This window comes from Ralstonia psammae (assembly GCF_958405935.1).
Lineage (GTDB): Bacteria > Pseudomonadota > Gammaproteobacteria > Burkholderiales > Burkholderiaceae > Ralstonia > Ralstonia psammae.
The window spans coordinates 288358-343926 of record NZ_CATZBU010000003.1 but is presented as its reverse complement, the minus strand read 5'-3'; the positions used below and the strand labels follow the sequence as shown (position 1 = coordinate 343926).

The 55569-nt window shown below is 65.0% G+C and carries 54 protein-coding genes and 2 pseudogenes (2 of these 56 cut by a window edge); 30 read left to right on the top strand and 26 right to left on the bottom strand.

Features of this window, described 5'->3' with window-relative positions; all coding sequences use genetic code 11:
- The 3 genes and pseudogenes from R2N16_RS08300 to R2N16_RS08290 form a co-directional block, all read right to left on the bottom strand.
- Window positions 1-1121: pseudogene (locus R2N16_RS08300) on the bottom strand (methyl-accepting chemotaxis protein); its annotated part reaches 437 nt to the left of the window's first position; the annotation flags it as partial.
- A 345-nt stretch (window positions 1122-1466) separates the two neighbouring features.
- The gene (locus R2N16_RS08295) at window positions 1467-2036 is read right to left on the bottom strand and encodes a YdeI/OmpD-associated family protein (RefSeq protein ID WP_316665157.1); all 570 of its coding nucleotides are present in this window, start codon (window positions 2034-2036) and stop codon (window positions 1467-1469) included.
- A gap of 16 nt (window positions 2037-2052) precedes the next feature.
- Window positions 2053-2499 (bottom strand): lipocalin-like domain-containing protein, encoded by a 447-nt coding sequence (locus R2N16_RS08290; RefSeq protein ID WP_316665156.1) that lies wholly within the window; start codon window positions 2497-2499, stop codon window positions 2053-2055.
- Between the two features lie 317 nt (window positions 2500-2816).
- On the opposite strand from R2N16_RS08290, the gene R2N16_RS08285 reads away from it, so the two are divergent.
- Window positions 2817-3740 (top strand): recombination-associated protein RdgC, encoded by a 924-nt coding sequence (locus R2N16_RS08285; RefSeq protein WP_316665155.1) that lies wholly within the window; start codon window positions 2817-2819, stop codon window positions 3738-3740.
- 6 nt (window positions 3741-3746) lie between these two features.
- Here the strand turns inward: R2N16_RS08285 and R2N16_RS08280 are convergent.
- A pseudogene (locus tag R2N16_RS08280) lies at window positions 3747-3905 on the bottom strand (glutathione S-transferase family protein); the annotation flags it as partial.
- 40 nt (window positions 3906-3945) lie between these two features.
- Between R2N16_RS08280 and R2N16_RS08275 the strand changes: the two are divergent.
- A complete protein-coding gene (locus R2N16_RS08275; protein ID WP_316665154.1) occupies window positions 3946-4215 on the top strand; it encodes a diguanylate cyclase domain-containing protein in 270 nt (89 codons plus the stop codon).
- 91 nt (window positions 4216-4306) lie between these two features.
- On the opposite strand, the gene R2N16_RS08270 is transcribed toward R2N16_RS08275, so the two are convergent.
- Window positions 4307-5164, bottom strand: coding sequence for a LysR family transcriptional regulator (locus R2N16_RS08270; protein WP_316665153.1), 858 nt, complete (start codon window positions 5162-5164; stop codon window positions 4307-4309).
- A 125-nt stretch (window positions 5165-5289) separates the two neighbouring features.
- On the opposite strand from R2N16_RS08270, the gene mdtD (R2N16_RS08265) reads away from it, so the two are divergent.
- Entirely contained in the window at window positions 5290-6708 is a 1419-nt protein-coding gene (gene mdtD, locus R2N16_RS08265) for a multidrug transporter subunit MdtD (RefSeq protein ID WP_316665152.1), read from the top strand.
- Between the two features lie 176 nt (window positions 6709-6884).
- On the opposite strand, the gene R2N16_RS08260 is transcribed toward mdtD (R2N16_RS08265), so the two are convergent.
- The 3 genes from R2N16_RS08260 to R2N16_RS08250 form a co-directional block, all read right to left on the bottom strand.
- Window positions 6885-7316 carry a hypothetical protein gene (locus R2N16_RS08260; RefSeq protein WP_316665151.1) on the bottom strand — a complete coding sequence of 144 codons (432 nt, stop codon included), beginning with the start codon at window positions 7314-7316 and terminating at the stop codon, window positions 6885-6887.
- A gap of 180 nt (window positions 7317-7496) precedes the next feature.
- The gene (locus R2N16_RS08255) at window positions 7497-7916 is read right to left on the bottom strand and encodes a cupin domain-containing protein (protein WP_316665150.1); all 420 of its coding nucleotides are present in this window, start codon (window positions 7914-7916) and stop codon (window positions 7497-7499) included.
- 4 nt (window positions 7917-7920) lie between these two features.
- The gene (locus R2N16_RS08250; RefSeq protein ID WP_316665149.1) at window positions 7921-8673 is read right to left on the bottom strand and encodes an SDR family oxidoreductase; all 753 of its coding nucleotides are present in this window, start codon (window positions 8671-8673) and stop codon (window positions 7921-7923) included.
- Window positions 8674-8808: 135 nt separating this feature from the next.
- On the opposite strand from R2N16_RS08250, the gene pdxR reads away from it, so the two are divergent.
- The 4 genes from pdxR (at window position 8809) to R2N16_RS08230 (ending at window position 13905) form a co-directional block, all read left to right on the top strand.
- Window positions 8809-10359: a MocR-like pyridoxine biosynthesis transcription factor PdxR gene (gene pdxR, locus R2N16_RS08245; RefSeq protein WP_316665147.1), complete on the top strand. Its 1551-nt coding sequence runs from the start codon at window positions 8809-8811 to the stop codon at window positions 10357-10359.
- A gap of 161 nt (window positions 10360-10520) precedes the next feature.
- Window positions 10521-11621, top strand: a complete 1101-nt coding sequence (locus R2N16_RS08240) for a branched-chain amino acid aminotransferase (protein ID WP_316665146.1) — start codon at window positions 10521-10523, stop codon at window positions 11619-11621.
- A 7-nt stretch (window positions 11622-11628) separates the two neighbouring features.
- On the top strand, window positions 11629-12441 hold the full coding sequence (locus R2N16_RS08235) for an alpha/beta fold hydrolase (RefSeq protein ID WP_316665145.1): 813 nt from the start codon (window positions 11629-11631) through the stop codon (window positions 12439-12441).
- Window positions 12442-12741: 300 nt separating this feature from the next.
- Window positions 12742-13905 (top strand): alkane 1-monooxygenase, encoded by a 1164-nt coding sequence (locus R2N16_RS08230; protein WP_316665144.1) that lies wholly within the window; start codon window positions 12742-12744, stop codon window positions 13903-13905.
- Between the two features lie 9 nt (window positions 13906-13914).
- On the opposite strand, the gene R2N16_RS08225 is transcribed toward R2N16_RS08230, so the two are convergent.
- Window positions 13915-14178 carry a cupin domain-containing protein gene (locus tag R2N16_RS08225; RefSeq protein ID WP_316665143.1) on the bottom strand — a complete coding sequence of 88 codons (264 nt, stop codon included), beginning with the start codon at window positions 14176-14178 and terminating at the stop codon, window positions 13915-13917.
- A gap of 173 nt (window positions 14179-14351) precedes the next feature.
- On the opposite strand from R2N16_RS08225, the gene R2N16_RS08220 reads away from it, so the two are divergent.
- The 3 genes from R2N16_RS08220 to R2N16_RS08210 all read left to right on the top strand — a co-directional run bounded on the left by R2N16_RS08220 (window position 14352) and on the right by R2N16_RS08210 (window position 16861).
- Entirely contained in the window at window positions 14352-15248 is an 897-nt protein-coding gene (locus tag R2N16_RS08220; protein WP_316665408.1) for an AraC family transcriptional regulator, read from the top strand.
- A gap of 95 nt (window positions 15249-15343) precedes the next feature.
- Entirely contained in the window at window positions 15344-16234 is an 891-nt protein-coding gene (locus R2N16_RS08215) for an NmrA family NAD(P)-binding protein (RefSeq protein ID WP_316665142.1), read from the top strand.
- A gap of 105 nt (window positions 16235-16339) precedes the next feature.
- A complete protein-coding gene (locus R2N16_RS08210; RefSeq protein ID WP_316665141.1) occupies window positions 16340-16861 on the top strand; it encodes a BON domain-containing protein in 522 nt (173 codons plus the stop codon).
- A 25-nt stretch (window positions 16862-16886) separates the two neighbouring features.
- Here the strand turns inward: R2N16_RS08210 and R2N16_RS08205 are convergent, their stop codons facing one another.
- Both R2N16_RS08205 and R2N16_RS08200 read right to left on the bottom strand, forming a co-directional pair.
- Window positions 16887-17366 (bottom strand): YbhB/YbcL family Raf kinase inhibitor-like protein, encoded by a 480-nt coding sequence (locus tag R2N16_RS08205; RefSeq protein ID WP_316665140.1) that lies wholly within the window; start codon window positions 17364-17366, stop codon window positions 16887-16889.
- 230 nt (window positions 17367-17596) lie between these two features.
- Entirely contained in the window at window positions 17597-17959 is a 363-nt protein-coding gene (locus tag R2N16_RS08200) for a DUF1304 domain-containing protein (RefSeq protein ID WP_316665139.1), read from the bottom strand.
- Between the two features lie 184 nt (window positions 17960-18143).
- On the opposite strand from R2N16_RS08200, the gene R2N16_RS08195 reads away from it, so the two are divergent.
- A complete protein-coding gene (locus tag R2N16_RS08195; protein ID WP_316665137.1) occupies window positions 18144-18860 on the top strand; it encodes a dienelactone hydrolase family protein in 717 nt (238 codons plus the stop codon).
- A 79-nt stretch (window positions 18861-18939) separates the two neighbouring features.
- On the opposite strand, the gene R2N16_RS08190 is transcribed toward R2N16_RS08195, so the two are convergent.
- Both R2N16_RS08190 and R2N16_RS08185 read right to left on the bottom strand, forming a co-directional pair.
- Window positions 18940-20562 carry an NAD(P)-binding protein gene (locus tag R2N16_RS08190; protein ID WP_316665136.1) on the bottom strand — a complete coding sequence of 541 codons (1623 nt, stop codon included), beginning with the start codon at window positions 20560-20562 and terminating at the stop codon, window positions 18940-18942.
- On the bottom strand, window positions 20562-22139 hold the full coding sequence (locus tag R2N16_RS08185; protein ID WP_316665135.1) for a polyamine aminopropyltransferase: 1578 nt from the start codon (window positions 22137-22139) through the stop codon (window positions 20562-20564). The genes R2N16_RS08190 and R2N16_RS08185 overlap by 1 nt, the downstream gene beginning before the upstream one ends.
- 177 nt (window positions 22140-22316) lie before the next feature.
- On the opposite strand from R2N16_RS08185, the gene R2N16_RS08180 reads away from it, so the two are divergent.
- The 5 genes from R2N16_RS08180 (at window position 22317) to speD (ending at window position 25940) form a co-directional block, all read left to right on the top strand.
- On the top strand, window positions 22317-22715 hold the full coding sequence (locus R2N16_RS08180; RefSeq protein ID WP_316665134.1) for a DUF350 domain-containing protein: 399 nt from the start codon (window positions 22317-22319) through the stop codon (window positions 22713-22715).
- 49 nt (window positions 22716-22764) lie between these two features.
- Window positions 22765-23814 (top strand): SPFH domain-containing protein, encoded by a 1050-nt coding sequence (locus R2N16_RS08175; RefSeq protein WP_252694353.1) that lies wholly within the window; start codon window positions 22765-22767, stop codon window positions 23812-23814.
- Window positions 23815-23890: 76 nt separating this feature from the next.
- Window positions 23891-25339: a DUF4178 domain-containing protein gene (locus R2N16_RS08170; RefSeq protein ID WP_316665133.1), complete on the top strand. Its 1449-nt coding sequence runs from the start codon at window positions 23891-23893 to the stop codon at window positions 25337-25339.
- Window positions 25336-25521 (top strand): hypothetical protein, encoded by a 186-nt coding sequence (locus tag R2N16_RS08165; RefSeq protein ID WP_316665132.1) that lies wholly within the window; start codon window positions 25336-25338, stop codon window positions 25519-25521. Before R2N16_RS08170 ends, R2N16_RS08165 begins: the two co-directional genes overlap by 4 nt.
- A complete protein-coding gene (gene speD / locus R2N16_RS08160; protein WP_316665131.1) occupies window positions 25518-25940 on the top strand; it encodes an adenosylmethionine decarboxylase in 423 nt (140 codons plus the stop codon). Before R2N16_RS08165 ends, speD begins: the two co-directional genes overlap by 4 nt.
- A 1-nt stretch (window position 25941) precedes the next feature.
- Here speD and R2N16_RS08155 read toward each other — a convergent pair whose 3' ends face one another.
- Window positions 25942-26988, bottom strand: a complete 1047-nt coding sequence (locus R2N16_RS08155; protein ID WP_316665130.1) for a sensor domain-containing diguanylate cyclase — start codon at window positions 26986-26988, stop codon at window positions 25942-25944.
- 94 nt (window positions 26989-27082) lie between these two features.
- Window positions 27083-28468, bottom strand: coding sequence for a class II fumarate hydratase (gene fumC / locus R2N16_RS08150; RefSeq protein WP_316665129.1), 1386 nt, complete (start codon window positions 28466-28468; stop codon window positions 27083-27085).
- Between the two features lie 178 nt (window positions 28469-28646).
- On the opposite strand from fumC, the gene mdtD (R2N16_RS08145) reads away from it, so the two are divergent.
- The gene (mdtD, locus tag R2N16_RS08145) at window positions 28647-30077 is read left to right on the top strand and encodes a multidrug transporter subunit MdtD (protein ID WP_316665128.1); all 1431 of its coding nucleotides are present in this window, start codon (window positions 28647-28649) and stop codon (window positions 30075-30077) included.
- A gap of 27 nt (window positions 30078-30104) precedes the next feature.
- On the opposite strand, the gene R2N16_RS08140 is transcribed toward mdtD (R2N16_RS08145), so the two are convergent.
- From R2N16_RS08140 to R2N16_RS08120, 5 genes are all read right to left on the bottom strand, one after another.
- Window positions 30105-32255, bottom strand: a complete 2151-nt coding sequence (locus tag R2N16_RS08140) for an ATP-dependent helicase (protein WP_316665127.1) — start codon at window positions 32253-32255, stop codon at window positions 30105-30107.
- A gap of 86 nt (window positions 32256-32341) precedes the next feature.
- Window positions 32342-32650 carry a hypothetical protein gene (locus R2N16_RS08135; protein ID WP_316665126.1) on the bottom strand — a complete coding sequence of 103 codons (309 nt, stop codon included), beginning with the start codon at window positions 32648-32650 and terminating at the stop codon, window positions 32342-32344.
- A gap of 153 nt (window positions 32651-32803) precedes the next feature.
- Window positions 32804-33136: a YnfA family protein gene (locus R2N16_RS08130; protein WP_316665125.1), complete on the bottom strand. Its 333-nt coding sequence runs from the start codon at window positions 33134-33136 to the stop codon at window positions 32804-32806.
- Between the two features lie 17 nt (window positions 33137-33153).
- Window positions 33154-34167: a TraB/GumN family protein gene (locus R2N16_RS08125; protein ID WP_316665124.1), complete on the bottom strand. Its 1014-nt coding sequence runs from the start codon at window positions 34165-34167 to the stop codon at window positions 33154-33156.
- Window positions 34168-34287: 120 nt separating this feature from the next.
- Complete coding sequence (locus R2N16_RS08120) at window positions 34288-35466, bottom strand: ATP-binding protein (protein ID WP_428984109.1); 1179 nt, start codon at window positions 35464-35466, stop codon at window positions 34288-34290.
- Window positions 35467-35666: 200 nt separating this feature from the next.
- On the opposite strand from R2N16_RS08120, the gene R2N16_RS08115 reads away from it, so the two are divergent.
- The 4 genes from R2N16_RS08115 (at window position 35667) to R2N16_RS08100 (ending at window position 40233) form a co-directional block, all read left to right on the top strand.
- Window positions 35667-36068, top strand: a complete 402-nt coding sequence (locus R2N16_RS08115; protein WP_316665122.1) for a DUF2946 domain-containing protein — start codon at window positions 35667-35669, stop codon at window positions 36066-36068.
- 84 nt (window positions 36069-36152) lie between these two features.
- The gene (locus R2N16_RS08110; RefSeq protein ID WP_316665121.1) at window positions 36153-38465 is read left to right on the top strand and encodes a TonB-dependent receptor; all 2313 of its coding nucleotides are present in this window, start codon (window positions 36153-36155) and stop codon (window positions 38463-38465) included.
- The gene (locus R2N16_RS08105; RefSeq protein WP_316665120.1) at window positions 38465-39718 is read left to right on the top strand and encodes a sialidase family protein; all 1254 of its coding nucleotides are present in this window, start codon (window positions 38465-38467) and stop codon (window positions 39716-39718) included. The genes R2N16_RS08110 and R2N16_RS08105 overlap by 1 nt, the downstream gene beginning before the upstream one ends.
- Entirely contained in the window at window positions 39715-40233 is a 519-nt protein-coding gene (locus R2N16_RS08100) for a thioredoxin domain-containing protein (protein ID WP_260772689.1), read from the top strand. The genes R2N16_RS08105 and R2N16_RS08100 overlap by 4 nt, the downstream gene beginning before the upstream one ends.
- Before the next feature lie 250 nt (window positions 40234-40483).
- Here the strand turns inward: R2N16_RS08100 and R2N16_RS08095 are convergent, their stop codons facing one another.
- Together R2N16_RS08095 and R2N16_RS08090 are read right to left on the bottom strand one after the other, a co-directional pair.
- Window positions 40484-40762, bottom strand: a complete 279-nt coding sequence (locus R2N16_RS08095) for a hypothetical protein (RefSeq protein WP_316665119.1) — start codon at window positions 40760-40762, stop codon at window positions 40484-40486.
- Window positions 40763-40779: 17 nt separating this feature from the next.
- Complete coding sequence (locus tag R2N16_RS08090; RefSeq protein ID WP_316665118.1) at window positions 40780-41538, bottom strand: sulfite exporter TauE/SafE family protein; 759 nt, start codon at window positions 41536-41538, stop codon at window positions 40780-40782.
- Window positions 41539-41670: 132 nt separating this feature from the next.
- On the opposite strand from R2N16_RS08090, the gene R2N16_RS08085 reads away from it, so the two are divergent.
- The 3 genes from R2N16_RS08085 to R2N16_RS08075 all read left to right on the top strand — a co-directional run bounded on the left by R2N16_RS08085 (window position 41671) and on the right by R2N16_RS08075 (window position 45071).
- Complete coding sequence (locus R2N16_RS08085) at window positions 41671-42555, top strand: LysR family transcriptional regulator (RefSeq protein ID WP_316665407.1); 885 nt, start codon at window positions 41671-41673, stop codon at window positions 42553-42555.
- Between the two features lie 145 nt (window positions 42556-42700).
- A complete protein-coding gene (locus tag R2N16_RS08080) occupies window positions 42701-43222 on the top strand; it encodes a hypothetical protein (protein WP_316665117.1) in 522 nt (173 codons plus the stop codon).
- Window positions 43223-43373: 151 nt separating this feature from the next.
- Complete coding sequence (locus R2N16_RS08075) at window positions 43374-45071, top strand: AMP-binding protein (protein WP_316665116.1); 1698 nt, start codon at window positions 43374-43376, stop codon at window positions 45069-45071.
- A gap of 78 nt (window positions 45072-45149) precedes the next feature.
- On the opposite strand, the gene R2N16_RS08070 is transcribed toward R2N16_RS08075, so the two are convergent.
- Window positions 45150-45491 carry a DUF1488 family protein gene (locus R2N16_RS08070; RefSeq protein ID WP_004627574.1) on the bottom strand — a complete coding sequence of 114 codons (342 nt, stop codon included), beginning with the start codon at window positions 45489-45491 and terminating at the stop codon, window positions 45150-45152.
- A gap of 884 nt (window positions 45492-46375) precedes the next feature.
- On the opposite strand from R2N16_RS08070, the gene R2N16_RS08065 reads away from it, so the two are divergent.
- From R2N16_RS08065 to R2N16_RS08055, 3 genes are all read left to right on the top strand, one after another.
- Window positions 46376-47434 (top strand): serine hydrolase family protein, encoded by a 1059-nt coding sequence (locus R2N16_RS08065; RefSeq protein ID WP_316665115.1) that lies wholly within the window; start codon window positions 46376-46378, stop codon window positions 47432-47434.
- Between the two features lie 133 nt (window positions 47435-47567).
- Window positions 47568-49166 (top strand): S53 family peptidase, encoded by a 1599-nt coding sequence (locus R2N16_RS08060; RefSeq protein WP_316665114.1) that lies wholly within the window; start codon window positions 47568-47570, stop codon window positions 49164-49166.
- Window positions 49090-50760 carry a S10 family peptidase gene (locus R2N16_RS08055; RefSeq protein ID WP_316665113.1) on the top strand — a complete coding sequence of 557 codons (1671 nt, stop codon included), beginning with the start codon at window positions 49090-49092 and terminating at the stop codon, window positions 50758-50760. Before R2N16_RS08060 ends, R2N16_RS08055 begins: the two co-directional genes overlap by 77 nt.
- A 37-nt stretch (window positions 50761-50797) precedes the next feature.
- On the opposite strand, the gene R2N16_RS08050 is transcribed toward R2N16_RS08055, so the two are convergent.
- On the bottom strand, window positions 50798-50929 hold the full coding sequence (locus R2N16_RS08050; protein ID WP_004627564.1) for a hypothetical protein: 132 nt from the start codon (window positions 50927-50929) through the stop codon (window positions 50798-50800).
- 444 nt (window positions 50930-51373) lie between these two features.
- On the opposite strand from R2N16_RS08050, the gene R2N16_RS08045 reads away from it, so the two are divergent.
- Window positions 51374-51520, top strand: a complete 147-nt coding sequence (locus tag R2N16_RS08045; RefSeq protein WP_316665112.1) for a hypothetical protein — start codon at window positions 51374-51376, stop codon at window positions 51518-51520.
- 144 nt (window positions 51521-51664) lie between these two features.
- On the opposite strand, the gene R2N16_RS08040 is transcribed toward R2N16_RS08045, so the two are convergent.
- Entirely contained in the window at window positions 51665-52291 is a 627-nt protein-coding gene (locus R2N16_RS08040; protein WP_316665111.1) for an FMN-dependent NADH-azoreductase, read from the bottom strand.
- Window positions 52292-52417: 126 nt separating this feature from the next.
- Between R2N16_RS08040 and R2N16_RS08035 the strand changes: the two genes are divergently transcribed.
- Window positions 52418-53365 (top strand): LysR family transcriptional regulator, encoded by a 948-nt coding sequence (locus R2N16_RS08035; RefSeq protein WP_316665110.1) that lies wholly within the window; start codon window positions 52418-52420, stop codon window positions 53363-53365.
- Between the two features lie 90 nt (window positions 53366-53455).
- Entirely contained in the window at window positions 53456-55036 is a 1581-nt protein-coding gene (locus R2N16_RS08030; protein ID WP_316665109.1) for an MDR family MFS transporter, read from the top strand.
- An 11-nt stretch (window positions 55037-55047) separates the two neighbouring features.
- On the opposite strand, the gene R2N16_RS08025 is transcribed toward R2N16_RS08030, so the two are convergent.
- On the bottom strand, window positions 55048-55569 hold the 3' portion of the coding sequence (locus R2N16_RS08025; RefSeq protein ID WP_316665108.1) for an oxygenase MpaB family protein. It continues 375 nt past the right edge of the window; the window shows 522 of its 897 coding nt (coding positions 376-897); the start codon falls outside the window, past its right edge — the gene reads right to left on this strand; its stop codon occupies window positions 55048-55050.

Sequence of the window (55569 nt, the reverse complement as noted above, 5' to 3'; positions counted from 1 at the left end):
TGCCTTCAATCAGCCCGATGATGTCTGCCACCTTGGCCGAGCTGGTGCGGATGTCGGTCATGGTGTCGACCACGTGGCTGACCACGGCGCTGCCGCGCTGCGCGATCTCTGAGGCATCCGATGCGAGCGCGCTGGCCTGCTGGGCGTTGTCGGCGTTCTGCTTCACGGTGGAGGTCAGCTCTTCCATGCTGGAGGCCGTCTCCTGCAGCGACGAAGCCTGTTGCTCCGTGCGCGACGAAAGGTCTTGGTTGCCGCTGGCAATCTGGCCCACATCGCTGGCAATGCCGTGCGCGGCCTGGCGAACCTGGTCGATCAGCTTCACAAGGCTGGCCTGCATTTCCGACATGGAGGCGAGGATGCTGCCGCGTGGTGCGGCTGCACCGCCGGGTACGGGGCCGAGGTCGCCGGAGGCCACGCGGCGCGTGATGCCACTGAGGGCATCGGGCTCGGCACCGAGTGCGCGGGTCAGGCCACGGGTGATGAGAATGCCGGCAGCAAAGGCCCCCAGCACGGTAGCAAGGCAGATCCCGATGAGCAGCGTGCGCTGGAAGGCGTAGCGCTCGGCCGACTGGCGCTCCATTTCATGCGCGCGGTCGCGGGCGTGTTCGCTGTAGGCGTTGGTTGCCTTGACGAGCGCGGCCAGCAGCGGCCGGCATTGCTCGTTCATCATCGTGATGGACTCTTCATGCTTGCCGGCGAGCGCCGCGTTGACGATGGCGAGCGCCACCGGGCCGTACTTGGCTTCAATGCGGTCGATGTCTGCAACCAGGTCGCGCGCGCGCATCCGTGTCACCGGCTTGCGCTGTCAACGCCTTGAGTTTGCCCAGGCGGCTCTGCACATCGTCATGCGCTTGTGTAACGGCGGCTTTTTCCAGATCGATGTCTGAAGGCTTGGTCACGAGCACGAGATTGCGTGCCGCAATGGCGCGGCGGTCCACCGCCGTGCGCACGCGTTCGGAAAGCAAGGCGCGGGCGTTGACGCCGTTCACGTATTTGGAAAAACGCTCGTTCGATTCGCTCAGCGCCTGTACCGCAAGCGCTGAAACCAGCAGCACCAGCGCCGCCAGAAAGCCAAATGCCAAGGTGAGCTTGGTGCGCACCGTCAAGTTGTTGAACCCCATTGTGGTTTCCCCGGTCGTTCGGCCTTTTAACTGCGCCGTTTGTTGGCAGCAGGCCCCGATGGCGCTGCACGAAGCTTGCAACGGCAAGGAAACTTGATGCTGTAGCGCCCGCGTGGGGGTAATCCCCCCGATGTGAGCAATGTTGAGAATCAGCACAGCGAGCACAAATGCCTGTGAGCCGAGCCATCCCAGGCCTGCATGGAGATGACAGGGGGCTGCAGCACACGCTGCCTGGGCAGGCAATTGCCCGAGATGGGGCAGTGAGTAAGTCTTTTGGGTGAACGCGTTAGGGCCGCTGGAAGAACTGATCAACGAATCGAGGGCAGATGGGCGATTTCCATGGGCTTAAGGGTGGAGCTTCTCGCCATTGCTCAGCATGTCGATGAATTGAGAGATCTTCTTTGCGCGCGTTTCGGCCTTCTTCACGTTCTGAATCCTGAACAGGATGGCGTACCGGTTCTGGCTGTTCAGCGTAGCGAAGAACTGCTTTGCCTTCGGGTTGGCGTCGAGGGCGTGCTGCAGGTCATCGGGCACGGCTGACGTACTTGCAGAGGAATAGGCGGCCTCCCAACGCCCGTCGCGCTTGGCCAGCTCGACTGCGCGAAGCCCTGTGGGGCGCATCCTTCCGGCGGAAATCAGCGCCTCGGCTTTGGCCTTGTTGATCTTCGACCAGATGCTTTTGGCAGTTCTAGGTGTAAATCGCTGTAGCCAGTAGTGCTCGCTTTCAGCCTGCTTTTGCCCATCGATCCACCCGTAGCAGAGGGCGCTCTCCAGTGCCTGCGCATAAGAGACAGTGGGTTGTTCGGCAGAGCGCTTTGCTATGCGCAGCCAAACACCGGTCACAGTCGCTCCGTTGGCTTCGAGCCAGGCTTCCCAAGCTTCTTGCTCGGTAAACGTCAGTGTTGGATCGTGCATCTCGCTAGACCACTCCTCATCGGGTTGGTGGGGGAAGTGACTCGCGCCTGAAACGGAGAACACCTCTTCCTATCGGGTTTCCGGAAACCAATGGATTCGGCATCCACGCCGTACGGACCTCGAGCGTGTCTTCATCGAGCGTGTAGAACCGTTCCTGCTCAGTGCCGTTCCAGACTTCATTCCATGACGCGTCGACTTTCGTGATGAACCGATCCCCGTCGATCCGATACCGCCCCGTATAGGCCATCACCGTACGGAACAGCGCCACGAGTGTCTCGTCTGTATTCCCGGGCTCCCGCGCCTTTGCGGTCACGAGCACCATCATGCGCCCGTCAGTGCCGAATATCAGCGCCCCCTTGGGATCTTCGCCCCAGGGCTGGGTGCGTTCCTTTGAGTCCTGAAGCTCGGTTTCAAAAGACACCAACCGCCAGCTACCGTGGAGCTGTGTATCGCGCTCAGTCATGGCCCGTCCTGTCGTCGTTCGCTTCAATGTTCGCCCACGCTTGGCGCCGCGTGCCGATGTGGTGATGTTGTTGATATGTTGACCCGAACCTGTGCCGTATCCGTCAAGGGGGATGGTGAAGCACCCAACGCGAACGCCTGTCACCGTTGCATGCAGCTCCAATCGGATGCCCGATCGGTCATCAACGGATGCCGGCGTCCGGGCCTGCATATTAGTCCTGCGGTCAGCGGAATGCGTCGAACGCGCCGGGCCGGATATCGGCCATTGGGGGGAGGGGGCCGCCATCATTTAGAATCGCGCACTTTGCCCGTACTCCCATGTGGTTCAAAAACCTTCAGCTGCATCGCCTGCCGGCACCTTGGGCCGTTACCCCTGACCAGCTTGAAAAATGGCTGGCGCCCCACGCGTTTCAACCGGGCAACAGCGTAGAGAAGCAGACCTCCGGCTGGGCATCGCCGCGCGATGACGGCGCGCTCGTGTATTCGAACCACGGGCAGATGCTGCTGGTGTTCCGCGCCGAAAAGAAGCTGCTGCCGGCGTCCGTCATCAATCAGGTGACCAAAGCCCGGGCGCTTGAGGTGGAGGAGCAGCAGGGCTTCAAGCCGGGCCGAAAGCAACTGCGCGAACTCAAGGAACAGGTGACCGACGAACTGCTGCCGCGCGCCTTCAGCATTCGCCGCGATACCCGTGTGTGGATCGATACCGCAAACGGCTGGCTCGTGATCGATGCGGCCTCGCAGGCTGTTGCCGATGACGTTCGTGGCCTGCTCGTGAAGTCGATCGATCAGTTGCCCCTCACCAGCGTGCACGTTGCGCATTCGCCGGTTGCTGCGATGACGGAGTGGCTGCTGTCGGGCGAGGCACCGGGCGGCTTCACGGTAGACCAGGACGCGGAGTTGCGCTCGACGGGTGAGGGCGGCGCCACCGTGCGATACGTCGGCCACGCGCTGGAAGCCGAGGACATGCGCCGGCATATCGAAGCCGGCAAACAGTGCATGCGCCTCGCCATGACTTGGGACGACCGGGTCTCCTTCGTGCTCACGCCGTCGCTCATGATCAAGCGCGTTACGCCGCTCGACGTGATCAAGGAGGCCGAAGACCCCACCGCGCAGAACGACGACGAACGCTTCGACTCCGATGTCGCGCTGATGACCGGCGAGCTGGCGCGGATGTTGACCGACCTGGTCGACAGCCTGGGCGGCGATCAGCTCGACGCGATGCAACAGGTCAAAGCGGCCTGAGCCTCGTCAGCCGGCTGGCGGTTGGCCGGTGAACACCGCGAGTGGTGCCTCGAAAGCGCGCTTGTACGCGGGCCGCGCTTCACCGCGTGCGACATAGGCCGCCAGGGACCGAAATGCGTCCAGAAGGCCCGATGGCCTCAGCCGGAGCAGTACGGACACCATCAATGACCGCTACGGACACCAGGCCGGCGACACTGTACTCAGGGTGTTTGCAGAAATCGCGCAGGGTGTGCTCGGCCCCGACGTAATGCTCGCGCGCATTGGCGGAGAGGAATTCGCCGCGCTGCTGTCGGGAGATGATGCGCGCCATGCCAGAGCGCGGGGCGAGGCTGTCGCCAAGTGCTTTGCAGAGGCGGTTCAGCGCCGCAACGACAGCGCCGGGATTCTGGCGACGGTCAGCATCGGCATGGCGCAGTTTGGCGCCGCCGTGCCTTCGCTTGCGGACGCGCTGGCTTTGGCAGACAAGGCCCTGTAACGCGCCAAATCATTGGGCGGCAACCGGCCTGAAGAAGCGCAGACTGCCAAGCACGTTGACGAGGCCGTGTTCTCGTCGCGGCGGATGTTGCTCAGTCCGTCCGCCCGGCGCGCAGGTCGCTCTTGCGGATGAGCTGCAAGAGCGTCTCCGCAGGCTTGCTCAAGCGCCGTGCAGACAACGTAATGAACTCGATTGCCGGCAGCGGCGGTAATACATCTCCATTGACGGGGGGTACCAGCCCGCCGCCCGCCAGGTTCTGCGCACGCACGGTAATCCCCAGCCCGCCGCGCGCCGCGGCAGTACACCCGGAATGACTGCTGCTGGTGCAAACCACGCGCCACAGCCAGCCGGCTGCCGCCAGCGTGTCCAGCACGATGGAGCGGGTCACGCTCGGCTCATTGACGAGGATGAGCGGTAGCGGCTGAGCCACATCGACCACGGTACCAGGCCGGGCCAGCCATTCGAGCTGGCCACGGAACAGCGGCACACCACGTCGCTCGCCCTCGCGGCGCTTGCCGACAATCAGGTCGAGCGAGCCGTCTTCGATGCCTTCGTACAGCTTGCTGGTCATCCCCATCGTGATCTCGAGTTCGACATCCGGATGCGTGGCTCGGAACGCTGCCAGCAGATTGGGCAACGGCCCCTGCGCCAGGTCTTCCGATGAGCCCAGCCGAACACGGCCCTGCAGCCTGGGCGCTCTGAACTGCAGCTCGGCGCGCGCCAGCGATTCGAGGATCAGCTTCGCGTGGACGAGTAGCGCCTCGCCATCGGGCGTCAGCGACAGCGAATGGGTGTCGCGCACAAACAACCGCCGGTTCACGCTTTGTTCCAGCCGGCGGATGTGATCGCTGACCGACGATTGCGACAGGCCGAGCTGGCGCCCCGCATCCGTAAAGCTATGTGCCGCGGCCACCGTGGCGAAGGTTTGAATCCAAACGGGATTGAGCATGCGGGCATTGTCATCGGATTTTCCGATAACAGTCAACGTCCCTAGAGGGGTTCCCGATTGGCTGGCCATCGGTAGCATTGCGGGTAGATGTCCGGCGCTTTCCGGACAGGCATTTCAGGATTCACATGCAGATCGCTCCAACTCCCGCCGCCCCACAGAGCACCTCTCAGAAAGCCATGCTGTGGATCGTCTTTGCCGGCTTTTTCATGCAGGCGCTGGACACAACGATCGTCAATACCGCGCTGCCGTCGATGGCGCGCAGCCTGGGTGAAAAGCCGCTCGACCTGAAATCGGTGGTGGTGGCCTACACACTGACCATGGCCATGCTGACGCCGGCATCGGGGTGGCTGGCGGACAAGTTCGGCACGCGGCGCGTTTACTTCAGCGCGATCCTGATCTTTGTTCTCGGTTCGGTGTTCTGCGCGATGGCGCACACCCTGCCGCAACTGGTGATCGCACGCGTGATACAGGGTATTGGTGGGTCGATGCTGTTGCCGATCGGCCGGCTGGCGGTGTTGCGCAATATTCCGGGCGAGCAGTACATCGCGGCATTGGCCTTCGTATCGGTGGCGGGTCAGGTGGGGCCACTTTTGGGGCCGGCCCTGGGCGGGTGGCTTGTGCAGGATGTCTCGTGGCACTGGATCTTCCTGATCAACGTGCCGGTGGGTTTCGTGGGTTTGTTCGCGGTACGTCGCTATCTGCCGCAGGACGCCGTGCGCGCCGTGGCGCCATTCGACTGGCTTGGCTGCGGGCTGCTGTCGTTGTGCATGGTGGCCTTCTCACTGGCACTCGAAAACGGTGCGCATAGCCCGTGGAGCGCGGTGCTGGTTGCCGTGAGCATCGTCAGCGCGCTGCTCTATATTCCGCACGCAAGGCGGCGCGCGGCGCCGCTGTTCCAGCTTGCGCTATTTCGCGAACCGAACTTCAGCGTTGGGCTGATCGGCAACCTGTTCTGCCGCATCGGTTCGGGCGCCGTGCCATTTCTCTTGCCGCTGCTGTTCCAGTTGCAGCTTGGCTATTCGCCGTTTCATTCGGGATTGCTGCTGTTGCCTATAGCCATTGCCGGCATGCTCGCCAAGCGCTGGGTGGTTCCCCTTGTGAACCGGTTCGGATACGACGTGTTTCTGCAGGTCAAAACGTGGGTCGTGGGGGTATCGATTGCCTCGTTTGCGGCCATGTCGCCGGGCTGGCCGCTGGTGCTGTCGATCCTGCAACTGTCGGTTTTCGGGTGGGCGAATTCGATGCAGTTTGCCGCCATGAACAGCATTACCCTCAAAGGCTTGTCGCACCAGGATGCGGGCAGCGGCAACAGCTTGTTCTCGATGGTCCAGATGCTCGCAATCGGCTTGGGCGTATCGATCGGGGGCGGGCTTGTCAGCCTTTTCTCGGTCAAGCTTGGCGTGGCCGCGCCGGCGTATCGGCTGGCGTTCTTCACCATGGGCGTCGTAACCGTGTTGTCTGCGTTCATCTTCCGCAAGCTCGATGCCCAGCCCAAGACGCTTCGCGCCAAGAACGTAGAAGCCGAGGCCGTGCAGGCACGCTAAGGATCGGCGGCGCAGCGTGGCCCCGGTTTCATGCGCACGCCAATACGGGAGAAACACCAGGCCGCTGCGATGCTCACAGTCTCCTTTGGCGTGTGACCAAACTCGGTCTTGATCAGGTGGATGTGTAGCCGACGTGCGGGTTGATGTTTTATGAAGGTCCCGCGAAACCGCGCAGATTATCCGCGCATGCGCAAAAGATCGGCGTAAGTGACCAATTTGCGTTTTTTCGTACCAAGCGTCTTGCGTTTTGACGTGGGGCGAGCGGGCTTGCTGCGCTCGAACTTGGCGGCGGCACGTGCGTCTTCCTTGGCATGCACGCTGGCGGACTTGGTTTCCGCCTTGACGCGTTCGGCTTCCAGCCGTGCGGCAACGCGCTCTTCGCGGGCCACTTCCTGCGCGGCCGAGAGGATTTCTGCCTTGAGTTGATCACGTCGCTGTTTGGCGGCCACGCGGGCGGCCTGCAGTTGTTCCTTCCGTTGCCGGAGCCAGTCTTTTCGGTTCACCGGCGCGGGCCGCGCCTCTGCCGGCACGCTCAGGCGTAAAGCCCGGCTGACGGCGACTTTCTCGGCGTGGATCTGGCGGCGCGGATCGTGTTTCGCATCACTCATGGGGCGTAACACCCCCTGGCGGTACAGCGGTGCCGCCGTGCACCAACACGGGATGGAGGGTCATGACGTTCATTCCGTCAACCGTACCATAGGGCTCCGTGTCACGCAGGGCTGATGCCGGCCCTTCGAGAGCGCGTTGCTCGGCACCGGTGTTGCCGGTGCCCGCACAAGCCGTTGCAGCTACTTCACAGGCGTCAGGATCGGCATGCCCTTGTTCTTGATGAGCAGCACCATGAACTTTGCCGGCTGCGTTGCACTGGCGTTGCGCCCGACGGTATGGATGTCGTTGGGGCCCTCGTGGAACGTATCGCCCGGCTTGAGTGTGACCTCTTTGCCGCCCTTGACGCCCATGACGATGCTGCCCTCCAGCACGTAGACAAAGGCGTGCGCGTCATGGCGGTGCACGGGGTCGACGGCGCCGGGCGGGTAGTCCACAACGATCATCTCCACTTCTTTGCTGGGGTATTCCGGCAGCGCCTCGGTGCGCAGCGGCGTGACGCTCGCTTGCGGCGCAGCCATGGCTGGCGCCGCAGCCATCAGGATCGGCAGCAGCAAGGCTGCGGCAAACGACACGACAGTTTTTGTGGCAGTGAATTGCATGGCGTTACTCCACGTGATTCTGCGCCAGCCATTGCTGGAAATTGATATGGCCGATGCGCGCCTCGCCCAGCGGCACGAGCGACAGTTCCTCGACCTGCCCACCGACGTACCGCGCGCTCGGGTCCTTCACCACGGGGCGCGCGTCGCCGGCTGACTTCAGATAGCGCGCGACGATCTCTGCGAAGGGCGCGCGGTCGGGGCCAGCAATGTCGATGGTGCTGTTTAGCGGCGCTGCCTGTGCGACCTCCGCGAGGATGGCCACCACATCGTCCACGGCGATCGGCTGGAACAGGCCGTCGCCAATGCGTACGGTGCCGTTGTCGGCGCTCAGGTCTGCAATGCCGCCGATGAACTCCATGAACTGCGTGGCGCGCACGATGGTGTACGGCACGCCGGCTGCTTCAACCGCTTCTTCCTGCGCAACCTTGGCGGTGAAGTACGCGTTTTCGGGCATGCGATCGGTGCCGACAATCGACAGCGTCACGTGGTGGCGCACCCCTGCGGCCACTTCGGCCTTGCCAAGGTTGCGCGCGGAGGTGCGGAAGAAGTCGAGCACCGCTTGCGGCTCCCACGACGGCGCGTTTGTGACGTCTACAACCACGTCTGCATCGACCAGTGCGTTGCTCAGGCCTTCGCCCGTGATGGTGTTGACGCCGGTGCGCGGGGAGGCTGCAACCGCCGTGTGGCCGGCTGCCGCAAGCCGTGTGACAAGACGTGAGCCGATCAGGCCAGAACCGCCGATAACAACAATCTTCATGACAGAGTCTCCAGAGGACGTGGATGAGTGCGCATAGCGCTTGGATGAAGACAGTGTGGAAGAATCATGCCCCATGAGTAAGGGCCAAGAAATGTCGATTTGACTAGGCCAAGTTTGATTGCCGGAAAGACTGCCATGACTGTAAAGACGCCCGCCTTGACCATCGAGATCGATCGGCAGAAACCGGTGCCGATCTACCTGCAGATCTGCGAGCGATTTCGCACTGCCATCGCGGCAGGGCATCTGCGCCCCGGTGATCGCGTGCCGGCGCTGCGCGGCCTTGCCATGCAGTTGAATACCGCGCGGGGCACGGTGGAACTGGCTTACACGATCCTCGTGGATGAGGGGTATCTGCTCATGCGCGGGGCTGCGGGTACGTTCGTGTCGCCATCGCTGCCAGGAGCGGCCACGCGCCGGCCACGTGGACAAGGTCGGCAGGGCGCGCCAAAGGCGGAGGGCGCCCCGCGCGGCAGCCAGCCGATGCGACGCGACCTCCCCATCGCCGTTGACATGAGCGGCGAGCCGAGGCCGCTGCAGCCGGGGCTGCCGGCGCTCGACGTGTTTCCACGCAAGCTCTGGAACCGGCTGGTGTCACGCCGTGCGCGCAGTAGCGACCGCGCGATGCTCGCCTACCCGAACCCGATGGGCTATCCGGCGCTGCGCGAACACATCGCCACGTATCTCGGCCTCTCGCGCGGCGTCACCTGCTTGCCGGAACAGGTGTTCGTGACCAGCGGCTACCGTGCGACGCTTGAGCTTGTCTTGCGCAGCCTTGCGAGCCCGAACGACCGCGTGTGGTTTGAAGACCCCGGCTACCTGCTTGCGCGCGGCTTTCTGACCGAAACGGGCGTGCAGCTCGTTCCGGTGCCCGTGGATGAAGAGGGCATTGATGTCGCGCGCGGAATGGAGCTAGACCCGCAGGCGCGCTTTGCGCTGGTCACGCCGTCGCATCAGGCGCCGCTCGGCTACACGCTGTCGCTCGCGCGGCGCATGGCATTGCTGGAGTGGGCGGAGAAGGCGTCGCGGTGGATCATCGAAGACGACTACGACAGCGAGTTTCGTTATGTGGGGCGACCATTGCCGGCGCTGAAAAGCCTCGATAAGAGCGACCGTGTGATCTATTGCGGCACGTTCAGCAAGGTGATGTTTCCGGGCTTGCGCCTGGCCTACGCCGTGGTGCCCGAGCGCGCCGTTGAGCGTGTCGAGCGCGTGGCCGGCAGCATGAATGCCGGCTCCCCCGCGCTCTTGCAGGCCGCCCTGGCCGACTTCATCGAGCAGGGACATTTCGCACGGCACATCAAGCGCATGCGTACGCTGTACGGAGAACGGCGCATGCTGATTGCCGAGGCGTTGAAGCAGGCGTTCGGCGACCGGATGATCGTCGACATGCCCCACGGCGGCATCCAGTTCCCGGTGCGGTTCACCGCCGGCCCCGATGGTCCGGTCGACGATGTGGCCGTTGCCGTGCGCGCTCGCGAGGCCGGGCTCGCCGTGGGGGCGCTGTCGTGGTGGTATGCGAATGCGCGTTTGCGACATACGCCGCGCGGCTTGGTCATGGGCTTCGCCAACGTGACTGACGCGAAGGATGCCGCGCGTCTTGCGCAAATGTTGCGTGCGTGTCTGGATGCCTTGCCGGGCGGCACCGGCACCGGCGCTGACGCGGCCAGGCAGCGTCCTGGCCATTGAGCCCATTGGGGTCGATGCCCCAGGGCGCGCGGCCAGGGGCATTGTTTTTCCGCCGCCTGCAATACCGCATGTGCGTGAATACGCAACCAAATTGCATCGCCGTTGGCGCAAAATAGCGGTTTGGGCGTTTTTTGCGCCCCCTCGCACCCCTTGGAGACAGTATGAACAACGTTGTCGAATCGGCCCTTTCGATCGAGAAGCGCCCGAACCCTGTTCCGGCGGAAGAGCGCGCGCGCCTGCTGGAAAACCCCGCTTTCGGCCGCGTGTTCACTGACCACATGGCCACCATCCGCTATACCGAGGGCAAGGGCTGGCACGACGCCAAAATCGGCGCACATGGCCCGATCCAGTGCGATCCGTCCACGCTGGTGCTGCACTACGCGCAGGAAATCTTCGAAGGCATGAAGGCCTACCGCCTGCCAGACGGCGGCGGTGCGCTGTTCCGCCCGGAGGCCAATGCGCGCCGGTTCCAGAACTCGGCCAAGCGCCTGGCAATGCCCGCGCTGCCGGAAGATCTCTTCCTGCAGGCTGTGCGCGAGCTGGTCAAGCTCGACCGTGACTGGATTCCGTCGGGTCAGGGCTCGGCGCTGTACCTGCGCCCGTTCATGATCGCCACCGAAGTGGTCCTGGGCGTGAAACCGTCGGCCGAATACCTGTTCTGCGTGATTGCCTGCCCGGTGGGCGCGTACTTCAAGGGCGACGCATCGTCGGGCGTCACCATCTGGGTGTCGGACAAGTACACGCGCGCCGCTCCGGGCGGCACGGGCGATGCCAAGTGCGGCGGCAACTACGCTGCCAGCCTGGTCGCACAGGCCGAGGCGACACGCGAGGGCTGCGACCAGGTAGTCTTCCTCGACGCGGTGGAGCGCAAGTGGATTGAAGAGCTGGGCGGCATGAACGTGTTCTTCGTTTTCGACGACGGTTCGCTGCAGACGCCGCCGCTCACCGGCACGATCCTGCCGGGCATCACGCGCGATTCGCTGATCACGCTGGCGCGCGGCATGGGCCTGACCGTGCGCGAAGAGCCGTACTCCATCGATCAATGGCAAGCCGACGCCCAAAGCGGCCGCCTGCGCGAAGCCTTCGCCTGCGGCACCGCAGCGGTTGTCACCCCCATCGGCAAGGTCAAGGGCCACAAGCACAACTTCACCATCGGCGATGGCAAGGCGGGCGAGCTGACGACCAAGCTGAAGGCGGCGCTGGTCGATCTGCAGAACGGCCGCGCGCCGGATCCGCACGGCTGGCTCGACCGCCTGTTCTGAGCCCGGCATGGCTGGGCCGCTTTCCGCGCTGTCCGTTGATGGCACCGAGGCATGGATCACCACACCCGATGGCCGTCTCCATGCCAGGCAATGGGGCGGTCCGGTCGGCGATGCCGCCAAACCGCCCATCGTGCTGCTGCACGATTCGCTCGGCTGCGTAGCGCTGTGGCGTGATTTTCCGCAGCGTCTTGCCCAGTCGACCGGGCATGCCGTCATCGCCTATGACCGGCTCGGCTTCGGCCGATCCGACGCCTTTCCGGGCCAGCTCGATCCGGGCTTTATTCAGCAGGAAGCGTACGGTGGCTTTGCCGCGCTGACCGAGCAGCTTGGCGTGGACCGCTTCATCGTTTTCGGCCACAGCGTCGGCGGCGGCATGGCCGTGTCGATTGCGGCAGCGTATCCGGGACGTTGCACGGGCTTGATTACCGAGTCGGCGCAGGCGTTCGTGGAAGAGCAGACGCGCGAGGGCATCCGCGTTGCCCAGGCGCAGTTTGCCGAGCCGGGCCAGATGGGCCGGCTGGAGCGGTACCACGGCAGCAAGGCGCAATGGGTGCTGGATGCCTGGGTCAACACGTGGTTGTCTCCGGCGTTTGCGCAGTGGTGCCTGGACGACGTACTGCTTGCCGTACGCAGCCCCGTGCTGGCGCTGCATGGCACCGAAGACGAATACGGCTCGACAGCCCAGCCAGAGCGCATCGTCACGCTGGCCGGCGCGCCCGCCACGCTTAAGCTGGTGCAGCGTTGCGGCCACGTGCCGCATCGTGAGCAAGAGGCCGCTGTGCTCGATGCGGTCAACGCGTTCCTTTCCACATTGACCTGATCTTCATCGTTCGCCAGTGCGCCCAGGTGCCGGCATAGACGGTTGTTCCGAGCCTCCGTTCAGGTGCATCGCACCAAAATCGAACGACCGTTTTTAAATCGTCCGTTTCAATCACCTGCTTTTTTCCCGCCACCAGAGGGCTACCCAGCGGCCGCTTTGTTTGGAGTTTCGCCCCTAGTTTCTGGCGTTGGTCTCTCCTCCTGCTGCGCCTATAACGCAAGTGTCGGGCACGACCCCGGCGGCGCACGCATGTGCGCATACAAGCCAAGCCACCCAGCGGGGCAAAACAGGAGGAAGACAATGGCAACACCCGGCATGGTCGCGTCCGTGGAATGGACCGACGGCAAGCGCTATCTCTGGATGCTCGGCGCGCTGACCATCACGCTGCCCATCATCGCGGCCGTTTCGGCGCTTGCGACCGGCTGGCATCCGCTCTGGTGGGCGGGGCCGTTCATCGTGTTTACGATCATCCCGCTGCTCGATTTGCTGATCGGTGACGACCGCGACAATCCCCCCGAAGAAGTCGTTCCCACGCTGGAAAAACAGCGCTACTACCGCCGCATCGTCTATCTGGCGACCACCGTGCTCTACGTGAGCTTTGCGGTGGCGATGTGGGTGCTGCGCACGTATGACCTTGCCTGGTACGACTACATTGCGTTCGCGTTTTCGGTGGGCGTGGTGACAGGCATCTCGATCAATACCGCGCACGAGCTAGGGCACAAGACCGACGGCTTCGAGCGCTGGCTGGCCAAGATCACGCTTGCGCCCGTGGCTTACGGCCACTTCTTTGTGGAGCACAACCGCGGCCACCATGTGCGTGTGGCCACGCCGGCCGACCCAGCAAGCGCGCGTTATGGCGAGTCGTTCTGGCAGTTCCTGCCGCGAACGGTGGTGGGTAGCGTCAAATCGGCCTGGGCATTGGAGAAGCGTCGGCTGGAGCAACATGGCCACTCGGTCTGGTCCTGGCGCAACGACGTGCTCAACGCCTGGGCGATGACGGTGGTGCTGTGGGGCGTGTGTATCGCGTTTGTTGGGGTCAAGGCGGTGCCGTTCCTGATCATCCAGGCTGTCTACGGCGCGTCGTTGCTGGAGGTGGTGAACTACCTGGAGCACTACGGCCTGTGCCGCCAGCAATTGCCCAGCGGCCGCTACGAGCGTTGCACGCCGCAGCATTCGTGGAACAGCAACCACGTGGTGACCAACCTGTTCCTGTATCAACTGCAGCGTCATGCCGACCACCACGCCAACCCGACGCGCTCATTCCAGGCGCTGCGGCATTTCGAGCATTCGCCGCAACTGCCCGCCGGTTATGCCGCGATGATCCTGATTGCCTATGTGCCGCCGCTGTGGTTCCGCGTGATGAACCCGCGCGTGGTGGCGCACTACAACGGCAACATGTCGCTGGCGAATATCAAGCCGTCGATCCGTGACAAGGTGCTCGCGCAGTATCCGGCGCGCGCCTGACCTGCCGGGCTAGCGCCGGGCGACCAGGTATTGCACACCTTGCGGGCCGTAGCGCTCGGTGTGCGGTGCATTGGCCGCCAGATGGAACGTGTCGCCGGGCCGGTAGACACGTTCGACACCACCCGCGCGGATATGAATTTCCCCTGCCAGGATGAGCGCTTTCGCCTCGAACGGGTGGGTGTGCGTGTCCAGCTCGCCGGCCTCCCGCGTGACGATGACAAACTCGGTAAAGCCCGCCGCTTTCAGCGCACTGACAAATGCATCGCGGTCCATGGCGGGTCTCCTTGTTGTCTGTGTCACCGCTTTACCTTAAACGCTTGGCGCGGGAATAAAGGGACGCCCGCATCCGGCTATCGACGCATTGAATCCCATTGACCCTCGCCACGGCAAAGCGGGGACGCAGCGTTGGTAGCAGAATGTCGAAGCGAAGACTGCCCACGCCCGCCATGAACGCCGCCATTCCCGCCGCTCTGCTTGAACCCGCTCCCGTCAGCCTGCGCTCCAGCGAAGGGCTCGGCTGGGACGGCTTTGCCGCCACGCTGCTCGGTATCCGCCCCGGCACGTACCGGGTGCCCGCCATGGCGCAGCATCGCGTCAACGTGCACGTCGGCGCGCCGGTGCGGGCGAACTGCGTATGCGACGGCCGCCGTTATTCGCGCATCCAGGCGCACGGCGATGCGGACGTGATTCCTGCCGGCCTGCCCGGCATGTGGACGGACGATGCCGACTGCCGGATTCTGCGGATCGCCATCACCGACACCTTTGTACGCAGCATCGGCGAGCAACTGGGCGCACCGGCAGATATCACGCCGCGTCTGCAATGGCGCGACGCGCGCGTGCACCATCTTGCCGCGGCGTTGGGGGCCGAACTGGAGGCGCAAGACACCTCCGATGTGTTGTATGCGGAAAGCCTGTGCACCGCACTGGTCGTCCGTCTGCTGAACAGCAGCCGGGATGTGGCCGCCGGGGTGGCCAACAACGCTCGCAGGCTGCCACCCCGCGTGGCTGCACGCGTGATCGACTACATCGAAGCCCATCTGCACCAGCGTCTGACGCTGGCCGAGCTGGCCGCGCAGGCTGGTTTGAGCGTGCCGCATTTCAACGTGCTGTTTCGTGCAACGCTGGGCGTACCGGTGCATCGCTACGTTGTGCGGCGCCGTGTGGACCGCGCGAAAGCGCTGCTGCTCGAAGGCCGGCGCAGCGCGTCACAGATCGCGCTCGAGGTCGGCTTCGCGCACCAGAGCCATATGACGCAGTGGATGCAACGGCTGCTCGGCGCGACCCCGCGTGACGTCGTTCGCGCGGGCAAGGCTGCGGCCGCTTCTGCGGACACGGCCGCGTAATCAATCCTCCGAACCTGCCAGATTCCTCCATTCCTGCAAGCCTGGTTTGCGGGGCCGCCCTAAGCTCGTGCCTCCCACTTGAGAGGAGCGCGAACATGTTTGTCATCTTTGGGGCATCGGGCAAGGTCGGGCACGCCACCGCCACGGCGTTGCGCAACGCGGGCCGGCCCGTACGCGGGGTGGTGCGCCACGCCCGGCAAGGCGAGGCGTTGGTCAACATCGGCTGCGACATTGCGATTGCCGACCTGACCGATCCGGCCTCGGTCGCTTCGGCCATCAAGGGCGCCACGGCTGTGCAGATCCTGTGTCCGGTGCCCGTGGGTGATGCGGATCCGGCATCGACCATGGAACGCATGATCGACGTGGCCGCCGATGCGCTGCGGGCCAACCCGCCACCTGCGGTACTGGCCTTGTCGGATTACGGTGCCGAACTGGAGCGTGGCACCGGTCTGACACGGTTGTTCCATCTGCTGGAAGCGCGGCTCAAGCCGCTGGCGACGCACCTGACGCTGCTGCGTTCAGCAGAGCACGCACAGAACTGGGCGGCGATGCTGCCCGTCATGCTGGCGACGGGGCGGCTGCCGAGCCTCCACCATCCACTGGATCGCGCCTTTGCGACCGTCGCCACGCAAGACGTTGGCGCGCTGGCCGCCGCGCTGCTGCTGGAAGAGCCATCGGGCAAGACGCCGCGCATCGTCAGCGTGGAAGGCCCGCGCCGTGTGAGCCTGATCGACGTCGCACGCGCATTCAGCGCTGCCGTCGGCCGCGAGATTGTTGCCGATGCCGTGCCGCGCACCGCCTGGGCGCCCATGCTGCAACGCGCGGGCCTGAGTGCGAACCACGTGCAGCTCATTACCGAACTCTATGACGCGGTCAACGCCGGGCAGATCGACATAGAGAAGGGGGTGTCGGAGCAGCGTTTCGGCAAAACCGAGCTGCACGACGTGTTGGCCTCGATGCTCGCTGCGCATGTGAAGTCGCGGTAGTGGAGGGGTGGCGTTGTCGGGGCGTCTGGTTGGCGCGGCACTTTGCGCTTATCCTTCGCAGCATTGCCCCAGCCGACGCCCCGTGCGGGCGAGGAGGCCACCGTGATGAATGCCCCACGCTGTCTTGTCCTGGCGCTGCTGCTGGCCGCGCCGGCCCTGCACGCTGAAGACGACCTGCAGAACCGCGGCCACGACCCGTTCTTCCAGATCTCGTCGGGTGTGGCCAACTGCCCTGAACCCGCCGGCCCGCGCATCAGCGAAGCCGAGTGGAAGCGCGATTCGCACCACCGCATCGAGCACGGCAACCATTGCTGGGTCGAGGGTCGGTGCCGCCTGCCCAACGCGTTTTCTTACGACGATGAGATTGCCGAGACGGCGAAGCGGCGCCTGCAATGGATGTCCATCCACGTGCCTGGATGGAAGCAGAACACCACGCTGTGGGTGACGATATGGCAGCGATGGATGCTTGTGCAGGGCTGCGTGGCACCGGGCTACGCGCTGGCGCCGTTCATGACCGCGCTGCACGACGTGCCCGATGTGGAGCGCTTCATCAACGAGACGACGGCGCACCCCGAGCGCGGCGTGCCGTATCCGCTCTTTCGCAAAGGCGCGGTCGCCAAGCCTTGAGAGCCAAGTTGCCCGACGTACCGGCTCAGGGGGTGTGCTTCTGATAGGTGCCGACAAGCTCGGCTTCAGCCAGCACGTGGCCACGCATGGCGCGCGCCAGTTCGGCCTTGGTCGGGGCGCCAAGCTCCGGCAGTTCCACGTTCAGCGCGTAGAGCTTGTGGTAGTAGCGATGGCGCCCGATGGGCGGGCAGGGGCCGCCGTACGCGGTGCGCTGCCAGTCGTTGTTGCCGGGGCGTGCGCCGGGTGGCAGCCCCTTGCGTGCAGCGTCTTCCGCCAGGGAAGTGGTGCCGGGCGGGATGTTGTAGACCACCCAGTGGACCCACGTCATCTTTGGCGCGGCGGGGTCGGGTGCGTCGGGGTCATCGACGATCAGTGCCAGGCTGCGTGTGCCGGCTGGCGCGCCGGTCCACACGAGCGGTGGCGATGTATCCGCGCCTTCACATGTGAGGCGGCTGGGGATTTCGCCGCCGGCTGCAAAGGCCGGAGAAGTCAGGGTGAGCGTCATGGTGTTCCTCACTTGAGCGGAGACGGGAGGGCCACACAGCAGGGTTGCCAGCAGTGACGCCCGGCTCAGCATTCGGAGCGTTCGGCGGTCGGCAGGCGGCATGTGTGAAGTCCCGTTGGCGAGGGCGCATCCCGTCGAACGCGCCCCCTGACCCCTTTCAAGCTAGTGCGCGCCGGCGGAGCAGACAAGCTTCGCCTCCATCGCCTCCGTCGCCCCAGCGCGCATTGCCCTCAGGCGAACCACCCCAGCGCCAGCGCCGCCACAGCCGGCACCGTCTGCACGAAGAGAATCCGCTTGTTGACCGTGATGGCCCCCCAGATGCCGGCCACCGCCACGCAGATCAGCCCGAACAGCGCAAACGCGGCGTTGATGGCCGGGTCCGGCGCGATCAGCCCAATGACCAGCGCCGCCACCAGAAAACCGTTGTACAGGCCCTGGTTGGACGCCATGGCTGCGGTTTCGGCGGCTTTCTCCGGCGTGATGCGGAATACCTTGGGGCCGCGCGTCTTCCATAGGGCCATTTCCAGCACAACGATGTAGACGTGGATCAGCAGCACCAGCAGGTAGGCGATGAGGCCGAGGGTTTTGATCATGGGTGGCAATCCGGATGTGAACGTGCCGCCATGATAGAGACTTTGTGCTGCGTATCGGCATCCTGATGGAGGGGTATCGGCAGGGCAGAGGCGCACGCAGCCCGTTCCCGCTGACGGACCGCCTGCAAATTTCATCGGGCGGGACTATCCTGTGCGTTTTCGTTCCAGGCAGAGGAGCCATCGCATGACTGCATCGCAAGGATCCATGATCTCGTTCAAGCGCCCAGACGGGCAGGACGTCCAGGGCTATTTGGCCAAGCCCGCTAAGGCGGAAGGCGCCCCCGGCATCGTCGTCATCCAGGAGTGGTGGGGCTTGAACGACCAGATTCGCGGCGTGGCAGACCGCCTCGCACGCGCGGGCTACTTGGCCCTGGTGCCCGATCTTTACCGCGGCAAGATGACGGTAGAAGAGGAGGAGGCCCACCACCTGATGACCAACCTCAATTTTGGCGATGCGGCCACGCAAGACGTGCGCGGCGCAGTCCAATACCTCAAGCAGACCTGCGACCGCGTGGGCGTGACGGGCTATTGCATGGGCGGCGCGCTGACACTGCTGACGCTGTGCAACGTGCCGGAAGCAGATGCCGGCGTGGTGTGGTACGGCTACCCTCCGCTGGAATACATCGACGCTTCGAAGATCAAGGTGCCGGTGCAGGGTCACTGGGGCACGCAAGACAACGCCTTCAAGATCGAGGGCGTTGATGCGCTGGAAAAGAAGCTGGTCGATGCCGGCGTTGATGTGGACTTCCACCGCTATCTCGCGCACCACGCTTTCGCCAATGAAACGGCCGTGGGCGAGAACCGCATCGCCATCACGCAGTACGACCCGGTGTGGGCCGAACATGCGTGGGACCGCGCGCTGACGTTCTTCGGCCGCACGCTCTGGTCGCGTCAGGCGTAAGCGCGGCTCGGAGTGCCAATACCGCTGATGGCCGAGGTTGAGCGGCCGCACTGAAAGCCACAGCGGTGGCGCCAGGAAATCAGCCGCCCAAAATGCGTCGCGCCGCGCGATCACCCCACCACGCGGCCTCCTCGAAGACCGAGTAGCCGGACAGGTCCGCATGTGCGTAGTGGATCGGCCCGGCGCTTTCCCGTAGGCGCGCAATGCCCGGCCGAGAGAGAAAGCCCGGGGCGGGAATCGCCATCGCGTGGCCACGTAGCGTCAGGTCTACGCGCCGGATCTGCGTGCGCAGGCGGATGCCGTACACCGTATCCAGATCGGTCAGCGCGCGATCAAGCAGCGCCTGCGGCGGGGCCTTCAGCAGCCATTCGCGCGCCGCCTTGGGCGTCATGTCGGACAGCGCCACGTAGGCCGTGAACACGCTCTGCGCGGGCGGCCCGACGCGGATGTCCTGGTGATTGGCCACCACGTACCCGAGGCCGGCGCCGCGATAGACCACGTTGTCCCACGCCAGCGGCGTGTCGTCGTGTTCGGGCGGAAACCCTTCGATCAGGAGGTTGGCGAGTAGCCAAGGCGCGGTTTCGGGCAACTCGGCGGCGGCCACGTCAAAGCTGTCGACGACGTGCTTGGCAACGTGCAGCGGCATCGCGCTGACCACGTGATCGGCCAGCAGTCGCACCACGCGGCCATCCGCTTGCAGTACATCGGCGAAGACGCGTGCGCCGCCTTCGGTTGTTGCGCCGATGCGCGCGGCGCTGCCCGGTAGCAAGCGGCCTGCTTCGCTCAATCCGGCAGCTTCGAACAGCCGCTCGGCCATCCAGTCCAACCCCTCTGGCCACGTGAGCACGGTGCCCTGCTCGGCGTTGCGCGCCATGCCGCCACGGCTGGCGAAGTAGGCAATGCCGGCCCAGGCGGAAACATGATCGGCGGTGGCGCCGTAATCGTCGCGGCAGCAGTAGTCGGCATACCAGTGCAGCGTGGCGGCGTGGTAGCCCTCGCGGTGCAGCCAGTCGCGGAAGGTGAGGGTGTCGAGCGCGCGCCATGCCGGGTCTGCGGACGAGAGCGCTGTCGGCACGACAAAGATGCGCCGGTCATCGGCGCCCCTGGTTTGGCGCAGGCTGTCGATGTGGGCGAAGAAGCGGATGTGTTCGGCCCGCTCTTCAGGCGTGATGCCCTCGTGCGGCACGAAGCCGTCTTGCCAGCGATTGCCGAGCCACAGGCGCTCATCGGGCGCGTGAACGAGCACGCGTTCGTCATATGTCGGGCGCAGCGCAAACGGGTCGCGCTCGATCACGCCAAAGTCGGCCAGCATCTCACGCACGTGCGTCGATTCCATCGACGGCAGCGGCAGGTAATGCGCACCCGTCGGGAAGCGTTGCGTACCGAAGGCGCCGCCAGCAGCATTGCCATAACGTTCCGGGCCTTCCACGACCACCACGTCGCGCCGGCCGGCTTTTGCCAGCCGCCACGCGCAGCTCAATCCGCTGATGCCGCTGCCGCAGATGGCGACGCCCACGCGCCGCGTTTCTGATGGCGCGGGCAGCGCGCGCAGATCGCGCAGTTGGTGGCCCGCAGCCTGGCCGGGCATGCGCACGTTGGGCGTGATTTCCGTCAAGGCCCGAAAGCCTGCCCACGAAGCGGCACCCGCAGCGGCCACACCGGCCGCAGCTGCGCCCACGAGAAAGCTGCGTCGTGTCGTCATCAGCGCAGCACACCGTGCCAGTCTTCTTCAAAGTACCGCACGAGCGACTGGTTGTTCAGCCGGTTGGGCTCGACCTGTGGGCGCGGCATGTCGGGCGCGAAGCTGAACATCTGGTGCGTGGTGTCGGCATCGAGAAAGCGGGTCGGCACGCGGTACGACATGGGCGGCTGGAAGTCCGCCCGGCCTGGCGCGGCCAGGATAAAGCCCCATTCGCCAAACGACGGCACCAGCGCGTGATACGGCCACGTGCGATAGCCGGCTTCTTTCAGGGTCGCATCCACGCACCAGTAAGAGCGAGGCGCGAAATAGGGCGACGTGGCCTGGATGACCACGAGCCCGGTGTCCGCCACATGGCGCGACAGCAGCCGATAGAACGGCACCGAATACAGTTTGCCGATGCTGAAGTTGGACGGGTCCGGAAAATCCACGATGGCCACGTCGAACATGTCGGTGGCGGTCTGCATCCATTGCGCTGCATCGGCGTTCACCACTGTCACGCGCGGGTCGCTGAACGCATGCTGATTGAGCGCAACCAGTGCCTGCGCGTGCGAGAACAGGTCGGTCATGCGCGGGTCGAGATCGACCAGCGTAACGTGCTCGACCTGCGGGTATTTCAGGATCTGCCGCAGTGCGAGCCCGTCGCCGCCGCCCAGCACCAGCACGCGCCGGGCACCGCGCACCGATTCCAACGCGGGCAGTACCAGCGCTTCGTGATAGCGATATTCGTCGCGCGAGGAAAACTGCAGGTTACCGTTGATGTACAGGCGCAGATCGTCCTTCCAGCGCGTTACCACCAGCCGCTGGTACGGCGATGAAATCGCGTGGATGATCTCGTCGCCAAAGAGCGCGCGTTCCGACCAGTGCGTGAGCTTGTCCGACGCGCCAAAGCCCGCCAGCAATGCCGCCGCTACAGCGCCTGCGCGCCACGCCATCGCCGTGCGCATGCGGGCCGTAAGCGCCAGCTCGGTGCGAAAGTGCCACAGTGTCCAGACCGCAATGGCCGTATTGAACAGGCCGAACAGGAAGCCGGTGCGCACCAGCCCCAGGCGCGGTGCCAGCACCAGCGGAAACAGCAGCGACACCGCCAGCGCGCCAAGGTAATCGAACGTCAGCACGCGGCTGACGAGATCGGAGAACTTTGCCTGCCGCCGATGCAGCATGCGCATCACCAGCGGGATCTCCATGCCGACCAGTATGCCGATCACCGTCACCAGGGCATATAGCACCAGGCGGAACGGCGCCGATTCCAGCGCAAACAGCGCAAACAACGCTGCGGCAGACACGCCGCCAAACAGCCCCACCAGCAATTCCAGATCGACAAAGCGGGCAAGCAACGCGTCATCCGCCACGTAGCGCGAGAGCCACGAGCCGATGCCCATCGCAAAGAGATAGGCGCCGATGATGGAAGAGAACTGCAGGATGGAATCGCCCAGCAGGTACGAAGCCAATGCCCCGGCAATCAATTCGTAAGCGAGCCCGCACGAGGCGACCACGAAAACGGCGAGGACCAGCAAGGCATTGCCGTGGCCGGCAGGTCGCGTGGGTTCATCTGTGGCGTCAGGCTGCGGCGTCGACATGCTGCGAAGGTGGAAAATGAAGGGGTGTTAACAAACGGCGGGTGCCAAGGCGAGCGCGATTGTGCCGCCTTTTTTCCTTGCCTGCGAGCCGGCTGGTGCACGGCCGCATCGGGGGGTACGCAAGCGGCGCATCAGCCGCTATAGTGGCGCCACCTCTGTACTGCTCGGCCTCTTCCCATGCCCGACATGACCGCTTCCGTGATCGCCTACGCCTCGCACCTGCTGGCGGGTGCCGTGGTGTTTTCCGGCTTCTTCTTCGTCTACCTGCGCCTGACGCCGTATGACGAGTTCAAGCTGATCCGCGAAGGCAACATTGCGGCCTCGCTGTCGCTGGCCGGTGCGTTGCTCGGTTTCGTGCTGACCATTGCATCGAGCATCACGCATGCTGACGGTTTGGTGCCCTTCCTGTTCTGGGCGGTGATGGCATCGGTTGTGCAACTGCTTGTCTTCCTGGTGCTCACGCGGCTGATGCCGGACTACCGCCTGCAGATCGAGCACAACAACATCGCCGCCGGTATGCTGTTTGGCGTGAGCGCGCTGGCCGTAGGTGTGATCAACGCGGCTTGCCTGTCGTGACCTTGTCCTGATTGTTCCTGCCCCGCGAATCATCGCGAAGGAGTTTGCTGTGAGCCTGTCCAGTTTCATCAAGAAGCAGTTCATCGACATCCTGCAGTGGACGGAGAGCGAAGACGGCGTGCTCGCCTGGCGCTATCCGATGCAGGACATGGAAATCCAGAACGGCGGCACCCTGGTCGTGCGCGACTCGCAGATGGCGATGTTCGTCAACGAAGGCCAGATCGCCGATGTGTTCAGTGCCGGCACCTTCAAGCTGACCACGCAGACGCTGCCCGTTCTCACGTACCTGAAGAATTGGGACAAGCTGTTCGAGTCCCCCTTCAAGTCCGACGTCTACTACTTCAGCACGCGCCAGCAGCTCGGCCGCCGCTGGGGCACGCCGCAGCCGGTGACCGTGCGCGACAAGGATTTCGGCATGGTTCGGCTGCGCGCCTTTGGCGTGTATGCCTACCACGTGGCCGATCCGAAGCTGTTCTACCAGCAGGTGAGCGGCACGCGCGACATCTACACCGTTGATGAAGTCGAGGCGCAACTGGGCCCCGTCATCATGGGCGCGATGGCGACGGCGTTTGGCGAGTCCGGCGTGCCGTTCCTGGACCTGGCCGCCAACCAGATGCTGATGTCGAACAAGGTGCGCGAGGCGTTGCTGCCGCAGTTCACGCAATACGGCCTGGCGCTCGACAGCTTCCAGGTTTCCAGTGTCACGCTGCCGGACGAGCTGCAGGCCGCGCTGGACCGCCGCATCAGCATGGACATGACCGGCGATATGCAGCGCTTCACGCAATACCAGACGGCGGAATCGCTGCCGCTGGCCGCACGCAACGAAGGTGGCATCGCCGGGACGGGCGCGGGTTTGGCGGCAGGGTTGGCGATGGGTCAGGCGATGGCCGACAGCCTGCGTACGGCTGTGCAAGGTAACGCGGGTGGTGCGGCCGCTCCTGCAGCGCAACCTGCTGCCGCGGCACCTGCCGCACCGGCGGCGGACGACCCCACCGCACGCCTGGCCAAGCTCAAGGAATTGCTCGACAAGGGCCTTATCACGCAAGCGGACTTTGATGCCGGCAAGGCTGCCGTGCTCAAGGCACTGACCGGAGGCTGAGCTTCGGCCCTGCTGATCGGATGACCGGGCGGCACCTCAAGCCGCCCGTTTTTCTGCCCAATCGAACGACCTGACCATGTTTCATGCCAACTGCCCGGCGTGTGGCGCGCCGGTGGAATTGAAGTCTGCCGCTGCCGTCATGACGGTGTGCAGCTTCTGCAAGAGCACGCTGCTGCGAGACGGCGAGACGCTTTCCGACATCGGCAAGATGTCCGCCGTGCTGGAGGACTACGCACGCGTGCAGATCGGCACCACCGGGCGCTACAAGAACAAGGCGTTCACCGTCGTCGGCCGCATCCAGTTGCGCTACGACGCGGGTTTCTGGAACGAGTGGTACGTGCTGTTTGATGACGGCACCGATGGCTGGCTGGCAGAAGCGTCCGGGCAAGTAACGATGACGTTCGCGCGCGGCACGCCGGCCAATGCGGTTGCATTCGAGGGGCTGCGCCCCGGCCAGCTTTACGACGCCGAGGGCAAGCAGTTCATGCTGTCCGACGTGCGTGAAGCCGATTGCACGGGCGGCCAGGGCGAATTGCCGTTCCGCGTGGGCGAAGGCTGGCATGCGCGCGTGGCCGACGGCCGCCGTGAAGACGCCTTCATCACGCTGGATTACTCCGATGGCACGGCGCCCACGCTCTACGTGGGCGAAGCCACCACGCTCGAAGCACTCAAGTGCCAGCTTCTGCGCACCGACGCAGAGATCAAGGAAACCGCCGGCCGCGTCCCGCGCAAGCTCACGAATCTCGATTGCCCGCAGTGCGGCACCTCGATTCCGTTCAGCCCCGGTGTGACCGGCCATGTGCTATGCCCCGGCTGCGGTGCGGCCATCGACGCGGCCACGCCGCGCGGCGACATCATCGCGCGCGCGCGGTCAGTGCCGCAGGTCGTCACCACGCTCGAGCTGGGCGACAAGGCGCTCATCGATGGCCTGCAGTGGCAGGTGATCGGGGTGATGCGCCGCACGGTGGTCGATGGCGGCGGTGAGTGGTTCGAATACCTGTTGTATACGCCCAAGCGCGGTTTCAGTTGGATGGTCGAAACCGATGACGGCTGGTTTCGCGCCAACGTGCTCGACCGTTGGCCCACCCAGAAGGACGGCCGCACCGCAGTGCTCGACGGCAAGACGTACGCCCGCGACGAGGACTACACCTCGCGCGTGACCTACGCCGCCGGCGCCTTCAACTGGCGCGTTCAAGCGGGTGACCAGACGCGTGTTGTGGAATACACGGCCGGCCAGGAAAGCCTGGCTGCGGAGAGCGACGCGCACGAGTTGACGTGGTCCAAAAGCACGCCGGTGAGCGCCGCGCAGATCAAGGCGTGGTTCGGCAAGGTGGTCGCCGAGCCGGCCAAGGCATCGTCGTCGAACTACATGACGGTGGCGGTGGTGGCCTGCGTGCTGCTCGGTCTGCTCAACCTCGTGCCGTTCTTCATGGCGCCGGGCTCGGTGTTTGGTATCACGTTTTTCGCGGCGATGCTGTTGCTGGTGCCTGCGTGGCTGGTCGCCAAGGTGGGGGGCGGGGAATGAAGAGCTGGTTCGTTCTCTATGCCGTGGCCGTGGTGATTGGCGCGACCTATATGGACTGGAAGGCGGGCTTTGCCGCGCCGCGCACGCCGTCGTACGGCAGCAGCACGGGCGGATCGTCTTACTGGGGCGGCTCGTCGGGCGGCAGCGGCTATGGCGGCGGCTTCAGCGGGGGCCACAAGTGACGCGCACCAACGCAGCGCTTTTTGCGGAGGAGGCCACCGCCGTGGGCGAACATCTTCTGCTCGATCTGTACGGCGTGGCGCCTGCGCTGCTGCGCGATGCGGCCGCACTGGAAACCGCGCTGCGCGATGCTGCAGCCGCGCTTGGCGCCACCATCCTGCATGCGCATCTACACCGTTTCGATTCCGTGCGCACGGGGTTGCCCGCCGACGGGCAGGGTGGCGTGACGGGTGTGCTGCTGCTCGCCGAATCGCACCTTTCCATTCACACCTGGCCCGAGCACGGGTTTGCCGCCATCGATGCGTTCATGTGCGGCACCGGCACGACGCATGCCGCGCGTGCAGTGTTCGAGCGCGCGTTGGCGCCGCAACGTGTTGATGAGCGCGTCGCCCGCCGCGGCGGCGGCCCTGTGCCGAGCTGATCTACACCGGCTGGCCGTCGAATATCACGCGATTGCGCCCCTGCCGTTTGGCCGCGAGCAGCGCGGCGTCGGCGCGCATGATGAGGTCTGTGGGCGTGCACAGGTTCAGCCCCGGCGCGCTGCTCGCCAGGCCCAGGCTGATGGTGCAGCGGATGCGGGCCTCCGGCGTGGCAATCTCCAAGGCTTCCACCGCGCTGCGCAGTCGTTCCGCAATGTGGGTGGCCCGCAGGGTGGCCGTATCGGGAAGCACCACCAGAAATTCCTCGCCGCCGTAGCGGCCCACCGCATCGATGGGGCGTGAATTCACCCGCAGCGTGCGTGCAATCTCAACCAATACCGCATCGCCCACGGGGTGGCCGTAGGTATCGTTCACACGCTTGAAGTGGTCAACGTCCACGACCAGCAGAGAGAGGGGGTGCCCGTACAACATCGCGTGGCCGCATTCGCGCGTGAGCAGTTCCATCGCGGCGCGCCGGTTCCAGATGCTCAGCATTGGGTCCGTCAGGCTCTCGTGGCGCGCGACCTGCAGCTCTGTCAGGATGGACCGCTGCGTTTCGCTCAGTTCGCGTTCGCGAAAACCCGATTCCACCCAACTGGCCAGGTCGTCGAGCAGCCGGCGCTCGGCCTGGTCAAACGCGCGCGGCTTCTGGTCGATCACGCAGAGCGTGCCGACGGCGTAGCCCGCGAGGTTCTTGACGGGCCGCCCGGCATAGAAGCGGATGTGCGGCGCACCGGTCACGAGCGGGTTGTCGGCAAAGCGCGGGTCGGCCATGGTGTCGGGAATGACCAGCATCTGCTCTTCGGCAACGGCATGGCCGCAGAACGAGATGTCGCGCGGGGTCTCGCGCACGCTGAGGCCGACACACGACTTGAACCACTGCCGCTGTGCGTCGATGAGCGACACCAACACGATAGGTGCGTCGAACACGCGCTTGGTGGTACGGGTCACGCGGTCAAACAGTTCCTCATCCGGTGTGGACAGCAACAGCATGTCCTGCAGGGAGGCCAGACGTTGTGCTTCGTTATTGGGAATCGGGGCTGGTTTCATGCGCAGGGGGCGCCAGTCGGACTGGCGCGCTTGAAACGGGCAATGGCAGAGGGATAGCCCACGCACGGCAAGCCGTGGGCCCGAGACGCAACACTTAGCGGCCGACCATGTTCTCCGGCCGCACCCACGCGTCAAACTGCTCCGGGGTGACATAGCCCAGTGCCAGGGCGGCCTCGCGCAGGCTCGTCCCCTCCTTGTGCGCCTTCTTGGCGATCTGCGCCGATTTGTCGTAGCCGATATGCGGGTTGAGAGCCGTCACCAGCATCAGCGAGCGTCGCACCAACTCGTCGATACGGTCGCGGTTCGGCTCGATGCCCACGGCGCAGTGGTCGTTAAAGCTGCGCATGCCATCGGCCAGCAGACGCACGCTGTGCAGGAAGTTGTAGGCGATCATGGGGCGGAACACGTTCAGCTCGAAGTTGCCGGACGCACCGCCCACGTTCACGGCAACGTCGTTGCCGAAGACCTGCGCGCACAGCATCGTCACGGCTTCGCTCTGCGTGGGGTTGACCTTGCCCGGCATGATGGACGAGCCCGGCTCGTTTTCGGGGATGGAGAGTTCTCCCAACCCGCTGCGGGGGCCGCTCGCCAGCCAACGGATGTCGTTGGCGATCTTGGTGAGGCTGGCGGCCAGCGTTTTCAGCGCACCGTGCGCATGCACGAGGCCATCGGCCGACGCCATGGTCTCGAACTTGTTCGGCGACGTGATGAAGGGCAGGCCAGTCAATTGCGCCAGCTCTGCGGCCACCTGCTCGGCGTAACCGTTCGGTGCGTTCAGGCCCGTGCCGACGGCCGTGCCGCCCAGCGCCAGTTCGCACAGGTGGGGCAGGGCGGCGTTCAGGTGCGTTTCGTTGTGCTGCAACTGGGCAACGTAGCCGGAGAACTCCTGGCCCAGCGTGAGCGGCGTCGCGTCCTGCAGATGCGTGCGGCCAATCTTGATGATGTCGTTGAAGTCTGTGGCTTTCTTGGCGAGCGTCTCGCGCAGCGTGCGCAGCGAGGGCAGCAGGTGTTGGGTGATGGCCGTCACGGCGGCCACATGCATCGCCGTCGGAAACACGTCGTTGGACGACTGGCTGCGGTTCACGTCGTCGTTCGGATGCACGAGGCGCGCTTCGCCGCGTTCGCCGCCGAGCAGCTCGCTGGCGCGGTTGGCGAGCACCTCGTTCATGTTCATGTTGGTCTGCGTGCCCGAGCCCGTTTGCCAGACCACCAGCGGGAATTCATTTGGATGCTGGCCGGCGATCACTTCATCGGCGGCGCTCACGATGGCATCGGCCTTGTCGGCGGGCAACAGCCCGAGGCGGTGGTTGACGGTGGCGCTGGCACGTTTGATGCGGGCGAGCGCGTCGATCAACTCGCGCGGCATGCGGTCGCCGGCGATGTCGAAGTTCTGCAGCGAGCGTTGCGTTTGTGCGCCCCACAAGCGGTCGGCAGGGACTTCAATGGGGCCAAAAGTGTCGCGTTCTGTACGAGTGGTCATGGCAGAAGGAAGGGCACGGGGTGACTGGGATAAACGCTCCAGTATAGGCAGAGCCCAGTGTCCTTGTCGGCGGTAGGGCGGATACGTCTGCTAAGCCGGTTACAGCGTTTGCGGGCTCAGGCGCGGCACGCCACAATGGCGGCTGCGTCGTACACCGCGCCGCTTCTGCCCGCGCCCTATGTCCACCACACGCTCCGCCTCCCTCGACACATCTCTGAAACCGCTGCTCTGGCTGGTGGCGATGGGTCTGTTCATGCAGACGCTCGATTCCACCATCGTCAACACGGCATTGCCGGCCATGGCGCGCAGCCTGTCGGAAAGCCCGCTGAAGATGCAGTCGGTCATCATCGCCTATACATTGACGACCGCCATGCTGATGCCCGCCTCGGGCTGGCTTGCCGATCGGTTCGGCACCCGGAAGATGTTTTTCGCCGCCATCTTCCTGTTCACCATGGGTTCATTGCTCTGCGCGGAGTCACGCAGCCTGGATATGCTGATTGCCTCGCGCGTGGTGCAGGGTGTGGGCGGCGCGCTGCTGATGCCCGTGGGGCGGCTGACGGTGCTGCGCGTGGTGCCGCGCGAGCAGTTCTTGCCGGCGATGAGTTTCGTCACCATCCCGGGGCTCATCGGCCCGTTGATCGGCCCGACGCTGGGTGGCTGGCTGGTGCAGGCGGTATCGTGGCACTGGATCTTCCTGATCAACATTCCCGTGGGCGTGATCGGCGCGCTGGTCACGCTCAAGGTGATGCCCGATGTGCACGCTGAAGACGACAGCCGCTTCGACTGGTCAGGCTATCTGATGCTGGCCTTCGGCATGGCGGCGGTGTCGTTCTCGCTCGACGGGCTGTCGGAACTGGGCTTCCAGCACGCGACGGTGCTGGTGCTGCTGATCTTTGGCTTGGCGGCACTCACCGCGTACTGGCTGCACGCGGGGCGCGTGGCCGGGCCCCTGTTTCCGCGCACGCTGTTCGGCATTCCGAGCTTTTCGATCGGTGTGCTCGGCAACCTGTTTGCGCGTATCGGCAGCGGTGGCATGCCGTTCCTCATTCCGCTGCTGCTGCAGGTGAGCCTGGGGTACACGCCGCTGCAGGCCGGGCTGATGATGGTGCCGGTGGCCGCAGCCGGCATGGCCGCCAAGCCATTGGGCACCTGGGCCATCAAGCGCTACGGCTATCGCCGCATGCTGTCTGCCAATACCGTGATGGTCGGGCTGATGATGGCCAGCTTTGCGGTGATGACGCCCGGCGTGCCGGTGTGGCTGCGCATCGTGCAATTGGCGCTCTTCGGCACCTTCAACTCGATGCAGTTCACGGCCATGAACACGCTCACGCTCAAGGACCTGACCGGACCGCTGGCCAGCGCGGGCAACAGCATGCTCTCGATGGTGATGATGCTGTCGATGAGCCTGGGTGTGGCCGCCGCGGGTGCGCTGCTGACGGGCTTTACCGACTTTACCGCCGGGCCGGAAGGGCGGGACACGCTGGCCGCGTTCCACAAGACCTTTGTCTGCGTGGGCGTCATGACCTGCGCGGCCGCGTGGATCTTCGCGCAGCTCTCGCGCTTCGAGTCAACGCAGGTCGTCAAGCGGCCCGAGATGGAAGTGCATTGACTGAGAGCTTCGGCTACAGGGGGAGAACTACTTTTTCCAGTAGCCGCGCATCTTCTTGCCCAGGTCTACCTTGGCTGCGGCACGCGCTTCTGCCGCGGGGTCCGCGCCGGGCTCGGGCGTCGGCCATGCGCACGCCTCGAACAGCGGTAGCAGCGCAGGCGGAATGAACCGCGTGCGTGACGCATAGATGTGCCGGTCGCCATGGGGTGTTTGCTGCGTGACGTAGAAGCGCTGAGGCACCAGGATGTCCAAGTGCTCGCGCGCACGCGTCATCGCCACATAGAGCAACCGGCGTTCTTCTTCCAGCTCTTCATGCGAACCCGCACCCAGATCGGCCGGCATGCAGCCGTCCACGGCGTTGAGCACATACACGGCTTTCCACTCCTGCCCTTTCGATGAATGGATGGTCGAGAGGATCAGGTAGTCCTCATCGCGGTACGGGTCGCCCGATTCATCGCTGGTCAGCTCGGGCGGGTCGAGCGTCATCTCGGTCAGGAAGCGCTCGCGCGTGGCGTATGTGGCGGCCATCCGGGCGAGCTGGTCCAGATCGCCCTGGCGCACGGCTGCGTCGTCGTGCAGGCGTTCCATGTGCGGCGTGTACCAGGCGCCCACGGCTTCGAGTTCGCTGGCCCATTCCAGGCTGTCTTTGGGCGTGCGCAGGGTGTGCATGAGCGCCATCAGCGTGGACCAGTCGCCGGCCAGGCGTGCCGGCGGCGCGTAGGCGAGCAGCGCGGCAACCGGGTCCACCGCCTCCGCCATGGCGTCGAGCACGCGTGCCGCCGTGGCCGGGCCCGCGCCCGGCAGCAACTGGATCACGCGAAACCCGGCGATGCGGTTGCGCGGGTTCTCGGCCCAGCGCAGCACCGAGAGCACATCCTTCACATGCGCGGCTTCAAGAAACTTGAGACCACCGTATTTCACGAACGGGATGTTGCGGCGCGTCAGTTCGATCTCCAGCGGCGCGCTGTGGCTCGCGGTGCGAAACAGGACCGCCTGCGATTTCAGCGTCAGCCCACCTTCCCGGTGATGCAGCACTTGCTCGGCCACGCAACGCGCCTGCTCGGCTTCATCGCGCACCGAAATCAAACGCGGGCGATGCGTCGATGCGCGGTCCGTCCACAACGTCTTGGCAAAGCGCTCCGTTGCAAAACGCATCACGCCGTTGGAGGCATCCAGAATCGGTTGCGTCGAACGGTAATTGCGCTCCAGCAGCACCGTGTGCGCGGGCCGCGAAAAGTGGCGCGGAAAGTCGAGGATGTTGCGCACCGTCGCCGCACGAAATGCGTAGATCGATTGCGCGTCGTCGCCGACCACCGTTACACCACGGCCGTCCGGGCGCAGCGCACGCAGGATGGACGATTGCAGCCGGTTCGTGTCCTGGTATTCGTCGACGAGGATGTGGTCGAAGCGCGCGCCGATTTCCGCGGCGAGTTCTGCGTCGGACACCATCGCGTGCCAGTAGAGCAGCAGGTCGTCGTAGTCGAGCACATGCTGCGCCTGCTTGGCTTCGACATACGCATCGAACAGCGTGCGCAACTGCGTTTCCCACATCGCGCACCACGGAAAGTGGTGCTTGAGCACGGCGTTCAGCGGGCTCTCGGCGTTGATGGCGCGCGAGTAGATTGCGATGCACGTCTGCTTGAGCGGGAAGCGGCGCTCCTTGGTCGACAGGTTCAGCTCGTGGCGCACGACGTTGAGCAGATCGGCGGAGTCGCTGCGGTCGTGGATGGTGAAATCGGGCGCGAGGCCGACGCGCTCGGCGTATTCACGCAGCAGGCGCGCGCCGATGCCGTGGAAGGTGCCGGCCCAGGGCAGGGTGGTCTTGTATGACGTGCCGGCAGCATTGAGGGCGCTGTTCGATCGCTCGCCCTGCATGGCCCGCGCCAGCAGGTGGCCGGCGCGGTTGGACAGCTCGCTTGCTGCCCGGCGGGAAAACGTCAACAGCAGGATGCGTTGCGGATCGGCCCCGTTGGCCACCAGATGCGCTACGCGCCAGCCCAAGGTGTGGGTCTTGCCGGACCCCGCGCCGGCCAGTACGAGGAGCGGGCCGGTTTGCGCCGCGTCTGCCCCGGAAATACCGAACTCGACCGCCTGGCGCTGCTGGTCGTTCAGTTGGGCCAGGTAACCGGGGGTGGCCGGGGCATTGGCGGTGTCTGGGGTGGGGGATGCGGCAAGCACGGCAGGATGTCACAGAAAATAACTGTATGAATATACAGCACTGTGTTGCCTGCCGGACGAAACCCAAGAGGCTTGGGTCTTGGGTGTCAGATGCCGTCCCGCAGCTTTCTTGCCAACGCGTGGGGAGGCGTACGCTGGTTCACCGCGTCGACGAGGTCCGCAAGGAACCATGGCAGGACGAGTTCCGTGCCCGGATCGCTCAGGCCGATCTGCAGCCTTTTCTGCGATGCCAGTTCCGTTTGCGGGTGCGGCTGTGCGGGCTGGCTTTGTGCCAGCATGGCCTGCAGGTCCTGCTCGGAAAACGTGTTGGAGGACGTCGTCAGGGCCGAAGCTGTCATGGCGGCAGACATGAGCGCCGCCGCGGCGAAGATGTGTTTGAGGGGCGTGGCAGGCATTGGAGCCTCCGGGGCAGAACGGGTTGGAGGGATGGATCGACCAGGCGCGGGCGTTGTCCGTAGTCGCCGGCAGCGATGATCCTCCATCGGAGTGCCGCCGTGCCTTACGGTTCCGTTGCGGTCAGCAAAGCGCAAAGAAGCGCGATCCGGCGATCAGGCCGCCTGCGGCTGCAGCGCAATCACGGCCATCCCCACCAGCGCGATGGCCGCACCGCCGACATCCCAGCGCGTGAGCGCCACGCCGTCGACAAAGCGCAGCCATACCAGCGCCACGGCGATGTACATGCCGCCGTATGCGGCATAGGTGCGGCCCGCGGCAGTCGGGTGCAGCGTCAGTAGCCACGCAAACAGTGCCAGCGATGCCGCCGCGGGCACCAACAGCCAGAGCGGCTTGCCCTGCCGCAACACGAGCCACGGCAGATAGCAGCCGACAATTTCGGCCACGGCGGTCAGCGCAAACAGGCTGGCAAGACGGACGAGATCCAAAAGCGCGGGCTCCAGTTTCAGTGCGAGGCCGGTACCACCGGCGTGACCGTAAACCCGCGCGCGGCCAGTAGCGCAGGGATGCCTTTCGGGCCAATCATGTGCAGCGCACCGACTGCACCGAAGACGCGCTGGCCGCTCGTGTGCACGCGTGCGATGTTCTGGGCCATCGCGAGGTTGCGGTTCGTCACCAGGCGCCTGAAGGCACGCTTGTCCGACGGCGTCTTCAGGCAATCGCACCACTGCGGGTAGCGCTCCAGCGTACCGAGGTCGCTTTCGGCCCAGGCGTTGGCGAGCGTCAACGTCTGCGTGCGCGCTTCGCCCGATTCGATCGCGTCGAGCACCGTATCGAACTGCTGAGCGACTTCGTTCTTCGGCACGATCTCGTTGAGCACGCGCACCTGCTGCGCCAGCGTTTCGAGCGGCACGATGGGCAGATGCTGGCTCTTGGCGTAGGTCGTGAGGAACAGGTCGATACCGAAATCCGGATACAGGCCATCGGTGCGCACACCCAGGACCGCGAGCGACGCCAGCTGCATGGTCGGCTGGAATTTGCGGATCTGCGTCAGCGCCGAATCCGGCAGGCACGCGGCGGCAAGCAACCTGTTGAAGCGTTCGCCGCGACGGCCGGCCATGAGGCGGCGGTCTTCAGCAGGGTTTTGCGCCGTCAGCGGCTTGCGGTCGGTGTCCTTGTCGAGCAGGTCGAGTTCAAGCGCAACGGCATCCACCTGCTGCAGCGCCTCGCGCACTGCAGGCCCGGGCAGCATCCAGTCGGCGCGCGCAACGTGGATCGTGCCGTAGAGCCATGACGTGTGCCCGTTCTTTTCGATGCGCCAGAGCAGGCCGTGATCGGTCGCGCGCTGGGCGGCAGCGGCCCAGCCGTCCTTTGGGATGAAACTGGAGGCCGGCGGTGGGCAGGTCGACGCTGCCGGGGCAGGCGCCGGTGGTGCCTCTTGCGCGGTCGCTGTTCCGCTGCCCGCCAGCAGGCAAAGCGTGATCGCGAGCGCGCGCCACGTGGTGCGATTACGTGCCATGAGCCGACTCCCCGTGTTTTGTGTGTGTGATGTGCAGTTTAGCGGGCGTGGGTCATTGCGTGCCTGGATACGCAGGCCGTTGCGCACCGTCGCGTAGTCGCCGCCAAGCGTGTCGTCAGCCTATTTTCCCAGGCGCGGCGGCACGGCATGCGCGCCCCGCGTCTCGCGAAACCACAGCGCCAGGCTTTCGTCTTCCAGCGCGTAGGCGCCGCGTGACTCCTTCCAGATCAGGTTCTTGTCGCGCAGCGCGTCAAGCGCGGCTTGCACCGTGGCGGTGGAAAACTCGCTGTGGCCAAGCTTTGCCGCATAGGCTTTCATCGAGTCTTCCGAGAATGGCGAATAGCCTTGCCCGCGCTCGATCAGCACCGCCAGAACGGCACGCTGGATTTCCGTCAGCGCGCTGTAGTCGCTTTCGATCTCGCCCCAGATGCGGTCGCGAATACCCTGCGCGCCACGCTTGAGCATCTCGCCCAGGCTGGCGGCTTCGCCCAGCTCCAGGGCGATCTCGCTGACGATGCCCTTGAGCATCTCCGGCCGGTGCCCGACCAGCTGGAACGCGGCAAACATGTCGTCTTCCTTGAACTGGTTGTTCGGCGCCAGGTGCTGGTTGACCCATGCCGTGTACGCCGACACATACGGCCGCCCCAGCAGCGGGAAGTTGGTCACGCGCGAGCCGAAAAACGGCTGCGTGCGATTGAGCAGTAGGTTGGCGAGCTTGTCGCGGTTCGACCCCGTAAAGACGAGGAAGAGGCGAGGTTCGTCCACGCCCTGGTTCATCTGGTCCCGCGCGGCCTTGAGCGCGAACATGGCGTTGGTTCCTGCGTCGGTGGACAGCGCGTGCTGCGCCTCGTCGATGATCAGCACGACAGGCCGCTGCACCGCCTTGTAGAGCACATCCAGCGCGTCGGCCAGCGTGATGCCCGGCGGCAACCCGATCTTGCCGAGGTTGAAGGTGAAGGTGCGCAGCACGTCGACCTTCTCCATGCCCGCCTGCTTGGCCAGCTTGGCAATCGGCCCATCGAACTGGGCAAGCTTGGATTTGATGGCGTCGGCGATCAGCAAGCCGGGGTCGCGGGCGCGATCGGCCCACAAATCCACGTAGATGGCGATCCACTTGCGGCGCTCGACCTCCGGCACCAGATCTTCGCGCAGGAACGTGCTTTTGCCGGTGCGCCGGGGCGCCGCCAGGAACAGGCCGGAGCGCGCGTCGGCCAAACCCTTGCCTTCCAGGCTGTCGCACAGCGTGTTGGCGAGATCCTGGCGGTGGAAGTTGAAGCGGCCGGTGTCACCGGAGTCGATTCGGGAATCCATGGAAAGCCCCTGTTTTAGACTTGATTATGGAAATTGGTATAAATTATAGTTGATCCAATAATTAAGGCTAATTCCGATCGAATTGCCAGTCGATTTCAGCCGATTTGCCATCGCGCGGCACTGTGCCGCAGGCAATTGGGGGAACTGTGTGCAGCGCTATACTCCACACATTCTGACGTTGCTCATCCATGCTCCATCGCCGCTGGCTCTTCCTCGTCTGGCTCGCGATCGTACTGAACGTACTGTCGCCGGTGCTCGCTTCCGCACGCGCGGCGGCCACGGGTACGCTTGCCGTCGAGCTGTGCAGCGCAACGGCACCGCATGGCAGCACCGTTCAGATTGCCATCGATCTGCAAGGCGATGGCTCCGCCGACGATTCGGCCGCCCACCACAGCGTGGCGCACTGTCTGTACTGCCCCGGGTTTGCTGCCGGGCTGGCGTTGGCTTCGTTGCCGGCGCTGGATGTTCCTTCCGCTCATTTCGTCTATCGCGTGCGGCAGCCGGCCAGCCCGGCGCCGGTGTACGCGCGCAGTGCGCTGCGCGTGGCCGAGTCGCGCGCGCCTCCTGCGTCTCCGTTGTTGTCGATCTGACGCGCCTGCGGGGATGAACCCCGTGGCGCCTTTGCGTCTGGCCCTGCTTGCGGCCAGCGCCATCGCAATCCGGAGACCTTTCCGATGTCATTCCACAAGCGCACTGGGGCCGCTGCCCCTAAGCGCACGCTGGTGTGCCGTGCTGCGCTCGCGCTGAGCGCGGCGGCACCGCTGTCTGCTTTCGCTGCCGACGAGGCGGCACCCGTGCCTGTCACGCAGGAACTAGCGCCCACCGTCGTGCGGGCCAACGCCAACCCTGCGCCGTTCGCCCGCAATACGCCGGCGGTCGTGCAGAGCGTCACGGCCGACCAACTGGCCGACCGCAACGTCGTCACCACCGAAGACGCGGTCAAATACCAGCCCAACGTGATGGTGCGCCGCCGCTTCGTTGGCGACCGCAACTCCATCTTCGCCGGCCGCGATTTCAACGAGATTCAAAGTGCGCGGGGCCTGCTGTATGCCGACGGCATCCTGCTCTCGAACTTGCTTGGCTCCAGCTACAGCTACCCGCCGCGCTGGTCGATGGTCGGGCCGGATGACCTGGCGCGCGTGGACATTTTGTACGGGCCGTTTTCGGCGCTGCTGCCGGGTAACTCGATGGGCACGACCATCGCGATGACTTTGCGCCGCCCCGAAAAATTCGAGGCCGCCGCGCAGACGCAGGTGATGAGCCAGCATTACAACGATGCATACGGCTTCTCGCGCAACGTCACCGGCAACCACGAAAGCGCGTCGCTGGGCGACCGCATCGGCAAGTTCTGGTATGCGCTGTCGGTCGACCGGCTGGAAAACGACAGCCAGCCGATGCAATACGCCACGCCCAACTCCAGGTTCACGGCTGGCGGCACGCCGGTGCCGGTCACAGGCGCGCGGCAGGATCTTGGCCCCAACGGCCAGCCACGCGTGATTCTCGGGCCGCAGATGCTCGAGCGCACGCAGCAGCTGCAAGAGACCCTGCGATTCGGCTACGTGTTCAGCGACAGCCTGGAAGCATCGCTCACGCTGGGCCATTGGGAGAACCATTTCAACGACCAGGCGCTCAGCTTCCTGCGCGATGCCGCGGGCAACGTCGTCACGGGCGGCAATGTGCTGATCAACGGCACGCCGTACACAATTGCTCCGAACACCTTCGCCCCACAAAACGGCGACCAGGAAAACTGGCTCTACGGCCTGGGCGTGAAGGGCAAGATCGGTGACTGGAAGATCGACGCCAACGCATCGGCCTACAACGTTTCGCGCGACATTCTGCGCGCGTCGAACACAGCGGCCGGCAATGGGCCCGGCACGGTGTTCTACGGCGACGGCACCGGCTGGTCCAACTTCGACATCAAGGCGACGTCGCCCACGGTGTCCGGCCATACCTTCACGACCGGCTACCACTACGACCAATACCACCTGCGCAACCAGACCTTCAACGCGACGAACTGGTCGACGGAAACGCTGTCCACGTTGAAATCCAGCTACCAGGGCGACACGCAAACGCAGGCCGTCTTCCTGCAGGACGCGTGGGCGTTTGCGCCGCGCTGGCTGGCAACGCTGGGCCTGCGCTATGAAAGCTGGCGCGCCTACAACGGCCAGCTCGGCAACGGCACGAGCACGTTGGGCTACGCCAGCCGTACCGAAGACGCTTTTTCGCCCAAGGCAGCTATTCAATGGCAGGCGACGCAAGACACGCTGCTGCGCTTGTCGTACGGCCGTGCGGTGCGCTTTCCGACGGTGGCGGAGCTGTTCCAGGGCACGATCAGCGGCAACACGATCGTCAACAACGACCCGAATCTCAAGCCTGAACGCGCCAATGATTTCGACTTCACCGTCGAGCAGGCCGTGGCCTACGGCGTGCTGCGTACCAGCCTGTTCCAGAGCGACGTGCGCGACAGCATCTACACGCAGACCAACATCACCGTCACGCCCAACGTGACGAACGTGCAGAACGTCGATCGCGTGCGCACGCGCGGCATCGAACTGGCGTATTCGGGGCAGGACGTTCTGCAGGATGCGGGTGTGCGCGGCGTGGACATTGAGGCCAACGTCGCCTTCACGCAATCGAAGACGCTGGCCGACGCTGCCAACCCAACCTACGTCGACAAGACCTGGCCGCGCATGCCGCGCGTGCGCGCCAATCTCTTTGCGAGTTGGCATGCCACGCCCGACTGGACGGTGGGCGCAGGCGTGCGCTATTCGGGCCGCCAATACGGCACGCTTGACAACACCGATGTGCTGCCGAACGTCTACGGTGGCACCAGCAGCTTCTTCACCGTGGACCTCAAGGCCAGCTACCGCATCGATAAGCACATCACGCTGGCGCTGGGCGTCGACAACCTGACCGACCGACGGTATTTCGTGTACCACCCGTATCCGTCGCGCACCTTCTATGGACAACTGAAATGGCGTCTGTAATGCAGTCGATTCCTCGATTCCTTGCCGGTGCGCTGCTGGCTCTTGCGGCAGCGGTGGCGCTCGCGCACGAAGGCCATGACCACGGCGCCATGGCAGCCAAGCCGGCCGCCAAACCGCAGCTCGCCACGACGGCCGCGTTCGACAAGGCAGGGCGCCTGTGGGTGACGTGGGCAGAAGGACAGCACGTGGTGGTCGCCTCGTCCGACGATCTCGGCAAGACGCTGTCCGCGCCGCAGCGCGTGAACCCGCAACCCGAGCCGATCTACACCGACGGCGAGAACCGTCCGAAAGTCATCGCCAGCCCGGACGGTGCGCTGTATGTAAGCTGGTCGCGCCCGCTTGACGCGCCGTATACGGGCTTCGTGCGTTTCTCGCGCTCGCTCGACGGTGGCAAGACATGGAGCGTGCCGGTCACCGTCCACCACGATCGCCAGCCAATCACGCACCGCTTCGATTCGATTGCCGTCGACAGCGCCGGCCGCATCTTCGTCACGTGGATCGACAAGCGCGATCTGCAGCGCGCGCAGGCAGCCAAGCAGCCGTACGACGGCGCAGCGGTGTATTACACCGTTTCGACCGACCGCGGCGCCACCTTCGCACCCGAGCGCAAGGTCATCGACCAGACCTGCGAATGCTGCCGCATTGCGCTGGCGCCCGATGTCGAGGGCCACATGCTCGCGCTGTGGCGCAACGTGTTTGCCGGGCAGATTCGCGACCACGCATTGGCGACATTACCGATCGATAACACGCCGCTTGCCGTCACGCGCGCGACGTTCTCGGAATGGCGCGTTGATGCCTGTCCGCACCATGGCCCCGCGTTGGTCGTTACGGCGGATGGCGTGCGGCACATGGCGTGGTTCTCTGTGCAGCAGGACAAGCCTGGCCTGTTCTACAGCCGGCTCTCGGCCGACGGCAAGCCGATCGGCGGCGCATGGTCCTTTGCCGGTTCGGCACAAGCTGGTGCGCAGGCATCGCACCCCGCGCTGCTCGCCGCGGACGGCGCGCTGTGGCTGGTCTGGAAACAGTTTGCCGACGACCGCATGCAGATCCTGCTGCGCAAATCCACCGACGGTGGCGCGCACTGGACAGCGCCGGCCAGCGTGGCAAACACCGATGGCGGAAGCGATCACCCGCAACTGCTCGCGCGCGATGGCCGTGTCTACCTGTCGTGGCGCACGCAGGCCGAGGGCTACCGGCTGATTGATATCGGCAATGTCGCTCCGTCCAATCCATCATTGGAGGCATCGGAATGAAGATTCGATGGAAATCGTTTGCGGTGGGCGTGGCGCTATCCACCGCCGCCTTTACCGCCACCTTCGCCGCGCAGGCCGCAGGCGCGTTGCAGTTCCAGCCGCTGCATGCGCGCGATGTGCCTGCGCTGCTGCAGACGCCGCACGCGCGCCCGCTCATCGTCGAAATCTGGTCATTGGAATGCAGCTACTGCCGCGAAAACATCGCCCGTATCGCGCAATGGCGGCGTAGCGCCAAGCAAGATGTGGATGTGGTGATGGTGTCGATGGACGGGCCCGACCAGGCCGAGATGCTGAACCGCGCGCTGGCGCCGCTGGTCCGCGACAGGAAGGTCGGCATTGCGCGTGTGCCGCAATATGCCAATGCCGAAGACATGCCGGAGCGCTTGCGCGCCGCGCTCGACCCTGGCTGGCAGGGCGAGATGCCGCGCACGATCATCCTGCGCCCGGACGGCAAGCGCCATGCATCGAGCGGGTTGCTGACACCGCAGGCACTGGACACAGCGCTCAGGGATTAATCAGAAAATGACGCGGACCCCCCTCGTTGTTGGGGTATGGCGGGGGGCGTGCACTTTTTATAATGGCCTCGCTTTGTGAATTCCGGCGCATTGCTCGTTCACAAAGCACACCCGACCATCTTTCGTCGTCAAAGGCTGAAGATGTTAAGCCCGCCCGCCCCCCGGCCCGCGGGCTTTTTCTTTGCCCGGTCGGTACTGGATTTGTACTGCACGGGTCTGTGCTGCGGCGGGGGCGGATGATAGCGCGCCCTCAGCGCGTTGTCGCCTGCGAAGAAGTGGGGTATGTCGCGGAGCGTTGCTCGGCGTCATTGGATGCCGCACCCAGGCCCACCGCCACGGCGGCCAACAAGACGGCAGCGCCACGCGCGATGTAGAACACAGCTTGCGCCCCCGCCATTTCTGGCTCGGCAGATGCGGTTTGAGCCAGGTGGGCGTGCGAGGCACTGCGTGCAACGCGGTGGGGTCGCGGATCGCGATAGGCGCGCGGCGCGGGGGTGCGGTGTGTCGGATGAGGCTGCATGTGCGACATGGCGGTTCTCCTCATACTCAAACGTGCGACCAGGCGCGCCAGAACAGCAGCGCCGTCATCGAAAAGCCGAAGGTGGAAATCAACGCCCGCACAACCGGCACCGGCAAACGCTTGCCTACATGCGCGCCCAGATAGCCGCCCAGCGCGGCAGCCACCAGCATGACCAGCGTCTGCGGCCACCACACCATCCTTGCCAGCGCAAAGCAGGCCACGGCCACGAGGTTGGTGGCGCCCACCAGTAGCGTGCGCGAGGCGTTCAATGCTTTGATGTCGTCGTGGCCGAACAGTGCCCAGACCGCCATCATCATGATTCCCACCGCGCCGCCAAAGTAGCCGCCATAGACGGCCAGCGCACCTTGCGCGATCAGCAGTGTTGTCCGCCCGATCTGCACGCGCTGGCGTAGCCACACACCCGCCCATTTGCCGAAGGTAAACGCCAGCGAGCCGGTCAACAGCAGCCACGGCACGATGAAATCGAACGCGCGAGACGACGTGTTCATCAACAGCAGCGCGCCGAGCAGCCCACCCACCAGGCTGATCCCCACCATGGCGCGCATCGAAACCTGCCCGAACCCGCGATAGTCCGCGCGATACGCCCATGCCGAGGTGGCCGCGCCGGGCAGCAGCGCTACCGTGCTCGACGCATTGGCAAACACCGACGGCACACCCGCGAACATGAGCGCGGGCAGGGTGACGAACGAGCCGCCGCCGGCCAGCGCATTCATCATGCCGGCGAGCAGGCCCGCGCCAAAAAGCAGCAGCGTGGCGGATTCCATTGGGGGCGAAGTTGGGGAGGCTTGGTTTGGAAGTTGCCTCAGTTTCGGGCACTGGCGGCCACGCTGCAATCTGCGATACATTGACCCAGCCTCAGCCTGATACTGAGGCTCATGCCAATTTTGAGATGGATCGTGCGCTTCGACCTGACTGACCTCCGACTCTTCCTCCTGACCGCCGAGGCCGGCAGCATCACTGCCGGCGCAGAGCGTGCGCACCTGACGTTGGCGTCGGCCAGCGCGCGCATCCGCGGCATGGAAGACACACTGGGGGTGCCGCTGCTCACGCGCAACCGTCGAGGTGTGGAAACGACCGCTGCCGGCCGCACGCTGGTCCACCACGCGCGCGTGGTGCTGCAGCAGATGGATCGCATGCGCGGTGAGTTGGGCGAATACGCGCGTGGGCTCAAAGGCTACGTGCGGCTGCTTTCCAATACGGCCGCCATGACCGAGTTCTTGCCGGAAACGCTCAGCGCTTTCCTGGCCGCGCATCCTGAAGTTGACGTCGATCTGGAAGAGCTGGTCAGCCATGAGATTGTTGAAGCGATTGCGCAGGGGCGGGCAGACATCGGCATCGTCAACGACGCGGTCGACTTGTCGGGGTTGGAGACCTTTCCGTTCCGTCACGACCGCCTCGTGCTGGTGACCGCGCGCGACCACCCCCTGGCCGAGCGCCGCGAACTGGCCTTCGTTCAAACCTTGCAGGAAGATTTTGTCGGCCTGACGGGCGACAACGCGTTGCAGGCCTATCTGGCGGGGCATGCCGCGCGCGCCGGCCATCGGCTCAAATACCGCGTTCGGCTGCGCAGCTTCGACGCCGTGTGCCGCATGGTGGAACGCAACGTGGGCGTGGGCGTCATTCCCGAGCACGCGGCAATCCGGCTGCAGCGCTCCATGGGCATCCGCCGTGTACGCCTGACCGACCCCTGGGCGACGCGCCTGCTGCGGATCTGCGTGCGCCATTTCGATGATTTGCCCGTCTTTGCACGCCAGTTGATCGAGCATTTGCGCGAGGCCTGAACGCGGTGCGCGTCCGTCGTTTGGCGGAGAGATGCTGTTTGAACTCGCGTGGGTGAAAACCCGTCGGTACACTGCAAACAGTTGCGGGCTGCACAGCGCTACAGACGCGCGGCGCCGCACCAACCTTCCGCTCATGGAGCACATCATGGCGTCTGCCGGTGTTCCCCCTGGTGTTCCCCCGATCGGCCTGCTGCACGCCGCGCGTGCGCTGCGCATCTATCGGCGCCACGAGATCAATGCGCTGGCGTGGATCGCGCTGGGCGTGTGCCTGCGCAGCCCAGCGCCCATGGCGGCCATCAGCGTGGCGTTGCTCATGGTGTGCGCATGGTCGCTCACGCGGCACATCCAATATCTCAAGCCCCTGTATGAACTGCCGGTGTTCAGCCGCCTGCTGACACACACCGGCATGGCGTTCGCGGCCATCAATGCGGCGCTGCTGGCGGTGGAGCTGGCCACGGGTGCCGGACGCGGCGCATGGTTCGATGCCGACGGCTGGCTGGCGCCCGCGTGGCCGCAGATCCTGCCTGACATGGCCGGCACGATTGAGCTGATGCTGGTCAGTGCCCAGTGGGTCGTCGTGCTGGGTGTCGTGGTTGCCGCAACGGCCTGGGCGTGGCTGAGCCTGGGTGGCGGCCGCTCGCTGCGTTTTCCGCCACGCTCGCAATGAGCGCATGGCTCGGGAGAATCCGGGCTGGTCTGGCGGAGGAATTCCTCCTATAAGTGGCGATGTCGGTTGCAGGTGCGTTTCCGTAGCGCCCGGACGAGGCGCGTGCAGTTGGGGCGTGCGTAACACGCTCCGAACCCCCCAGGAGACAGGCATGACATCGCTGGACGCTTTCCTGCGGTGCCGCGACTTTCTGCTCGCGCACCGAGAGGATTACGACACCGCCGTGCGCGATTTTGTGTGGCCCAGCTTGGACCGCTTCAACTGGGCGCTCGATTATTTCGACACCATGGCGCGCCGCAACGACGGCATCGCCCTGTGGGTGGTCGACGATCAGGGCAACGAGACACGGCTGTCGTTCGCGCAGATGGCCGAGCGCTCGGCGCGCGTGGCCAACCATCTGTGGGCGCTTGGCGTGCAGCGCGGTGATCGCATCCTGCTCATGCTCGGTAACGTGCCCGGGCTCTGGGATGTGATGCTCGCCAGTATCAAGATCGGCGCGGTCATCATCCCGGCCACGACACTGCTCACGGCCGAAGACCTGCGCGAACGCATTGCCATGGGCGAGGTGAGCCACGTGGTGGTGGGCGGGGCGGATTGCGCCAAGCTCGACGCCGTATCGGGCACATTCACACGCATCGCAGTCGGTGCGGACAAGGCGCCGGCCGGATGGCACCGCTTTGAAGACGCCTACGATGCATCCGCCGAATTCACGCCCGACGCACCGACGCAGGCGAGCGATCCGTTGCTGCTGTATTTCACTTCCGGTACCACGTCCAAACCCAAGCTCGTGATGCATACGCATGCGAGCTATCCGGTCGGGCATCTGTCCACGCTGTACTGGATCGGTCTGCGACCGGGGGATGTGCACTGGAACATCAGTTCGCCCGGCTGGGCCAAGCACGCATGGAGTTGCTTCTTTGCGCCATGGAATGCGGGTGCCACCGTCTTCATCTACAACTACGCGCGCTTCGAGCCCAAGGCGGCGCTCGACGTGCTCTGCCGCGCCAAGGTGACGACACTGTGCGCGCCGCCCACCGTGTGGCGCATGCTGATCCAGGAAGACCTGGCCGCATGGAAGCCCGCGCTGCGCGAACTCGTGGGCGCCGGCGAGCCCCTCAACCCCGAGGTGATCGAACGTGTGCGCGCTGCCTGGGGCATCATCATCCGCGACGGCTACGGCCAGACCGAAACCACCTGCCAGATCGGCAACAGCCCCGGGCAGCCGGTCAAGGCGGGATCGATGGGCCGGCCGCTGCCGGGCTACCGCATCACGCTGCGCGACCCCGATGGCCGCGAGGCCGAAGAGGGCGAGATCTGCATCGAATTGAGTTCACGGCCGACAGGCCTGATGGAGGGCTATGCCGGCAACGCCGACAAAACGGCCGAGGCCATGCGCGGTGGCGTGTACCACACCTCCGATATTGCCGCGCGCGATGCCAGCGGCTACCTGACTTACGTTGGCCGCGCCGATGACGTGTTCAAGGCATCGGATTACCGTGTCAGCCCGTTCGAGCTGGAGAGCGTGCTGATCGAACACCCGGCCATCGCCGAGGCCGCCGTTGTGCCGAGCCCCGACCCGTTGCGCCTGGCGGTGCCAAAGGCTTTCCTGGTGCTGCGTGCGGGGCACGAAGCTGGGCCGGAACTGGCGCGCGACATCCTCCAGTTTTGCCGCAGCCGACTGGCTTCCTACAAGCGCGTGCGCCGCATCGAATTTGCCGATCTGCCTAAAACCATCTCGGGCAAGATCCGGCGCGTCGAACTGCGCATGCGTGAAGCCGCGCGCAGCGAAAGCGCCGCGGGCGTGCGCAACCTGCAGGAATATTGGGACGAGGATTTCCCGGCCGATTGACCCGCGTGCTGTGCCTCGGCACCCATGGAGCGTGCGCCCCCCCGACCGCACGCTCCACTGCGCCAGCGCTGGCTGATATCAGCGCGACGAGCGGGGGACCAGGCGCAGTTGACGCGCGCGATCCAGGTCGTAGGCCGGCACGCCACCGTGCGGCAGCGACGCGCGTGAAGCGGCCAGGTCGCGGCCGCGCACGATGACCGGCGCGAGCGAGCCAGCGCGGATCAGGTCCGATGCAGCCAGCTCGATCCAGTCACGGTAATTGCGATAGACCTCTTCAGCCGTGATCTTCTGATGCGCGCAATCGCAGAGCGACAGCGCTTCGGACGTGACGAAGCAACTCACGACCTTGCCGTCGACGATGGCTTGGAAGAACAGGTCCCCTACGGACCTGAAGGTCTTGCCGGTGAATGAAATGTTCATGATGCTCCCCCCAATTGATCGGGCGCGCCGATTGAGCGGCGTGCCCCACATGCCGCTTTCGCGGCGCAGTGATCACATGCAGGAGCGTGGTTTCCGAATGGAGGGATGATGCTCCAGATGTTGAATCCATCCGGATGCGATTGACCCAGTGAAGCGGGTCGGACTATCCCTCGGTGCCGTTATACGGTCTGTCAAATCGGTAGTTGACTGCGGGTTCGCTCTCGCGCTGCGACCTTCCCCGTACAAATTCCGTTATGTTTTTATGGTTACCACAAGCGGTGCAGCAGCCCGACACCTACGGTGATCGAGATGGCCAACAGCCAGAGCAAAACAGTGGAGACGCGCGTCGCTGGAAGACGTGTTTGAAAAAGGCGCCGACGCGTAGGAATCACCTGCCAATTGGCAGAGTGACGTTCCCACCCCAGGCGAGCCGTCAAGCTCGCTGTTCCCCGTTTCATTGTTCCCATGGACTGCTCCCGTACGCGCGCACTGCGTATTTAGTTTTATTTAATTCTGCTTTTCTTCGATTGCATTCTAGGACACTCTACGCAGACCGCTACCGCCCCTTGGCATGATTCTTATCGTCCATTTGGTTCATAAACGGGAGGTTTAGGACATATTGGGGGGTCAAATATGAAGCAATTTTCATCACTTACCGAGACGATTAATCCATGCGCAAACGCTTTCGTTTGAAACGCATGCCCGTCGCGCCTCGCAACCTGCCTGCAAGGTGTCGCAGATACAGTCGTGCGCGTTTTGTGGCCGGCATGTTGCAAGCTTGCAAAATAACAGGCGCCCCAGCGTAAGACAGCGAAATGCCACGCACGCTGCGGTACAGTGCCGCCGGGTTGGCAAAGGCATCAGAGAATCAGCAGGACATTGACATGACGCAAGCAAGACGCGCCCGGAATATCAGGGCGCTCCTGGGGTTTGGGCGAAGAGGGCGTGCCGCTTTGGCGGTAACGGCGGCCTTGGCGGCGACGGCCGTCGCGCACGCTGCGGCGCCAAGCCTGGCAACGCGCCGCGCGGCCGTGGAATCCACGCTGGCGCATGCCGGCAGTTGCCAGCGTCTGGGCGATTACTACTGGGAAATCGGAGATGCCCATGGCGAGCTGATGCACGGGCAGCAGGGCCAACGCATCGGCGCGAACAAGACGGTGCGGCTGGCTTCGGCATCCAAATGGGTGTTTGGTGCCTACGTGGTCGAACGTGCGCAAGGCAAGCCCACCCCTGCCGAAATCGACGCACTCACCATGCGCTCCGGCTACGACGGGCTCAATCCGTTGCTGTGCAATCGCAAGGACACCGTGCAAAGCTGCTTTGGGCGCGGTCGCAACGCCACCTTCACGCCGGGCCACGTGGGCCGTTTCAGCTACAACGGCGGCCATGATCAGAAGCTGTTGATCGATCTCGGTTTGGGCCACGCCGATGCCGAAGCGCTCAACAGCGAACTCGACCACCAGCTTGCCAATCCACCCGGCGCACGCGACGCCGGTCAGCCACTCGGCATTCGTTACCTCGCACCCGAGCCGGCCGGCGGAATGATCGCCACGCCGGCTGCTTACGGCCAGTTCTTGCGTCGCCTCATCCGCGGCGAATACCAGCTCGGCAAGATGCTCGGCCAGCATGCCGTTTGCACCGAGCCCGGCACATGCCCGACGGCCGTCAGCACGCCGGCCGCGCTGCCGTGGCATTACGGGCTCAACTATTGGATCGAGGATCAACCCGGCGGCGACGGCGCGTTCAGCTCGGCCGGCGCGTTCGGCTTCTATCCGTGGATCACCGCTGACAAGCGTTACTACGGCATCCTCGTACGCGAGACCCTGGGCCCACGCGCCTATGTGCGCAGCGCCGCATGCGGCGCACTGATCCGCCGTGCCTTTGCCGAGGGCAAGCCGCAGCATCCTGCCGAAGGCGCCGGCAGCGCCGATTTCGCCGACTGACGAACCCCGTAGATCAAGCGGGCAAGCCATCGCCTAACGTGTTTGGAGGTGGCGCCGCATTCTGACCTGCGCCCTCGGCACCCTCGGCACGCCGGTTGCGACCCACGGGCCACCTACCAGATGGAGATGGCCCATGGTCCGGCACCCCCTGCGCGGCAGCGAGCGCACCATTCCTGAAGACGCACGCATCCTGGGCGATGCGCACCCTGCAGAGCAGATCCGGGCGCTCGTGCAATTGCGCCGCCCGAATGAAGCTGAACTCGACGCGCGCCTGTCCGGATTTGCTCACGCGCATGCCGCAGCAACCGCACCGCCCACGCCGCTGACCCGCGAAGAGTGGGCCGCCCAGTTTGGTGCTGCCGCGGACGACATCGAGGCCGTCCGCAGCTTTGCACGCGAACACAGCCTGCAAGTGATCGAAGTCAACGTGGCTGCCGGCACCATCACGCTCGAGGGCTCCGTCGAACACTTCTGCGAGGCATTCGATACGCACCTGCACCGCGTGGCCCGTGGCGATTGCGAATACCGCGGGCGTTCCGGCCCGCTGCGGCTGCCGGAGTCCTTGCAGGGCGTGGTTGTCGCCGTGCTCGGGCTCGACTCGCGCCCGCAGGCGGAGCCGCATTTCCGCTTCGTGCCGCAGCCCACAGGGTCGACTGAGCCGGGCGGCATCCGGCCCGCGCGTGCGGCTCCCACGGCGTCATACACGCCGGTGCAGCTCGCGCAGCTCTACGGCTTTCCGCAGGGCGACGGCGCGGGTCAGTGCATTGCGTTGATCGAACTCGGGGGCGGCTATCAGGAAGACGATCTGCGTGCGTACTTCCAGGAGCTGGGCGTGCCGATGCCGACCGTGACAGCCGTGCCGGTCGGGCAGGGTGCCAACCGCCCCACGGGTGATCCGAACGGGCCCGACGGTGAAGTCATGCTCGATCTGGAAGTGGCGGGCGCTGCGGCGCCGGGTGCCACGCTGGCCGTGTATTTCACCGTCAATACCGATGCCGGTTTCGTGCAGGCCATCAACGCGGCCATCCATGACACCAAGCTGCGGCCTTTGGTGGTGTCCATCAGTTGGGGCGCCCCCGAAAGCGCCTGGACGCCACAGGCCATGCAGGCCGTCAATGCCGCGCTGCAGAGCGCCGCGGCGATGGGCGTGACGGTGTGTGCCGCGTCGGGCGACAGCGGCTCCAGTGACGGCCAGCCCGATCGCGCGGATCACGTCGACTTTCCCGCCTCCAGCCCGTACGCGCTGGCATGCGGCGGCACCAGCGTGCGCGCGAGCGGAAACCGCATCGCAGAAGAAACCGTCTGGAACGATGGCGCGCGGGGCGGTGCGGGCGGCGGCGGGGTGAGTACCGTCTTCGCGTTGCCGAGCTGGCAGCAAGGCCTGGCCGCGCAGCAGACCCGGGGCGCGAGTGTGCCGCTGGCGCGGCGCGGTGTGCCCGATGTATCGGCCGATGCCGACCCGCTGACCGGCTACGTCGTCCGCGTGGATGGCGAGAGCGGCGTCGTGGGCGGCACCAGCGCCGCGGCGCCGCTGTGGGCGGCGCTCATCGCGCGCATCAACGCCATCAAGGGCCGGCCGGCGGGTTATCTGCATGCGCGGCTGTATCAGAACCCCGGCGCCTTCAACGACATCAAGCAGGGCAACAACGGCACCTATGCCGCCGCACCCGGTTGGGATGCCTGCACCGGCCTGGGCAGCCCCAAGGGCGACGCGATCGCGAACCTTCTCTAGCAGCGAGGCACGCATGACCACCACCGACCAGCCGTTCTTCGACCCCACCGCTTACGGCAACGGCCCCGACGACAGCGTGACCGACACGAGCGAGGGTATGGCCATCACGCACCACACCGTGCGCATTGGCGGACGCAACATCGCCTACACCGCACATGCCGGCCACCTCGTCACGGTCGACCCGAGCAGCTCGCAGCCGGTGGCCAAGATGTTCCACGTGGCCTTTGTGGCCGATACACCGGAAGGCGGCGCGCAGGCACGGCCGGTAACGTTCTTCTATAACGGCGGGCCGGGGTCTTCGGCGGTGTTTGTGCTGCTCGGGTCGTTTGCGCCGCGCCGCATCGTGACGTCGATGCCGTCGTTCACGCCGCCCGCGCCGTATCGCATGGAGGACAACCCCGACAGCCTGCTCGACCGGTCCGATCTCGTTTTCATCAACCCGGTGGGCACCGGCTATTCGACGGCCATCGCGCCCAAGCGCAATCTCGATTTCTGGGGCGTCGATCAGGACGCTCGGAGCATCGCGCAGTTCATCAAGCGGTGGCTAACCGCCAATGATCGATGGAATTCGCCCAAGTTTCTGTTTGGCGAGTCTTACGGTACGGCGCGTTCGTGCGTGCTCTCGTATGTGCTGCATGAAGATGGCGTGGACTTGAACGGCATCACGCTGCAGTCGTCCATCCTCGACTACACGCAGGCGGGCAACCCGGTTGGGCTGTTGCCGACGTGTGCCGCAGATGCGTGGTTCCACAAGCGGGCAACTTCACCCAAAGGCGGCCCGCTGCCCGCAGACGTGGGCGACTTTGCCGAAGCCGCCGCCGTATTTGCGAGCACCGATTACGAAAATGCGCTCGCCAAACCCGCGCATGTTGCTCCGGCCGTGCTGAAAACGTTGTCGGCTTACACCGGCATCGATGCGGCTACGCTGCAAGGCTGGCGGCTGGATGTGGGGGCGTCTGACGGCGCGGGCACGTCGCTGTTCCTGACCACGCTCCTGGCCGACAAGGGCTTGTCGCTGGGCGCGTACGACGGCCGCGTCACGGGCGTCCACACGGGCATTGCGGCCAGCGTTGATCCGAACTCCGGCGGCAACGACCCGACCATGACGGCGGTGTCCGGCGTGTACACGGCCATGTGGAACACCTACCTGAACGACGATCTGAAGTTCACCTCCAATTCCGCCTTCACAGACTTGAACGACCAGGCCTTCCGCCACTGGGATTTCCGCCACACCGACCCGACCGGCGCGCAGAAGGGGCTCGATGCCAACGGCAACATCGCGCTCTACACCGCCGGCGACCTGGCCGCCACCATGAGCCTGAACGTGGATTTGAAAGTCTTCTCCGCCAACGGCTACTACGACTTCGTCACGCCGTTCTACCAGACCATGCTGGACCTGAAGGCAATGCCGTTGCTGGACGCGGATGTGCGCAAGAATCTTTCGGCGGGGTTCTATCCGTCGGGGCACATGGTGTACCTGGACGGCGGTTCGCGCACGGCATTGAAGGCCGACCTGGCGCGCCTTTACGACGCCACCACGACCGACCACCAGGCCGTCGCGCGCATCCGCATGCTACAGGCGCGCAAGGCCTGAGCGGCGGGCATGCCGGCCCAGCCGCGCAGTTCGCGGATCAATAGCCGCGGTAGTACGGGTGGTAGTAATGCGGGCGGTCGTAATAGCCGCCTGCCGGCACCACCACGCACGCGCTCAGCGCAGAGGTAGCGGCAGCAGCCAGGATGAGCAGGGCGATGGTGCGTTTCATGATGAGGCTCCGTGGTTATCGTTGGACTTGGCCTCACTGTATGGAAACGCCACGCAACCGCGCTTTACCGTTTGTAAGAAAAACTGTGATGCTCAGGCCGGTAATCGACGGCGGGCCCCACGTTGGCAACGCCCGCACCGGGGCCGCCGTAATTTGCCGTTACCTTTGCGGCGAGACCGTGGAGCGGATCGGGCGTGTTCGGGCACTGTCAGTGCAGCGCCACAATGTTCTACGAACTTATCGTCACACTATTGACAGATCATCGAGATAGGCGGGAAATACAACAAACGGCGAACGCTGGGCTTCAAGTTTGAACGCACAGCGCCGATAGCCGTTCATATAGATGCCAGGGCGTCTCGGCCCAGTCGAGACAGCACTGCGGGGACTATGCGATGCGCGCGCCACCCAACTGTGCGCATCGGCAACACATCGGGGGGATGCATCATGACGAATTTTCTGGAATCCACTATCGCCTGGGCTGCACCGTGCCTGATTGCTACTGCGATCGTCGTGCCGGTCATGTGGAGCAAGCTGCGTACGCGCCGTGTGCTCGAAGCGATGCACGAAGCACGCGAACAGCGCGACGAGTGACCTGCCGGTCGGCCATCTGCGCCGATCCCACCTGCTTGTCACGTCAATAGAAAACGAAAACGGGCGCCGCATCGCTGCTGGCGCCCGTTTGGCATTCTGCGAGGCGGAGTGCGGCGCGTCCCGTTGCACCGCAATCCTGTTCGCTCAGGCTGCCATGGCCTGGCTTACAACGTCGCGCATGGCGGCGTGTGCGGCTTCCAAGGCTTGCGTGCGGGCGTCCGGGCCCATCGCCAGGCGCTCTGCGCGCACGAACTGCACGTCGGTAATGCCGAAGAAGCCGAACACGGTCTTCAGATAAGCCTCCTGGAAATCCATGGCGGCGGCCGGGCCGGCGGAGTACATGCCGCCGCGCGTCGACGCAACGATCACCTTCTTGCCACCGGCCAAGCCGACCGGGCCGGTTTCCGTGTACTTGAACGTACGGCCGGCTTGGGCCACACGGTCGACCCAGGCCTTGAGCTGGCTCGGCACCGAGAAGTTGTACATCGGCGCGCCCACCACGATCACGTCGCTGGCGAGCAACTCGTTCACGAGTGCTTCCGAACGGGCGTGCTCGGCCCGGGTGGCTTCATCAAAATCATCGGCGCCAGTGGCGCGAAAGCCGGCAGCAATGGCGCCGTCCAGATGGGGAATCGCTTCGACCGACAGGTCTCGGCGGACGACCGTGGCGCTGGGGTTTTCGCGACGCAGCTCGTCAACAATGGCGGCGCTCAAGAGGCGGGAGGCCGAAGCGTCGCCGAGGATGCTGGAATCAATGTGAAGGACTTGCATGGTGTCTCTCCAGGAAAAGGTGGGTTGCTGGAAAGATAGTGCGATGCAGCGAGTTCCAGTAGTGGGTTGAATCGATACACATCGTTCTATGGGTGAGACAATGCGCCCGTGCTTTGGAGAACGGCCATGGAAGACCTGAACGACCTCGTCCTGTTTGCCAGTGTGGTGACGCACGGCAGTTTTTCCGGCGCTGCGCGGGCGCTGGGGATTCCCAAGTCGCGCGTGAGCCGCCGCGTGGCGGACCTGGAAACGCGCCTGGGTGTGCGGTTGCTCCAGCGCTCGACGCGGGCTGTGCATGTGACGGACGTGGGTTCAGCGTTCTTTACGCATTGCGAATCGATGACGCAGGCCGCCCGCGCCGCCTTCGAGGTGGCCGAGCACGCCGGCGAAAAACCGTCCGGCCGCTTGCGCGTGAGCTGCCCGGTGGGCGTGGCGCACGTGTTCATCGCGCCCGTGCTGTCGAAATTCCTGCGCGCGCAGCCCGAGGTGCGGCTGGAGCTGGACGTGACGAACCGCCGTGTCGACGTGATCGGTGAAGGCTACGACGTGGCGCTGCGCGTGCGCTCGACGCTGGACGACTCCAACCTGGTCGTGCGCAGCTTTGGCGTGAGCGCCCAGGTGCTGGTGGCCAGCCCGTCGTTTGTCGCCGAGCATGGTCCCTTCAAGACGCCGGAGTCGATGCGCGGCGTGATGGGCGTGGGCTTTGATGGCGCGGCCGGCGAGCGGACGCGTTGGCGCCTGACCGCTCCGGAAGGCGGCGCGGTCGATATCGAATACACCCCCGCGCTGGTGACGGACGACTTGTACCTGATGGGGCAGACGGCGCTGGCCGGCGTCGGTGTGGCGCAACTGCCGTTCAACCTGTGCGCGGAGCCGGTTGAAGACGGCCGACTGATCGTGCTGCTGCCGGAATACCGCTTGCCGGTGCACCAGTTTCACGCGGTGTTTCCGTCGCGCCGGGGGCTGGTGCCGGCCGTGCGCGCGTTCATTGAATTCCTGGCCGAAGAGTTGCCCGGTATGACGGCAAATGTCAGCCGCTGTTATGAGGATATCGTCCGGCAACCCGATCGTTGACTCTGCAACGAACGCGAATCGGCAGTATCATCGACGGCTTCGCTTTCCCCTTTGGCGCGCGTGCCTTGACCGGCATTCACGCACAGTCCCATGTCCTCCCGCCCCAGCATCGAACCGCCCAAGCCAGACACGCCCACTGCGCCCGTCGCGTCGGTGTCCAGCCCGCTGGATACGCTACCGGTAGCCGAAATTCCGGTGATGGCGGTGATGGGCGGACTGATGCTCGCCATTTTGCTGGGCGCGCTGGAGCAGACGATCGTTGCCGTGGCGTTGCCTGTGATCGCGGGCGAATTCAACGGCTTTGCGCTGATGGCGTGGTTGGTGTCGGCGTATCTGGTGGCGTCTACGGTCGTGACGCCCATCTACGGCAAGTTGAGTGACCTCTACGGCCGCCGCGCCATGCTGACGACGGCCATCGTTCTGTTCGTGCTGGCCTCGGTGGCGTGTGCACTGGCGACCAGCATGCCGATGCTGCTGTTTGCGCGCGTGCTGCAGGGGCTGGGCGGCGGCGGCCTGATCTCGGTATCGCAGGCCACGATTGCCGATGTGGTGCCGCTGCGTGAGCGCGGCCGCTACCAGGGGTATGTGAGCGGCATGTGGGCCATGGCCAGCCTCGCTGGCCCCGTGATCGGCGGCTATCTGACGCATTACCTGTCGTGGCGCTGGATTTTCTGGATCAACCTGCCCCTGGGCATCGTCGCGCTGCTGGTCGTGCGTCGCACGCTGCGGCATCTGCCGGTGGCGCACCAGCGTCGCCCCATCGACGTACCGGGCGTGGTGCTGTTTGCCGGGGGGCTGACCGCGCTGTTGTTGATGATTACCCGTGTGGGGCAGGGCACGCCGCTCACGCAGCCTGAAAACCTCGGCCTGCTGGCGGGGGCGGTGCTGCTGCTGGGGGCGTTCGTCTGGCAAGAGAACCGTGCCGTCGAGCCGATCATTCCGCTGTCGATGTTCCGGGTGCGCACGGTCACGATCTGTTGCCTGGCACTGTTCTTGTGCTTCTTCCAACTGATTGCCACGTCGGTGCTGATGCCGCTGCGCTTTCAGATGGTGGCGGGTGCCAGCCCCGATGCCGCCGCGTTGCGCCTCGTGCCGCTCACACTGTCGATTCCGCTTGGCGCCTTCATTGCCGGCAAGTGGATGACGCACAGCGGCCGCTACAAGCCGCTGATGCTGATGGGCGCATGCGTGGTGCCGTTTGCCGTGGCATCGCTGGGTTTGCTGGACCCGCACAGCGTGTTGGCACTGACCCTGGCGATGATCGTGCTTGGCCTGGCGATCGGCGTGCAGTTCCCGACCGGCCTTGTCGCCACGCAAAACGCGGTGCCGCCGCAGACGGTGGGTCTGGCCACGGCGCTTACCGCTTTCTCGCGCCTGCTGGGCGGCGCGGTGGGTGTGGCGGTGCTGACGTCTGTGCTGATTGCGCTGCTGCGTCAGGCTGCGCCCGAAGCGCAAATTGCGGCCGGTGGCGACGTGCTGATGGACCTCTTCCACGCAGCGCTTGCCAGTAACGGTGCCGATGCCCAAGCCCTGCAGCGCGCGGGCGAAAGCGCCTTCCGGCATCTGTTCTTCTTTGCTGCTGCGGTTTCGGTGATCTCGCCGCTGCTGATCATGCGGCTGGAAGAGAAGGCGCTGCGCGGCAAGGTGTCGCTCGCCGAAGCCATCGAGTAATGCTGGACGCGCTAGCCTGTGGCAGGGGCCAGCGCACGCCGTCGAGCGCGGTGCGCCACGCTGCCCTCGTGTAGCGCCCAGCGCAGCGTGGGTGCCACGGTGCGCATGGCTGCCGACGCAAAGGCCGCCTGCAGCGGCGGCTGCTTGAGATCGAGCATCTGTCTTGCCCACGGCGGCAGCAACTGGATACCCGCATCCAGGAACAGGCGTACCGCCGGGCGCAACCCCGGACGCGGCGCCTGCCACGTCATCAACACCTCCACCACGGTGCGCGTGCGGTCGCTGCTGACCAGCTCGGCGCGCATCGCATTCAGATAGGTCTGGACGGCCGCCCGCGATTTCGGCACGTTGCGCGCACCCAGCATCTCGGCCACCAGCGCGGTCTCTTCAAAGTAACGATCCTGCTGCGCGCCGCTCAGGTTGCCATCCACGTAGCGCAGATAGCCCGCCAGGAAGCTCGACATCTCGGCGACGTGCACCCAGGTGAGCAGGTCCGGGTCGTTGGCCGAATACGGCCGCCCGTCGGGCGCGAT

Coding starts and splice junctions, on each gene's coding strand:
- R2N16_RS08285 (WP_316665155.1), top strand. CDS start 2,817: ATGTGGTTCAAAAACCTTCAGCTGCATCGCCTGCCGGCACCTTGGGCC.
- R2N16_RS08095 (WP_316665119.1), bottom strand. CDS start 40,762: ATGTCGCACATGCAGCCTCATCCGACACACCGCACCCCCGCGCCGCGC.
- R2N16_RS08030 (WP_316665109.1), top strand. CDS start 53,456: ATGTCCTCCCGCCCCAGCATCGAACCGCCCAAGCCAGACACGCCCACT.
- R2N16_RS08260 (WP_316665151.1), bottom strand. CDS start 7,316: ATGAGTGATGCGAAACACGATCCGCGCCGCCAGATCCACGCCGAGAAA.
- R2N16_RS08060 (WP_316665114.1), top strand. CDS start 47,568: ATGGTCCGGCACCCCCTGCGCGGCAGCGAGCGCACCATTCCTGAAGAC.
- R2N16_RS08220 (WP_316665408.1), top strand. CDS start 14,352: ATGAACGCCGCCATTCCCGCCGCTCTGCTTGAACCCGCTCCCGTCAGC.
- R2N16_RS08105 (WP_316665120.1), top strand. CDS start 38,465: ATGCAGTCGATTCCTCGATTCCTTGCCGGTGCGCTGCTGGCTCTTGCG.
- R2N16_RS08195 (WP_316665137.1), top strand. CDS start 18,144: ATGACTGCATCGCAAGGATCCATGATCTCGTTCAAGCGCCCAGACGGG.
- pdxR (WP_316665147.1), top strand. CDS start 8,809: ATGACTGTAAAGACGCCCGCCTTGACCATCGAGATCGATCGGCAGAAA.
- R2N16_RS08090 (WP_316665118.1), bottom strand. CDS start 41,538: ATGGAATCCGCCACGCTGCTGCTTTTTGGCGCGGGCCTGCTCGCCGGC.
- R2N16_RS08255 (WP_316665150.1), bottom strand. CDS start 7,916: ATGCAATTCACTGCCACAAAAACTGTCGTGTCGTTTGCCGCAGCCTTG.
- R2N16_RS08215 (WP_316665142.1), top strand. CDS start 15,344: ATGTTTGTCATCTTTGGGGCATCGGGCAAGGTCGGGCACGCCACCGCC.
- R2N16_RS08100 (WP_260772689.1), top strand. CDS start 39,715: ATGAAGATTCGATGGAAATCGTTTGCGGTGGGCGTGGCGCTATCCACC.
- R2N16_RS08200 (WP_316665139.1), bottom strand. CDS start 17,959: ATGATCAAAACCCTCGGCCTCATCGCCTACCTGCTGGTGCTGCTGATC.
- R2N16_RS08165 (WP_316665132.1), top strand. CDS start 25,336: ATGAAGAGCTGGTTCGTTCTCTATGCCGTGGCCGTGGTGATTGGCGCG.
- mdtD (WP_316665152.1), top strand. CDS start 5,290: ATGCAGATCGCTCCAACTCCCGCCGCCCCACAGAGCACCTCTCAGAAA.
- fumC (WP_316665129.1), bottom strand. CDS start 28,468: ATGACCACTCGTACAGAACGCGACACTTTTGGCCCCATTGAAGTCCCT.
- mdtD (WP_316665128.1), top strand. CDS start 28,647: ATGTCCACCACACGCTCCGCCTCCCTCGACACATCTCTGAAACCGCTG.
- R2N16_RS08180 (WP_316665134.1), top strand. CDS start 22,317: ATGCCCGACATGACCGCTTCCGTGATCGCCTACGCCTCGCACCTGCTG.
- R2N16_RS08045 (WP_316665112.1), top strand. CDS start 51,374: ATGACGAATTTTCTGGAATCCACTATCGCCTGGGCTGCACCGTGCCTG.
- R2N16_RS08290 (WP_316665156.1), bottom strand. CDS start 2,499: ATGACTGAGCGCGATACACAGCTCCACGGTAGCTGGCGGTTGGTGTCT.
- R2N16_RS08050 (WP_004627564.1), bottom strand. CDS start 50,929: ATGAAACGCACCATCGCCCTGCTCATCCTGGCTGCTGCCGCTACCTCT.
- R2N16_RS08035 (WP_316665110.1), top strand. CDS start 52,418: ATGGAAGACCTGAACGACCTCGTCCTGTTTGCCAGTGTGGTGACGCAC.
- R2N16_RS08205 (WP_316665140.1), bottom strand. CDS start 17,366: ATGACGCTCACCCTGACTTCTCCGGCCTTTGCAGCCGGCGGCGAAATC.
- R2N16_RS08170 (WP_316665133.1), top strand. CDS start 23,891: ATGTTTCATGCCAACTGCCCGGCGTGTGGCGCGCCGGTGGAATTGAAG.
- R2N16_RS08155 (WP_316665130.1), bottom strand. CDS start 26,988: ATGAAACCAGCCCCGATTCCCAATAACGAAGCACAACGTCTGGCCTCC.
- R2N16_RS08065 (WP_316665115.1), top strand. CDS start 46,376: ATGACGCAAGCAAGACGCGCCCGGAATATCAGGGCGCTCCTGGGGTTT.
- R2N16_RS08135 (WP_316665126.1), bottom strand. CDS start 32,650: ATGCCTGCCACGCCCCTCAAACACATCTTCGCCGCGGCGGCGCTCATG.
- R2N16_RS08225 (WP_316665143.1), bottom strand. CDS start 14,178: ATGGACCGCGATGCATTTGTCAGTGCGCTGAAAGCGGCGGGCTTTACC.
- R2N16_RS08075 (WP_316665116.1), top strand. CDS start 43,374: ATGACATCGCTGGACGCTTTCCTGCGGTGCCGCGACTTTCTGCTCGCG.
- R2N16_RS08125 (WP_316665124.1), bottom strand. CDS start 34,167: ATGGCACGTAATCGCACCACGTGGCGCGCGCTCGCGATCACGCTTTGC.
- R2N16_RS08040 (WP_316665111.1), bottom strand. CDS start 52,291: ATGCAAGTCCTTCACATTGATTCCAGCATCCTCGGCGACGCTTCGGCC.
- R2N16_RS08070 (WP_004627574.1), bottom strand. CDS start 45,491: ATGAACATTTCATTCACCGGCAAGACCTTCAGGTCCGTAGGGGACCTG.
- R2N16_RS08115 (WP_316665122.1), top strand. CDS start 35,667: ATGCTCCATCGCCGCTGGCTCTTCCTCGTCTGGCTCGCGATCGTACTG.
- R2N16_RS08210 (WP_316665141.1), top strand. CDS start 16,340: ATGAATGCCCCACGCTGTCTTGTCCTGGCGCTGCTGCTGGCCGCGCCG.
- R2N16_RS08080 (WP_316665117.1), top strand. CDS start 42,701: ATGGCGTCTGCCGGTGTTCCCCCTGGTGTTCCCCCGATCGGCCTGCTG.
- R2N16_RS08230 (WP_316665144.1), top strand. CDS start 12,742: ATGGCAACACCCGGCATGGTCGCGTCCGTGGAATGGACCGACGGCAAG.
- R2N16_RS08295 (WP_316665157.1), bottom strand. CDS start 2,036: ATGCACGATCCAACACTGACGTTTACCGAGCAAGAAGCTTGGGAAGCC.
- R2N16_RS08190 (WP_316665136.1), bottom strand. CDS start 20,562: ATGACGACACGACGCAGCTTTCTCGTGGGCGCAGCTGCGGCCGGTGTG.
- R2N16_RS08235 (WP_316665145.1), top strand. CDS start 11,629: ATGGCTGGGCCGCTTTCCGCGCTGTCCGTTGATGGCACCGAGGCATGG.
- R2N16_RS08055 (WP_316665113.1), top strand. CDS start 49,090: ATGCCGCCGCACCCGGTTGGGATGCCTGCACCGGCCTGGGCAGCCCCA.
- R2N16_RS08185 (WP_316665135.1), bottom strand. CDS start 22,139: ATGTCGACGCCGCAGCCTGACGCCACAGATGAACCCACGCGACCTGCC.
- R2N16_RS08110 (WP_316665121.1), top strand. CDS start 36,153: ATGTCATTCCACAAGCGCACTGGGGCCGCTGCCCCTAAGCGCACGCTG.
- R2N16_RS08270 (WP_316665153.1), bottom strand. CDS start 5,164: ATGCTCAATCCCGTTTGGATTCAAACCTTCGCCACGGTGGCCGCGGCA.
- R2N16_RS08240 (WP_316665146.1), top strand. CDS start 10,521: ATGAACAACGTTGTCGAATCGGCCCTTTCGATCGAGAAGCGCCCGAAC.
- R2N16_RS08250 (WP_316665149.1), bottom strand. CDS start 8,673: ATGAAGATTGTTGTTATCGGCGGTTCTGGCCTGATCGGCTCACGTCTT.